The 53859-nt window shown below is 67.2% G+C and carries 58 protein-coding genes (2 of these 58 running past the window's edge); 29 read left to right on the top strand and 29 right to left on the bottom strand.

From position 1 onward, the window contains the following. Together argF and ACXJLH_RS22200 are read right to left on the bottom strand one after the other, a co-directional pair. Positions 1-387: the 5' portion of an ornithine carbamoyltransferase gene (argF, locus tag ACXJLH_RS22205; protein WP_056201873.1), read on the bottom strand. 576 nt of this gene lie to the left of the window's left edge; only the first 387 of its 963 coding nucleotides appear in the window; its start codon is at positions 385-387; its stop codon lies off the left edge, out of view. Beyond that, complete coding sequence (locus ACXJLH_RS22200) at positions 384-1589, bottom strand: aspartate aminotransferase family protein (RefSeq protein ID WP_056201876.1); 1206 nt, start codon at positions 1587-1589, stop codon at positions 384-386. Before ACXJLH_RS22200 ends, argF begins: the two co-directional genes overlap by 4 nt. Before the next feature lie 150 nt (positions 1590-1739). On the opposite strand from ACXJLH_RS22200, the gene ACXJLH_RS22195 reads away from it, so the two are divergent. Further along, entirely contained in the window at positions 1740-2078 is a 339-nt protein-coding gene (locus tag ACXJLH_RS22195) for a DUF3579 domain-containing protein (RefSeq protein ID WP_056202489.1), read from the top strand. Between the two features lie 76 nt (positions 2079-2154). Beyond that, positions 2155-3030 carry an alpha/beta fold hydrolase gene (locus ACXJLH_RS22190; RefSeq protein ID WP_457352897.1) on the top strand — a complete coding sequence of 292 codons (876 nt, stop codon included), beginning with the start codon at positions 2155-2157 and terminating at the stop codon, positions 3028-3030. 88 nt (positions 3031-3118) lie between these two features. Here the strand turns inward: ACXJLH_RS22190 and rpsT are convergent, their stop codons facing one another. Beyond that, positions 3119-3415, bottom strand: a complete 297-nt coding sequence (gene rpsT / locus ACXJLH_RS22185; RefSeq protein ID WP_056201882.1) for a 30S ribosomal protein S20 — start codon at positions 3413-3415, stop codon at positions 3119-3121. A 120-nt stretch (positions 3416-3535) separates the two neighbouring features. On the opposite strand from rpsT, the gene murJ reads away from it, so the two are divergent. The 10 genes from murJ to ACXJLH_RS22135 all read left to right on the top strand — a co-directional run bounded on the left by murJ (position 3536) and on the right by ACXJLH_RS22135 (position 12598). Beyond that, on the top strand, positions 3536-5098 hold the full coding sequence (gene murJ, locus ACXJLH_RS22180) for a murein biosynthesis integral membrane protein MurJ (protein WP_457446294.1): 1563 nt from the start codon (positions 3536-3538) through the stop codon (positions 5096-5098). Beyond that, a complete protein-coding gene (locus ACXJLH_RS22175) occupies positions 5098-5955 on the top strand; it encodes a SirB1 family protein (protein ID WP_457446292.1) in 858 nt (285 codons plus the stop codon). Before murJ ends, ACXJLH_RS22175 begins: the two co-directional genes overlap by 1 nt. Positions 5956-5981: 26 nt before the next feature. Beyond that, positions 5982-7043, top strand: a complete 1062-nt coding sequence (locus ACXJLH_RS22170; RefSeq protein ID WP_327082893.1) for an AI-2E family transporter — start codon at positions 5982-5984, stop codon at positions 7041-7043. Positions 7044-7050: 7 nt separating this feature from the next. Further along, entirely contained in the window at positions 7051-7749 is a 699-nt protein-coding gene (gene hda, locus ACXJLH_RS22165) for a DnaA regulatory inactivator Hda (RefSeq protein ID WP_457324811.1), read from the top strand. Next, the gene (locus ACXJLH_RS22160; protein WP_457446290.1) at positions 7746-8414 is read left to right on the top strand and encodes an HAD family hydrolase; all 669 of its coding nucleotides are present in this window, start codon (positions 7746-7748) and stop codon (positions 8412-8414) included. Before hda ends, ACXJLH_RS22160 begins: the two co-directional genes overlap by 4 nt. Continuing rightward, positions 8411-9946: a polynucleotide adenylyltransferase PcnB gene (pcnB, locus tag ACXJLH_RS22155; protein WP_457352885.1), complete on the top strand. Its 1536-nt coding sequence runs from the start codon at positions 8411-8413 to the stop codon at positions 9944-9946. The genes ACXJLH_RS22160 and pcnB overlap by 4 nt, the downstream gene beginning before the upstream one ends. Next, positions 9943-10419, top strand: a complete 477-nt coding sequence (gene folK / locus ACXJLH_RS22150) for a 2-amino-4-hydroxy-6-hydroxymethyldihydropteridine diphosphokinase (protein ID WP_457446288.1) — start codon at positions 9943-9945, stop codon at positions 10417-10419. The genes pcnB and folK overlap by 4 nt, the downstream gene beginning before the upstream one ends. A 15-nt stretch (positions 10420-10434) precedes the next feature. Beyond that, positions 10435-10791, top strand: coding sequence for a DMT family protein (locus tag ACXJLH_RS22145; RefSeq protein WP_056201903.1), 357 nt, complete (start codon positions 10435-10437; stop codon positions 10789-10791). Positions 10792-10849: 58 nt separating this feature from the next. Next, the gene (locus ACXJLH_RS22140; protein WP_056201905.1) at positions 10850-11497 is read left to right on the top strand and encodes a DUF47 domain-containing protein; all 648 of its coding nucleotides are present in this window, start codon (positions 10850-10852) and stop codon (positions 11495-11497) included. A gap of 90 nt (positions 11498-11587) precedes the next feature. Next, positions 11588-12598: an inorganic phosphate transporter gene (locus ACXJLH_RS22135; RefSeq protein ID WP_056201908.1), complete on the top strand. Its 1011-nt coding sequence runs from the start codon at positions 11588-11590 to the stop codon at positions 12596-12598. On the opposite strand, the gene ACXJLH_RS22130 is transcribed toward ACXJLH_RS22135, so the two are convergent. Beyond that, entirely contained in the window at positions 12592-13020 is a 429-nt protein-coding gene (locus ACXJLH_RS22130; protein WP_457446286.1) for a hypothetical protein, read from the bottom strand. The genes ACXJLH_RS22135 and ACXJLH_RS22130 overlap by 7 nt on opposite strands. Then, positions 13017-13565 (bottom strand): N-acetyltransferase family protein, encoded by a 549-nt coding sequence (locus ACXJLH_RS22125; RefSeq protein ID WP_457352881.1) that lies wholly within the window; start codon positions 13563-13565, stop codon positions 13017-13019. The genes ACXJLH_RS22130 and ACXJLH_RS22125 overlap by 4 nt, the downstream gene beginning before the upstream one ends. A 183-nt stretch (positions 13566-13748) precedes the next feature. On the opposite strand from ACXJLH_RS22125, the gene rpsP reads away from it, so the two are divergent. From rpsP to ACXJLH_RS22080, 9 genes are all read left to right on the top strand, one after another. Beyond that, the gene (gene rpsP, locus ACXJLH_RS22120; protein WP_056201913.1) at positions 13749-14006 is read left to right on the top strand and encodes a 30S ribosomal protein S16; all 258 of its coding nucleotides are present in this window, start codon (positions 13749-13751) and stop codon (positions 14004-14006) included. A gap of 6 nt (positions 14007-14012) precedes the next feature. Continuing rightward, positions 14013-14603, top strand: a complete 591-nt coding sequence (rimM, locus tag ACXJLH_RS22115) for a ribosome maturation factor RimM (protein WP_457446284.1) — start codon at positions 14013-14015, stop codon at positions 14601-14603. An 8-nt stretch (positions 14604-14611) separates the two neighbouring features. After that, positions 14612-15352, top strand: coding sequence for a tRNA (guanosine(37)-N1)-methyltransferase TrmD (gene trmD, locus ACXJLH_RS22110; protein WP_457352877.1), 741 nt, complete (start codon positions 14612-14614; stop codon positions 15350-15352). 134 nt (positions 15353-15486) lie between these two features. Further along, positions 15487-15840 (top strand): 50S ribosomal protein L19, encoded by a 354-nt coding sequence (rplS, locus tag ACXJLH_RS22105; protein ID WP_056201923.1) that lies wholly within the window; start codon positions 15487-15489, stop codon positions 15838-15840. 66 nt (positions 15841-15906) lie between these two features. Beyond that, positions 15907-16590 (top strand): CoA pyrophosphatase, encoded by a 684-nt coding sequence (locus ACXJLH_RS22100; protein WP_056201925.1) that lies wholly within the window; start codon positions 15907-15909, stop codon positions 16588-16590. Positions 16591-16613: 23 nt separating this feature from the next. Next, entirely contained in the window at positions 16614-17603 is a 990-nt protein-coding gene (locus tag ACXJLH_RS22095) for a CobD/CbiB family protein (protein ID WP_056201928.1), read from the top strand. 168 nt (positions 17604-17771) lie between these two features. After that, entirely contained in the window at positions 17772-18797 is a 1026-nt protein-coding gene (cobT, locus tag ACXJLH_RS22090; protein WP_457446283.1) for a nicotinate-nucleotide--dimethylbenzimidazole phosphoribosyltransferase, read from the top strand. 25 nt (positions 18798-18822) lie between these two features. Next, the gene (cobS, locus tag ACXJLH_RS22085) at positions 18823-19563 is read left to right on the top strand and encodes an adenosylcobinamide-GDP ribazoletransferase (protein ID WP_457446281.1); all 741 of its coding nucleotides are present in this window, start codon (positions 18823-18825) and stop codon (positions 19561-19563) included. A 5-nt stretch (positions 19564-19568) separates the two neighbouring features. Beyond that, complete coding sequence (locus ACXJLH_RS22080) at positions 19569-20090, top strand: histidine phosphatase family protein (protein WP_457446279.1); 522 nt, start codon at positions 19569-19571, stop codon at positions 20088-20090. On the opposite strand, the gene ACXJLH_RS22075 is transcribed toward ACXJLH_RS22080, so the two are convergent. From ACXJLH_RS22075 to ACXJLH_RS22055, 5 genes are all read right to left on the bottom strand, one after another. Next, the gene (locus ACXJLH_RS22075) at positions 20065-22083 is read right to left on the bottom strand and encodes a prolyl oligopeptidase family serine peptidase (protein ID WP_457446277.1); all 2019 of its coding nucleotides are present in this window, start codon (positions 22081-22083) and stop codon (positions 20065-20067) included. The genes ACXJLH_RS22080 and ACXJLH_RS22075 overlap by 26 nt on opposite strands. Positions 22084-22165: 82 nt before the next feature. Beyond that, positions 22166-23014, bottom strand: a complete 849-nt coding sequence (locus tag ACXJLH_RS22070; protein WP_457325145.1) for a Tim44 domain-containing protein — start codon at positions 23012-23014, stop codon at positions 22166-22168. Between the two features lie 57 nt (positions 23015-23071). Next, positions 23072-23776: an SDR family NAD(P)-dependent oxidoreductase gene (locus tag ACXJLH_RS22065; protein ID WP_457352860.1), complete on the bottom strand. Its 705-nt coding sequence runs from the start codon at positions 23774-23776 to the stop codon at positions 23072-23074. A gap of 2 nt (positions 23777-23778) precedes the next feature. Further along, positions 23779-24369 (bottom strand): pseudouridine synthase, encoded by a 591-nt coding sequence (locus tag ACXJLH_RS22060; protein WP_457352858.1) that lies wholly within the window; start codon positions 24367-24369, stop codon positions 23779-23781. Further along, the gene (locus tag ACXJLH_RS22055) at positions 24369-25271 is read right to left on the bottom strand and encodes a DMT family transporter (RefSeq protein ID WP_056201946.1); all 903 of its coding nucleotides are present in this window, start codon (positions 25269-25271) and stop codon (positions 24369-24371) included. Before ACXJLH_RS22055 ends, ACXJLH_RS22060 begins: the two co-directional genes overlap by 1 nt. 63 nt (positions 25272-25334) lie before the next feature. Here ACXJLH_RS22055 and ACXJLH_RS22050 point away from each other — a divergent pair, with 63 nt between their 5' ends. Further along, on the top strand, positions 25335-26324 hold the full coding sequence (locus ACXJLH_RS22050) for a quinone oxidoreductase family protein (protein ID WP_457446275.1): 990 nt from the start codon (positions 25335-25337) through the stop codon (positions 26322-26324). Between the two features lie 4 nt (positions 26325-26328). Here ACXJLH_RS22050 and ACXJLH_RS22045 read toward each other — a convergent pair whose 3' ends face one another. Beyond that, positions 26329-27798, bottom strand: a complete 1470-nt coding sequence (locus ACXJLH_RS22045) for an ATP-binding protein (protein WP_457446274.1) — start codon at positions 27796-27798, stop codon at positions 26329-26331. Positions 27799-27881: 83 nt separating this feature from the next. Beyond that, on the bottom strand, positions 27882-28376 hold the full coding sequence (gene lspA, locus ACXJLH_RS22040; RefSeq protein WP_457446272.1) for a signal peptidase II: 495 nt from the start codon (positions 28374-28376) through the stop codon (positions 27882-27884). A gap of 113 nt (positions 28377-28489) precedes the next feature. Here lspA and ACXJLH_RS22035 point away from each other — a divergent pair, with 113 nt between their 5' ends. After that, the gene (locus ACXJLH_RS22035; protein ID WP_056201958.1) at positions 28490-28996 is read left to right on the top strand and encodes a hypothetical protein; all 507 of its coding nucleotides are present in this window, start codon (positions 28490-28492) and stop codon (positions 28994-28996) included. 235 nt (positions 28997-29231) lie between these two features. Here ACXJLH_RS22035 and ileS read toward each other — a convergent pair whose 3' ends face one another. From ileS to ACXJLH_RS21985, 10 genes are all read right to left on the bottom strand, one after another. Further along, positions 29232-32054: an isoleucine--tRNA ligase gene (ileS, locus tag ACXJLH_RS22030; RefSeq protein WP_457446270.1), complete on the bottom strand. Its 2823-nt coding sequence runs from the start codon at positions 32052-32054 to the stop codon at positions 29232-29234. A gap of 73 nt (positions 32055-32127) precedes the next feature. Then, positions 32128-33144, bottom strand: coding sequence for a bifunctional riboflavin kinase/FAD synthetase (locus ACXJLH_RS22025; protein WP_056201961.1), 1017 nt, complete (start codon positions 33142-33144; stop codon positions 32128-32130). 21 nt (positions 33145-33165) lie between these two features. Beyond that, entirely contained in the window at positions 33166-33903 is a 738-nt protein-coding gene (locus ACXJLH_RS22020; protein WP_457446268.1) for a 16S rRNA pseudouridine(516) synthase, read from the bottom strand. Continuing rightward, positions 33900-34454: a DUF3617 domain-containing protein gene (locus ACXJLH_RS22015; RefSeq protein ID WP_056201967.1), complete on the bottom strand. Its 555-nt coding sequence runs from the start codon at positions 34452-34454 to the stop codon at positions 33900-33902. Before ACXJLH_RS22015 ends, ACXJLH_RS22020 begins: the two co-directional genes overlap by 4 nt. Before the next feature lie 49 nt (positions 34455-34503). Next, positions 34504-35631 (bottom strand): acyl-CoA dehydrogenase family protein, encoded by a 1128-nt coding sequence (locus tag ACXJLH_RS22010; RefSeq protein WP_457446266.1) that lies wholly within the window; start codon positions 35629-35631, stop codon positions 34504-34506. A 16-nt stretch (positions 35632-35647) separates the two neighbouring features. Beyond that, positions 35648-36847, bottom strand: a complete 1200-nt coding sequence (locus ACXJLH_RS22005; protein WP_457325247.1) for an acyl-CoA dehydrogenase family protein — start codon at positions 36845-36847, stop codon at positions 35648-35650. A gap of 145 nt (positions 36848-36992) precedes the next feature. Further along, entirely contained in the window at positions 36993-37901 is a 909-nt protein-coding gene (locus tag ACXJLH_RS22000; RefSeq protein WP_056201975.1) for a PEP-CTERM sorting domain-containing protein, read from the bottom strand. Between the two features lie 172 nt (positions 37902-38073). Next, positions 38074-40878, bottom strand: coding sequence for an XrtA/PEP-CTERM system TPR-repeat protein PrsT (gene prsT / locus ACXJLH_RS21995; RefSeq protein ID WP_457446264.1), 2805 nt, complete (start codon positions 40876-40878; stop codon positions 38074-38076). Between the two features lie 56 nt (positions 40879-40934). Beyond that, positions 40935-41495, bottom strand: coding sequence for a retropepsin-like aspartic protease family protein (locus tag ACXJLH_RS21990; RefSeq protein ID WP_457325664.1), 561 nt, complete (start codon positions 41493-41495; stop codon positions 40935-40937). A 110-nt stretch (positions 41496-41605) separates the two neighbouring features. After that, complete coding sequence (locus ACXJLH_RS21985) at positions 41606-42094, bottom strand: YajQ family cyclic di-GMP-binding protein (RefSeq protein ID WP_056201983.1); 489 nt, start codon at positions 42092-42094, stop codon at positions 41606-41608. A 73-nt stretch (positions 42095-42167) separates the two neighbouring features. Between ACXJLH_RS21985 and murB the strand changes: the two genes are divergently transcribed. Further along, positions 42168-43241 (top strand): UDP-N-acetylmuramate dehydrogenase, encoded by a 1074-nt coding sequence (gene murB, locus ACXJLH_RS21980; RefSeq protein ID WP_056201985.1) that lies wholly within the window; start codon positions 42168-42170, stop codon positions 43239-43241. Further along, positions 43238-44056 (top strand): DNA ligase, encoded by an 819-nt coding sequence (locus ACXJLH_RS21975; RefSeq protein ID WP_457446262.1) that lies wholly within the window; start codon positions 43238-43240, stop codon positions 44054-44056. The genes murB and ACXJLH_RS21975 overlap by 4 nt, the downstream gene beginning before the upstream one ends. A 162-nt stretch (positions 44057-44218) precedes the next feature. Here ACXJLH_RS21975 and argG read toward each other — a convergent pair whose 3' ends face one another. Genes argG through ACXJLH_RS21960 form a run of 3 tightly spaced genes read right to left on the bottom strand, consistent with a single transcriptional unit; the run spans position 44219 to position 46365 of the window. Continuing rightward, positions 44219-45532 (bottom strand): argininosuccinate synthase, encoded by a 1314-nt coding sequence (gene argG / locus ACXJLH_RS21970; RefSeq protein WP_457446260.1) that lies wholly within the window; start codon positions 45530-45532, stop codon positions 44219-44221. A 12-nt stretch (positions 45533-45544) separates the two neighbouring features. Then, positions 45545-45808, bottom strand: coding sequence for a GNAT family N-acetyltransferase (locus ACXJLH_RS21965; RefSeq protein WP_457446259.1), 264 nt, complete (start codon positions 45806-45808; stop codon positions 45545-45547). After that, positions 45805-46365, bottom strand: coding sequence for a YaeQ family protein (locus tag ACXJLH_RS21960; RefSeq protein ID WP_457446257.1), 561 nt, complete (start codon positions 46363-46365; stop codon positions 45805-45807). Before ACXJLH_RS21960 ends, ACXJLH_RS21965 begins: the two co-directional genes overlap by 4 nt. A 115-nt stretch (positions 46366-46480) precedes the next feature. On the opposite strand from ACXJLH_RS21960, the gene ACXJLH_RS21955 reads away from it, so the two are divergent. The 4 genes from ACXJLH_RS21955 (at position 46481) to ACXJLH_RS21940 (ending at position 51116) form a co-directional block, all read left to right on the top strand. Continuing rightward, entirely contained in the window at positions 46481-47143 is a 663-nt protein-coding gene (locus ACXJLH_RS21955) for a hypothetical protein (RefSeq protein ID WP_457446255.1), read from the top strand. A 77-nt stretch (positions 47144-47220) separates the two neighbouring features. After that, positions 47221-49260 carry a M3 family metallopeptidase gene (locus tag ACXJLH_RS21950; RefSeq protein WP_457446253.1) on the top strand — a complete coding sequence of 680 codons (2040 nt, stop codon included), beginning with the start codon at positions 47221-47223 and terminating at the stop codon, positions 49258-49260. A 63-nt stretch (positions 49261-49323) separates the two neighbouring features. Further along, positions 49324-50337, top strand: coding sequence for a hypothetical protein (locus ACXJLH_RS21945; protein ID WP_457446251.1), 1014 nt, complete (start codon positions 49324-49326; stop codon positions 50335-50337). After that, positions 50334-51116 carry a hypothetical protein gene (locus tag ACXJLH_RS21940; protein WP_457446249.1) on the top strand — a complete coding sequence of 261 codons (783 nt, stop codon included), beginning with the start codon at positions 50334-50336 and terminating at the stop codon, positions 51114-51116. The genes ACXJLH_RS21945 and ACXJLH_RS21940 overlap by 4 nt, the downstream gene beginning before the upstream one ends. Here ACXJLH_RS21940 and ACXJLH_RS21935 read toward each other — a convergent pair. The 4 genes in view from ACXJLH_RS21935 to ACXJLH_RS21920 are tightly spaced (at most 52 nt apart) and all read right to left on the bottom strand, a layout consistent with a single transcriptional unit that may run on beyond the window. Then, a complete protein-coding gene (locus ACXJLH_RS21935; RefSeq protein WP_457446248.1) occupies positions 51094-52011 on the bottom strand; it encodes a YeeE/YedE thiosulfate transporter family protein in 918 nt (305 codons plus the stop codon). The two genes, ACXJLH_RS21940 and ACXJLH_RS21935, sit on opposite strands and share 23 nt — an antisense overlap. Further along, positions 52008-53120 carry a patatin-like phospholipase family protein gene (locus ACXJLH_RS21930; protein ID WP_457390127.1) on the bottom strand — a complete coding sequence of 371 codons (1113 nt, stop codon included), beginning with the start codon at positions 53118-53120 and terminating at the stop codon, positions 52008-52010. Before ACXJLH_RS21930 ends, ACXJLH_RS21935 begins: the two co-directional genes overlap by 4 nt. A 52-nt stretch (positions 53121-53172) precedes the next feature. Continuing rightward, complete coding sequence (locus ACXJLH_RS21925) at positions 53173-53673, bottom strand: cupin domain-containing protein (protein ID WP_457446246.1); 501 nt, start codon at positions 53671-53673, stop codon at positions 53173-53175. 41 nt (positions 53674-53714) lie between these two features. Further along, positions 53715-53859, bottom strand: the 3' portion of a protein-coding gene (locus tag ACXJLH_RS21920; RefSeq protein ID WP_457446244.1) for a 3-hydroxybutyrate dehydrogenase. The gene runs 638 nt beyond the window's last position; 145 of the gene's 783 nt are visible here — the last part of the coding sequence; its start codon lies off the right edge, out of view — the gene reads right to left on this strand; the stop codon is at positions 53715-53717.

Below are 53859 nucleotides of genomic sequence, written 5' to 3'. Positions count from 1 at the left end.
GTTGATGACCGGCACGCGCGAATGCGCCGCAAACGCCTCGAGCTTGCTCTGCTCGAAGGTGCGGATCATGACGATGTCGACCATGCGGCTGATGACGCGCGCCGAGTCCTCCACCGGCTCGGCTCGGCCGAGCTGGCTGTCGCCCGTCGTCAGGTGCACAACGGAGCCGCCCATCTGGTACATGCCCGCCTCGAAGCTGACGCGCGTGCGCGTGCTGGCCTTCTCGAAGATCATGGCCAGCGTGCGGTCCTGCAGCGGCTGGTATTTTTCGTAGTTCTTGAAGCGGCGCTTGATGATGCCGGCGCGGTCGAACAGGTGGGCGTATTCCTCGGCGCGCAGGTCTTTGAACTGCAGATAGTGACGCATCAGTGCATCCCCCGGCTTCATGGCTTGGGCTGCGCAAGCAGCGCTTTGATCAGCGGCACGAGGCGGGCAGCGATTTCGCGCGCTTCGTCGTGCGTCAGGATCAGCGGTGGCAGCAGGCGCACCACGCGGTCGGCCGTCACGCTGATCAGCAGGCCGGCATCCAGGGCTTGACCCAGCAGCGGGCCGGCCGGGCGATCCAACTCGATGCCCAGCATCAGGCCCTGGCCGCGGATCTCGACCAGGCCCGACTCGCCAGCCAGGCCCTCGGCGAGGGCGCCGCGCAGCGTGGCGCCCACGGCTTCGGCATTGGCCAGCAGGCCGTCCTCTTCCATGATCTTCAACGTCTCGACGCCGGCGCGCATGGCCAGCGGGTTGCCGCCGAAGGTGGTGCCGTGGTTGCCGGCCTTCAGCACGCCGGCGGCGCGCGGCCCGCAGACGACGGCGCCGATGGGCACGCCCGAGCCCAGGCCCTTGGCCAGCGGCATGACGTCCGGCTTGATGCCGGCCCACTGGTGGGCGAACCACTTGCCGGTGCGGCCGATGCCGCATTGCACCTCGTCCAGCATCAGCAGCAGGTCGCGCTCGTCGCAGACGCGGCGCAGTGCCTGCAGGAACTCGACGCGGGCCGGGTTGATGCCGCCTTCGCCCTGGATGGTCTCCAGGAAGATGGCCGTGATGTTGGGGTGAGTGGCCAGGGCGGCCTCGAGGGCGGCAATGTCGTTGAGCGGCACGCGCACGAAGCCCGGCACCAGCGGCCCGAAGCCGGCCTGGATCTTGGGATTGGCCGTGGCCGACAGCGTCGCGATCGAGCGGCCGTGGAAGGCGCCCTCGAAGACAAGCACCTCGGGCGAGGTATTGCCGCGGTCATGGCCGAACTTGCGGGCGATCTTCAACGCCGCCTCGTTGGCCTCGAGTCCGCTATTGCAGAAGAAGACATTGGCCAGGCCCGAAACCTCGCAGAGCTTGGCGGCCAGTTGCTCCTGCAGCGGCACGCGGTAGTAGTTGCTGGTGTGGATCAGCTTGGAGAGCTGATCTTGCAACGCCGGCACCAGGCGCGGGTGGTTGTGGCCCAGCGTGTTGACCGCGATACCGCCCAGTCCATCCAGCAGTCGTCGGCCTTCCGTGTCCCAGACCCAGCAGCCCTGGCCGTGCGAAAGCGCAACGGGCAGGCGGCCATAGGTCGGCATGACATGGGGCTCGGACGAGGGAGGGACAGCGTTCATCGGGTCTCCTGATGAGTCGAGAAAAAAGGAACTTTTGATTCTAAGGTTGATGCCGCAGCAATTGCTGCGCCGCAGCAGATGGCTTGGCGTCGAGGCACAATACCGGTCTTTGGCAGCGGCGCCCCGCTGTACCGCGAAGCCCCTCTGTCCATGACCGTTGCCCCCCCGCCGCGCGAAGTCTTCATCCAAGGTGTCACTCTGGATGGAAAAACCTTCCGACCGAGCGACTGGGCCGAGCGGCTGGCGGGCGCAATGTCCTGCTTTCGACCCGGCGGCGCGCGCGGCGGCATTGGTGCCTACATCGGCTATTCGCCGCTGTGCGTCCCCACCGTCATCAACGGCGTGAAGTGCGTTGTCGTCAACGAAGAGCTCAAGCGCCTCGAACCCATGGCCTGGGACTTCGTCATGAACTTCGCGCGCGACAACAACCTGCAAGTTGCCGACGCTTGCCTGCTGCCCGACGGCCCAGGCGGTAAATCGGGCGCTTGATTTCGTCTCTCCTAGCAAGAGTCCCAGGACGCACCTGGGCGGGGCGCCGTTATCCTCGCCGGCAATGTTTGGAAACATGCCGATAAACGCCAGCGCCGCCACCATCGCCGCAGATCCGCTCCCCACCGCGCCGGCCGTGGCGGCGGAGCGCACGCTGACGCCGGTCTGGGTGCTGTTGCGCGGCCTGTCACGCGCCAGCGGGCATTGGGGGGTTTTCCCCGAACATCTGCTGCGCGAATTGCGTGCGTTGCAACCGGCGTCCCGGCTGCTGCTGCTGGATCTGCCCGGTACGGGTGCGCTGCGCCGCCAGGCCAGTCCTACCCAGGTGTTGGCCATCGTTGATGCTTGCCGTGAACAGTTGCAACGCCTCGGCGTCAATGGGCCGGTGTCGCTGGTCGGCATGTCGCTGGGCGGGGCGGTGCTGAGCGAATGGGCGAGCCGCTATCCCAGCGAGGTTGAGGCCGGCGTGCTGATCAACCCCAGCCTGCGGCCTTTCAGCGAGTTGTTTCGCAAGCCGCATCCGCTGAACTATCTTGGCCTGTTGCTGCTGTCCCTCAGCCGCTTCAGCGCCCGCATGCGGGAAGAGAGGGTGCTCAGCCTGACGACGCGGTTGACGCCGACTCCGGCCATCATCGACCGCTGGGTGGAGTTGCAGCGCCAGCACCCGCTCGGTGTTCGCAACACGGCCCGCCAGTTGCTCGCCAGCATGCGCTATCGCGCCAGCCGCACTCGCCCGGCTGCGCCCATGCTGCTGTTGTGCAGCAAAGCGGATGGGCTCGTCGACTGGCGTTGCTCGCAGGCCATCAGCCGTGCCTGGGGAGCGCCGCTGCGCCTGCACACCAAGGCCGGCCACGATCTGCCGCTGGATGACCCGCAGTGGGTGGCCCGGGCCGTCGCCGAGTGGCTGCGCGACCGCAGCATCCAGGGCGTCGTGCCAGGCGAGTGGCATTGAAATGCAAGCGGCCCGCAGGTGCGGGCCGCAGATGCAAAGAGGCCCGCTTGCGCGGGCCTCTTTGCTTGCACCAGAGCTGGATTGTTTCTTAGGCGGCGAGCGCCTTGATCTTGGCGGACAGGCGGCTCTTGTGACGAGCAGCCTTGTTCTTGTGGAAGATGCCCTTGTCGGCGACAGAGTCGATGACGGCTTGGGCAGCCTTGAACAGGTCAGCGGCCTTGGACTTGTCGCCCGCGGTCACAGCCTTTTGCACGTTCTTGACGACCGTACGATATTTGGAGCGAAGCGCAGTATTTGCGGCGTTGAGCTTGGCGTCCTGGCGGACGCGCTTGAGACCCGACGCCAGGCGAACCGTCTTCTTCTTGGCTTTGGAGCTGGTAGCCATGCTGTATCTATACCCAGTTGGTGCAAAGACGACGAGTATAGCCCGAAATCAGGGTTAAAGCCAAGTACCTGGGACGAGTATCGAAGAAGGCGCCATTCACGACACAGATAATCCGCCGCCATGAATCTGCTGCGCGCTGCGTCGACCATTTCCCTGCTGACCCTGACCTCGCGCATCACCGGCCTTGTCCGCGAAACCATGGTGGCGGGCCTTTTCGGCGCCACCGGAATGACCGATGCGTTTCTCGTCGCGTTCCGGATCCCGAACCTGCTGCGACGTCTGTTTGCTGAGGGCGCATTTTCGCAGGCCTTCGTGCCGCTGCTGGCGGCGACGCGGGCCACCGAGGGCGAAGCGGCAACGAAGCGCCTCATCGACGCCGTCGCGACCGTGCTGTTATGGGCGCTGATGGCGACCTCGGTGATTGGTGTGGTCGCAGCGCCCCTCTTGGTCTGGCTGCTTGGCGGCGGGCTGCCAGGGCCGGCATTCGATGCGTCCGTCGTCATGACGCGCTTCATGTTCCCCTATATCGGCTGCATGTCGCTGGTGGCGCTGTCGGCGGGCATCCTGAACACCTGGCGACGCTTTGTCGTGCCGGCGGCAACGCCGGTGCTGCTCAACCTCAGCGTCATCGCCGTCGGCTGGGCCTTGGTCGGGCCGCTTGAGCGCGCGGGCTATCCGGGCATTTATGCGATGGCCTTCGGTGTCATGCTCGGCGGGGTGTTGCAGTTGCTGGCACAGTGGCCGGCGCTGCGGGCCATCGGCGTGACGCCGCGCATGCGGTTCAGCTGGCAAGGCTTCCGGGATGCGCGTGCCAATCCGGGTGTCAGCCGCGTCATGCTGGGCATGGGGCCGGCGCTGCTGGGTGTCGGTGTGTCCCAGCTGTCGCTGATGATCAACACGCAGATCTCCAGCCGCCTCGGCGAGGGCGCGACCTCCTGGCTGAACTATGCCGACCGCCTGATGGAATTCCCCATCGGCCTGCTCGGCGTGGCGCTCAGCGCGGTCCTGACCCCGCAGTTGTCCGCTGCCCAGGCTTCGGGCGAGAGCGAGCGCTACAGCCGCCTGCTCGACTGGGGCCTGCGCATGGTGATGCTGTTCGCGTTGCCCTGCGCCGTCGCCCTGCTGGTCTTCGCCGAACCGTTGACGGCCGTGCTCTACCACCGCGGCGCCTTCACGGCGACCGACGTGGCCCACACAGCGCAGTCGGTCATGGGCTGGGGTGTTGGCCTGCTGGGCCTGATCGCGGTGAAGGTGCTGGCGCCCGGCTTCTTCGCTCGCCAGGACACCGGCACGCCGGCCAAGATCGCTGTTGCGGTGCTGGTGCTGACGCAGGGATTCAACCTTGTCTTCGTGCCCTGGATCGGTGTCGCGGGCCTGGCCCTGTCCATCGGCCTGGGCGCGCTGGTCAATGCGGGCTGGCTGTTCTGGGGGCTGAAGAAGCTGGGTAGCTACCGCCCCGAGCCTGGCTGGCTGGCCTTCGGCCTGCGTGTGGTGCTGGCTTGTGCAGCCATGGGCCTGTTGCAATGGCAGTTGGCCAGCAGGCTGGACTGGCTCGGCCTGGGCGCGCACGAGATCCGGCGCGGTCTCGTCATGGCGGCCAGCCTGGCGGGCAGCGCCCTCGTCTATTTCGCGGTGCTGCTGCTGGTTGGCATGCGGCCCCGTGCGCTCGGGCGCCCAAGCTGATGAAGTACGCAGCGCCGACTCCGCTGGACTACTTCGCCACGCTGGTGGCGGAGGATGAGAGCCTCAATCTGCTCGAGGCCGCCATCAGCTTGGCCCAGGACGAACATCCCCAGCTTGATGTCCAGGCTGCGCTGTCCAAGGTGGATGCGCTGGCGCGCCGCCTGCGTGAGCGCATCACGCCGGAGACTGTGCCGGCCGAGCGGCTGCATCAGCTGACACGTTTCTTCCACGGCGAACTCGGCTTTGCCGGCAATCTGAACAATTACTACGCGGCCGAGAACAGCTTCGTGCATCGCGTGCTGGAGACGCGGCGTGGCATTCCCATCACGCTGGCCGTGCTGCTGTTGGAGCTTGCCGAGCAGGCGGGCCTGCGCGCTGCGGGCGTCGCTTTCCCGGGGCATTTCCTCGTCAAATGCCGCGTCGGGCTTGGCGAGGTCGTTATCGACCCCTTCACGGGCGAATCGTTGTCAGCCACGCGGCTGGACGAGCGCCTGGCCGTCTACCGCCATGGCAGCGAGCTGCCCGCCGACTTGGAGTTGCCGCTGGAGTTCTTCCTGCGCGCTGCATCCAAGCGCCAGATCCTGGCACGCATGCTGCGCAATCTGAAGGAAGTTCACCGCGCCGCCGAGGACTGGCCGCGGCTGCTGGCCGTGCAACAGCGCCTCGTCATCCTGCTGCCGGGCGACCCGGTCGAGCGCCGCGATCGCGGCCTGGTGCTGGCGACGCTGGGCGCGTTTGCTGCTGCCGCCGACGATCTGGCCTTCTATCTTGCCGAGCGGGGCGATGCACCCGACGCCGCGGGATTGCGAACCCGCCTGGCGATGCTGCTTGACCAGGCCCGGCCGCCGCTTCAGTGACAATCCGCGCCCGCCCGCCCACCACCATGATGAAGCTCAGCAAGCACCAACGCACCGCCCTGGCCTGGGGCGGTGTCGCCCTGGGCGTCATTCTTCTGCTGTGGCTGCTGTCGCCCGTGCTGGCGCCCTTCATCGCGGCCCTGGTGCTGGCGTACGCGTTGGCGCCCGCGGTGCAGGCCCTGGTGAACCGGCGCGTGCCGCGGTCGCTGGCGGTGCTGATGGTCGAGCTGCTGTTTGCGATGGCCCTGCTGGCTTTGGTGCTGCTGGTGCTGCCCATCCTCAGCAAAGAGCTGCCGGCGCTGCGCGAGCAGATTCCTGCATTGGCGAAACTGGCCAATGACAAGCTTTCACCCTGGCTGGCGGAGCACGGCATCTACATGCAGCTCGACCCGGCCAGCATCAAGGCCTTCGTGCTGAAGTACCTGGATGCCAATTTCGAAGAGTGGCTGGCGACGGCGCTGAGCTCGGCCCGCATCGGCGGCAGCTTCCTGCTCGCCTTCATCGGCAATGCGGTGCTGCTGCCCGTCGTGCTTTTCTATCTGCTGGACGACTGGCCGGGCCTGGTCGAGCGCATGCGCGCTCTCGTGCCGCCAGCGGCGCGCGATTCGGTTGGCAGTTTCCTCGACGAATGCCATGAGACGCTGGGCCAGTACCTGCGCGGTCAATTGCTAGTCATGGGGGCTCTGGCCATCTTCTACAGCGTCGGCCTGGCGCTGGCGCGCTTCGATCTGGCCTTGCCCATCGGCGTCTTCACCGGCCTGGCGGTTTTCATTCCCTATCTGGGCTTTGGCCTGGGCCTGGTGCTGGCGCTGCTGGCAGGCTTGCTGCAATTCGCAAATCTTTATGGCGTTCTCGCCGTCGCCATCGTCTTTGGCATCGGCCAACTGCTGGAAAGCTTCGTGCTGACGCCGCGCTTCGTCGGCGAGCGCATCGGCATGAGCCCGCTGATGGTCATCTTCGCGCTGCTGGCCTTCGGTCATCTGCTCGGCTTTGTCGGCGTGCTGATTGCGCTGCCGCTGTCGGCTGTGGCGGCAGTCGCGGTCAAGCGCCTGCATCGCGCCTATCTCGAGAGTTCGCTGTTCCGTTAGCCGTTCAATGAGGCAGATCCCGCTTGCGCTGCTGGCGCCGCCCGCGCACAGCTTCGACAACTTCCTGCCCGGCGCCAATGCCGAGGCTCTGGCCTACCTGCTGGGCCTGCAGCCGGGCGATCCACCCGCGCTGCTCTGGGGCCCGACCGGCTCGGGCAAGAGCCATCTGCTGCAGGCCTTGGCCGAGCGCTGGCAGGCTGCCGGCCAGCGCGTCGCGTGGTACGACGCCGAGACGGCCTTGCCCTGGGAGCTGCCGGCCCACGAGAGCCTGTTGCTGCTGGACGATTGCCAGCGCTTTGACGCCGGCCAGCAGCATGCCGCATTTGCCCTTTTTGTAGCGACGGCGGGGCAGGGCTATACCGTCGTTGCAACGGCCGATGCGCCAGCCGTCGACCTGGCCGTGCGCGAAGACCTGCGTACGCGCCTGGGCTGGGGCCCGAGCTTTGCGCTTGAACCGCTGCGCGAGGCCGAAATGCGTGCCGTGCTGCGCCGCGAGGCGGATCGCCGCGGCCTGCTGCTCGGCGACGAGGTGCTGTCCTATCTGCTGACCCGCTTCGAGCGCAATCTCAAGGGGCTGATGGCCTTGCTCGAGCGGCTGGATGAATTCGCGATGTCAGCCAAGCGCGCGCTGACGCTGCCGCTGCTGAAGGCCATGCTGGCCGACGAGGCCGTTGAAGAAAAAATCGACTCTGACCCTAATTTATGAATCTCACGCTGTTTGACCTGGATGGGACGCTGATCCCCATGGATTCCGACCATGCCTTCGGTGGTTTCATGGTGGAGGTGGGCTGGGTGGACGGCGTGGTCTGGGGTGCGAAGAACGACGAGTTCTTTGCCCAGTACAACGCGGGAACGTTGGACCTGCCGGCGTATATCGACTTCGCGACGTCCGCCTGGCGCTCCCGCCCGCTGGCCGAGGCGCTGGCCATGCGGGAGCGCTTCATGGCCGAGGTCATGCGCCCGGCGCTGCGGCCCGAGGCCGTCGCTCTGGTAGAGAAGCACCGTGCAGCGGGCGACCTCATCGCCCTGGTCACGGCGACCAATGAATTCGTCACCGCGCCGATTGCCGCGGCCTTTGGCATCGAGCACCTGATCGCCGTCGAGCTGGAACGCGACGCCAAGCAGTGCTATACCGGAGCCATTCGCGGCATCCCGAGCTTCCGCGAGGGCAAGATCGCGCGCGTCGAGGGCTGGTTGCAGGGCCTGGGGGCACAATGGCGCGATTTCGAGCGCGTGAACTTCTTCAGCGACTCGACCAACGATCTGCCCCTGCTTGAACGCGTCAGCCACCCCGTGGCGACCAATCCCAGCCCGACCCTCGCTGCGATCGCCGCCGAACGGGGCTGGCCCCAGTTGCACCTCTTCGCATGATCAAAAAGTTCATCGACAAACTGCTTGGCAAACCCGCCGCAGCCCCCAAGAAGACCAGCCCGCTGGGCAAACGGGTGGAGGTGACGGCCGAGGTTCACGGCATCAACCCGGATCTGCTTGACGAGCGCGCCGTCAAGGTCGTCAAGACGTTGACCGATGCGGGTTTCGAGGCCTATATCGTCGGCGGCGCCGTGCGCGACCTGCTGCTGAACATGCGGCCCAAGGACTTCGACGTCGCGACCAATGCGACGCCCGAACAGGTCAAGGGGCTGTTTCGCCGCGCTTTCATCATCGGCCGGCGCTTTCGCATCGTTCACGTTGTCTACGGCCGCGGTCGTGAGCACGAAGTGATCGAGGTCTCGACCTTCCGCGCGCTGCCGACGGAATCGGAAGCCATCGCCGGCAACGAGAAGACGGGCAAAGCCGAGCTGGATGGCAAGCATCACGCTGTGGATGCCAGCGGCCGCGTGCTGCGCGACAACGTCTGGGGCCCGCAGATCGAGGATGCTGCCCGTCGCGACTACACGGTCAACGCGATGTATTACGACCCGCAGCGCCAACTGGTGGTGGACTACCACGGTGGCCTCGCCGACGCCAAGGCCAAGCTGCTGCGCATGATCGGCGATCCCGAAACCCGCTACCGCGAGGACCCGGTCCGCATCATCCGCGCCGTGCGCTTCGCCGCCAAGCTGGGCTTTACGCTCGAGCCCAAGACACTGGCGCCGGTGAAAGCCTCGTCGGCACTGCTGGCCAATGTGCCGGCCTCGCGTCTGTTCGACGAGATGATCAAGCTGCTGCAGACCGGCCATTCCCTGGCCAGCATCGCGCAGCTGAAGAAACTGGGCCTGGGCCGCGGCGTGTTCGCCGTGCTGGACGCCATGCTGACCGAAACCGGTGACCTGCACGAGGGCATTCGCGGCAACTTCGTGCGGCAGGCCTTCGAGGACACCGACCGGCGCGTGCAGGAAGGCCGCGGCGTCAGCCCCAGCTTCATGCTCGCCTGCATGCTCTGGCACGAGGTGCTGGACCGCTGGACCAAGATCCGCAACGGCGGCGAGCCGCCCGTGCCGGCCCTGGCCCAGGCGATCGACGCCGTCTTCGATGCCCGCATCGGCGATATTTCTGGCCGCGGCAAGCTGGCGGCCGATATGCGCGAGATCTGGATGATGCAGACCCGTTTCGAGCGCCGCACCGGCTCCGGTGTGTTCAGCCTCATCGAGCAGCCGCGCTACCGTGCCGGCTTCGACTTCCTGCGTCTGCGCGCCGATGTCGGCGAGATCGACCCCGCTCTTGCGGACTGGTGGGAAGACTTTGCGCTGGGCAGCGATGACGACCGTCAGGCCCTGCTGGCCGACGCCCGTGCGACCCAGCAGAAGCAGCCCCGCGTCGTGCGTGCACCGCGTCCCGAGGCGCCGGTGGGTGAAGAGACCGAGCCGGCGGCCGATGACGCGCCGGCCAAGAAGCGCCGCCGTCGCCGCCGCAAGCCGGGCGGCGGGGAGGGCGCCGCAGCGCCCGCAACTGCCGCCGAGTGAGCTCGCGCGCCTACGTCGGACTGGGCGCCAACCTGGGCGCCGACCCTTCTGCCACGTTGACGCAGGCAGCGTTGCGCCTTGCGGCGCTGCCGGGCAGCCATGTCGCGGCGCTGTCCAGCGTCTGGCGCAGCGCGCCGGTGGATGCTTGCGGTCCGGACTTCCTGAACGCCGTCGTGGCACTGGACACGACGCTTCTACCCATTGAGCTATTGGACGCGCTGCAGGCCATCGAACTGGCGCACGGCCGGGAGCGGCCCTACCGCAATGCGCCGCGCACGCTGGATCTCGACTTGTTGCTCTATGGCGAGCTGACCCTCGACACGCCACGGCTGACGCTGCCCCACCCGCGCCTTGGCGAACGCGCCTTCGTGTTGCGCCCGCTGCTGGAGATAGCGCCGGAGCTGGTGCATTTGGCGGCGGGGAAGGGCTGGCAGACCCAGCGCATCGAGCGGCTCGGCCCACTGTCCCTCTGACTCGGAGAAACAACGATGTTCTCGACCCTCGCCGGCTGGCAGACCGTCGGCTTGCTGCTGCTGTCCAACGTCTTCATGACTTTCGCCTGGTATGGCCATCTCAAGGGCCTGGCGACCAAGCCTTGGTGGATAGCCGCCCTCATCAGCTGGGGTATCGCGCTGTTTGAGTACTTGCTTCAGGTGCCGGCCAACCGCATCGGCCATGGCGCCGGCTTCAGCCTGGCCCAGCTGAAGATCACGCAAGAAGTCATCACGCTCGCCGTCTTCGTGCCCTTCAGCCTGTACTACATGGGTGAACCGCTGAAGCTGGATTTCCTCTGGGCGGGTTTGTGTCTGATGGGCGCTGTCTACTTCATCTTCAGGTCGGCTTGATGACGGTTCGGTGACGGCGCCCGGTAAACTCCGACCCTTCGAGAGATCAAGGACGCCCATGCTGTTTGGCAAGCTGCTGCCCCGTGAGGGCAATTTTTTTGAGCTGTTCAATGAGCACGGTGGCTTCATCCTGGAAGGTGCGCGCGCCTTCCAGAAAATGATTGAAAACTATGCCGACCCAGCGCTGCGCGCGCAGTACGCCGACGAGGTCGATAAGGCCGAGCATGCCGCCGACCGCGTCACCGCGGAGGTGAACCGGCTGTTGCACCGCACGTTCATCACGCCCATTGATCGCGAGCAGATCCACGGCCTGATCAACGCGATGGACGACATCGTCGACCTGCTGCAGGATTCGTCCGAGACGCTGTCGCTCTACGATGTGCGCGCCGTGCCCGAGCAGGTTCTGCAGTTGTGCACGCTGTCGGTGCGCTGTTGCGAGCGCGTGCAGCATGCCGTGACGCTGCTGCCGCACCTCAGCAAACCTGCCACGACCGAAGCAGCCCTCAAGACCTGCGAGGAGATCGACCGCCTGGAGTCCGACGCCGACCGCGTCATGCGCTCGGCGATGTCTCGTCTGTTTCGCGAGCAGGAGGACGTGCGCGAGCTGATCAAGCTCAAGGCGATCTACGAGCAGCTCGAATCCATCTCCGACCGCTGCGAAGACGTCGCCAATCTGATCGAGGGCATCGTCCTCGAGAACTCCTGACCGCCGAGATGAATCGACCCCCACACTCACTTCGTTCGTTGCCCCCCGAGGGGGCGTGTCAGCGCCTTCGGACGGCCGCGCGCCGCTGACATGGCATCCGCTGAGATCGCCTTCTGGGTGGTGGCCCTGCTGGTCGTGCTGGCCCTGCTGTTCGACTTCATGAACGGCTTCCACGACGCGGCCAACTCCATCGCCACCGTCGTCTCCACCGGCGTGCTGAAGCCGCAGCAGGCCGTGCTGTTCGCCGCCTTCTTCAACGTCGTCGCGATCGCCATCTTCCAGCTCAAGGTGGCGGCCACCGTGGGCAAGGGCATCGTCGAGCCGGGCGTGGTGGATCACCATGTCGTCTTTGGTGCGCTGATCGGCGCCATCGCCTGGAACTTCATCACCTGGTGGTGGGGCATCCCGTCCAGTTCCTCGCATGCGCTGATCGGTGGCATTGCCGGCGCCGTCGTCGCCAAGGCGGGGCCGTCGGCCCTTGTCGCTGGTGGCATCTGGAAGACCGTTGCCTTCATCATCGTGTCGCCTTTGCTGGGCTATCTACTGGGTTCACTGATGATGGTCATCGTGGCCTGGGTTTGCCGGCACAAGTCACCGATACGCATCGACCGCTGGTTCCGGCGGCTGCAGCTCGTGTCGGCTGGCCTGTACAGCCTGGGCCACGGTGGCAACGACGCGCAGAAGACCATCGGCCTGATCTGGATGCTGCTGATCGCCGCCGGCATGGTCAGCGTCGGCGACAAGGCACCGCCCAGCTGGGTCATCGTCGCCTGCTACATCGCCATCGGCATGGGCACGATGTTTGGCGGCTGGCGCATCGTGCAGACGATGGGGCAGCGCATCACCAAGCTCAAACCGGTGGGCGGCTTCTGTGCCGAGACGGGCGGGGCCATCACGCTGTTCCTGGCGACGGCTCTGGGCATCCCGGTGTCGACGACGCACACCATCACCGGCGCCATCGTCGGCGTGGGCTCGGTGCAGCGTCCGTCGGCCGTGCGCTGGGGCGTGGCCGGCAGCATCGTCTGGGCCTGGATCTTCACGATCCCGGCCGCGGCGCTGATGGCCGGCATCTGCTACTGGGTCAGTTTCATTCTCTACTGACCGGCCTGCGATTCGAAATAGCGCTGGGCGCTGAAGGCGATGGTCGCCATCAGCGCCGTGCCGCCGAGCAGCAGGCAGAGCACGACGCCGATGACGGCGGCCCAGCCGCCCGTGCTGGCCGGCCGGCCGGCATTGAAGCGGGCGTTCCAGCGCTCATCCGGCATCAGCCCGTAGACGATGCCGCCGAGCAGGGCGGCGACGAGGCTGGCGCCCAGCAGCGGAATCAGCAACCACGCCAGGCGATCGTCCTGGCCGAGGGTGTCCATGCGCTGTACGCCGAGCAGGCCGAGCAGCGTCGGCACGGGGAACAGCCAAGCCCAGCGGTCCTTGAGCCCATACAGATAGAAGCGGTGCAGGCCGAAGACACCGACCAGCAAGGCCAGCCAGGTCGCAACGGCCTTGTGTTTGGTGACGCCGCTCATTCGGCGGCGGCGCTGTCACCCAGGCCCAAGGTGTGCTGCATCAACACGACGTCCAGCCAGCGGCCGAACTTCCAGCCTGCGCTTTTCAGCACGCCGGTGTGCTCGAAGCCCAGCGCCGTGTGCACGCCGACGGAGCCGGCATTGGCCGCGTCGCCGATGACGGCCAGCATCTGGCGCGCGCCGGCCGCTTCGCAGCGGGCCATCAGTTCGGCCAGCAGCAGCCGGCCCACGCCCTGGCCCTGTGCGGCGGGTGACAGGTAGATCGAGTCTTCGACACAGAAACGATACGCCAGGCGGGGGCGGAAGTAGTTGGCATAGGCATAGCCCAGCACTTCGCCGCCGCGCTCGGCCACCAGCCAGGGCAGATTGCGGCTCAGCACCTCGGCGCGGCGGCGGCCCATCTCGTCGACTCCGGGCACCTCGGTTTCGAAGGTGCCGGTGCCTTCCAGCACGGCGTGGGCGTAAATGGCCTGGATGGCGGCCAAGTCGGCGTCAGTGCTGGGGCGGATCGTCAGGGGCAGGGTGATGGGGGCGGGCTGTGACATTTGTCGGTTTTGGGGACTGCGCAAGAGGAGCTTGATCGAGTTTATAATGCTGGGTTTTCGGCTCTGGTCGCAGATGGCTGCGGCGTATCTACAGAGCCTACCCCGGCAGGGGTTCCTGCCATTCGACTTGTCGCTACTTGAGTGTCTCCTCGTGCGGTGGTCACCCAATTTTTAGGAAACATCATGGTTGTGATTCGTCTGGCCCGCGGCGGCTCCAAGAAGCGCCCCTTCTACAACATCGTCGTCGCCAACAGCCGCCAGCGCCGTGACGGCCGCTTCATCGAGCGCGTCGGCTTCTACAACCCCGTCGCTTCCGGTTCCGCCGAGAAGCTGCGCGTCGAGCAGGACCGCGTGAGCTACTGGATCGGTGTCGGCGCCCAGCTGTCGCCCACGGTGGCCCGCCTGGTGGGTGACGCCAAGACGGCCGCTGTCGCCGCCTAAGCAGGCGTGGCAGGCAACAAGCCTCAGCAAGACGGCGCCTCGGCGCCGTCTTTTGCTTCCTGGCCCGAAGATCTGCTGCCGGTGGGCCGCATCCTTGATGCCTGGGGCATCAAAGGCGGCCTCAAGGTGCAGGCCTACTCGGCCGACGCGGACGCGTTGTTCAGCGCCAAGCGCTGGTATCTGAAGTCGATCGGCCCCAAGCCCAGCCAACTGGTGTTGGCCGTGAAATCGGTGCGCGAGCAGGGCGAGGGCATCGTCGCCGTCGCCGAAGGGGTGGACGACCGCAATGCCGCCGAAGCGCTGCGGGGCCACGAGATCTACATTCCCCGCAGCGACTTCCCGCGCACACCCGACGGCGAGTACTACTGGGTTGACCTGATCGGCCTGGACGTCATCAATCGCGAGTCTGAGGCTTTGGGCCGAGTGATCGGCCTCATCGACACCGGCCCGCATGCGGTGCTGCGCATCCTGCCGCCAGGACTGGAAGAGCCCGCCAAGCCGGACCAGGAGCGCTTGATCCCCTTCGTCGGGCGTTTCATCGACGACGTCAGCCTGGAAGACCGGCGTATCCGCGTCGACTGGGGCCTGGACTTCTGACCGAAGCCATGCGCTTCGATGTCCTGACGATCTTCCCGGAGCTGTTCGCGCCGCATCTGACGCATGGCGTCACGCGGCGCGCCTTCGAGAGCCGTCAGGTCGACGTGCGGCTGTGGCTGCTGCGCGATTTCGCCGAGGACAACTACCGCCGCGTCGACGACCGTACCTATGGCGGCGGCCCAGGCATGGTCATGCTGGCCGAGCCGCTTGAAAAGGCGCTCACCGCTGTCAAGGCGGATCGTGGCGAGGCGGCGCCCGTGGTCATCCACTTCACCCCGACCGGCGCGCGAATCGATCAGGCCCGCGTGCAGGATCTCGCTGCGGGCCCGGGTGCCGTCCTGCTTTGCGGCCGCTACGAGGGCATCGACCAGCGCGTGCTGGACCGTCATGTGACCTTGGAACTCAGCCTGGGCGACTTCGTGCTTTCGGGCGGCGAGCTCCCGGCGCTCGCTCTCCTGGACGCCGTCGCACGGCTGCAGGAGGGGGTCCTTGGCGACGCCAAATCCCACGAGCAGGACAGCTTCTCTGATGGCCTGCTGGACTGCCCGCACTACAGCCGCCCCGAAGTCCTGGCCGATGGTCGCGGCGTGCCGCCCGTGCTGCTGTCGGGCCACCACGCCGACATCCGGCGCTGGCGCCGCGAGCAGTCTCTGGTGCTGACGGCCGCGCGCCGGCCCGACCTGATTGCCGCCGCCCGCGCCGCCGGCCGCCTCAGCAAGGCCGATGAATCCTTCCTGGCCAAGCTCTAGGCTAAACCCGCGGCCCAGGCTACAATATTCGGCTGTCCGATCCTCTGGCGGGTCGAGTGGCTGGGTTCCTTCACTGGGAGCCAGCTGCAAACATCCCGATAAATAGCGTCTCGCCAAGATCTCCAGGAGTACAGATGAACCTGATCCAAACCCTTGAGCAAGAAGAAATTGCTCGCCTGAACAAGACCATCCCGCCCTTCGCCCCTGGCGACACGGTGATCGTCAGCGTGAACGTCGTTGAAGGCACCCGCAAGCGCGTGCAGGCCTACGAAGGCGTCGTGATTGCCAAGCGCAATCGCGGCCTGAACAGCAGCTTCATCGTCCGCAAGATCTCCAGCGGCGAAGGCGTCGAGCGGACCTTCCAGCTCTACAGCCCGCTGATCGCCACGATCGAAGTCAAGCGCCGCGGTGACGTCCGTCGCGCCAAGCTGTACTACCTGCGCCAGCGTTCGGGCAAGTCGGCTCGAATCAAAGAGAAGCTGGCTTAATCAGCCGGTTCCTACCGCCAAAGCCGCCAGGGCGTACGCTCTCGGCGGCTTTTGTTTTTTTGTCGCATGACCCGCCCCGCCATCACCCAGCCCCAACTCGTGCCGGTCACGAGCATCGACGATCATCTTCCTGCGGTGCCAGACTTGGCGCTGACGGCTTCGGCCATACGGGCGCGCCTGGCGGAGGTAGCGGCCTGGACGCCTGAGTTCGTCGGCGACGGGGGTCTCTTCGCCAATCGCGAGCCGTCTGGTGCCGCCGTGCTCATCCCGCTGGTGCAGCGGGAGGCAGGCTTGAACCTGCTGCTGACCCGGCGCACCGACCACCTGCGCGATCACGCCGGCCAGATCAGCTTTCCCGGTGGCCGTGTCGAGCCCGAGGACGATGGTCCCGTCGCGACCGCGCTGCGGGAGACCGAGGAGGAGATCGGCCTGTCGCGCCAGCACATCGAGATCATTGGCCAGTTGCCGGTCTATTCGACAGTGACGGCCTTTCAGGTGACGCCGGTGGTGGCTCTTGTCGAACCCGGCTTCACATTGACGCTGGATGATTTCGAGGTCGCCGAAGCCTTCGAGGTGCCACTGGCCTTCCTGATGGATCCGGCCCACCACCGCCACCACCGTTTCGAGTTCGCGGGCGCCGAGCGGCGCTTTCTGTCCATGCCCTGGCAAGGGCCCGAACGCGAGTACTTCATCTGGGGCGCGACCGCCGCGATGTTGCGCAACTTCTACCGTCTTCTCAGCGGCGCCTGAGCGCGCCACTATCATCCCGGCCCATGAATTTCTTCGCGGTGCTGCTGGCCCTGTTGTGTGAGCAACTCAAGCCCCTGAGGCATGGCAACCGCGTGCACCAGTCGGTCATCGGCTGGGTGCGCTGGACGGGCCGCAACTTCGACGCTGGCGACGAGCATCATGCTGCCGTCGTCTGGGCCATCACGGTTCTGGTGCCGGGCCTGGCCGTTGCGCTGATCTACTGGGCGCTGCGCCATTTCAGCGTGCTGCTCGCCCTAGGGCTGGACGTCCTCATCCTGTATCTGACGCTGGGCTTCCGGCAGTTCAGCCACTACTACACCGACATCCGTGATGCCCTCGAGCGCGGCGACGACGCCACCGCGCGCCAGTTGCTGGCCGAATGGCGCCACCTGGATGCCAGCGAGTTGCCGCGCACCGAGCTGATCCGACATGTCATCGAGCATTCGCTGCTCGCCGCGCATCGCCACGTCTTTGGCGTGTTCTTCTGGTTCATCGTCTGCTCGACCATCGGCCTGGGGCCGGCAGGCGCGGTGGTCTACCGCATGGCCGAGTTCGCTGGCCGCTACTGGGCCTTCAAGAGCCGCACGCTGGACGCACCGACCAACACCCGCCTGTTGGCTTTGTCGCGCCAGGCCTTCACCTGGATTGACCACCTGCCGGCGCGGCTGACGGCGACGGGCTTTGCCATCGTCGGCAACTTCGAAGAGGCCGTGAATGGCTGGCGCCGCGACGCCAGCCTCTGGCTGCATTCCAACGAGGGCATCATCCTCGCATCCGCTGCTGGCGCTGTGGGCCTGCAGCTCGGCGGCGCGGCGGCGCCTGGCGTCACGCCGGATCGCAGCAAGACCTTCGATGCCGGTACCGAACCCGAGTTCACCGGCGCCGCCGGCTCCACGGCCGGCGCACCGCCGCAGCTCGGTCATCTGCAAAGCGTCGTCGGCCTAGTCTGGCGTTCCGTCGTGCTGTGGATGCTGCTGCTCGCGTTGCTGACCCTGGCCAACCTCGTCGGCTAGTCATGGTGCCCCTCGTCCAGTCTCGCCGCGCTGAACGCGGGCGAGCCCGGCCGGTCCCCCAAGGGGACGGCGATGCTTGCCGGTTTGACCGGCAAGCACATCGCCTGAGCGGGCCGGCTCGGGAGCGACCCAGCGCTCGGCCCGCCGATATCAAGCAAAGCAATTGAAATGAACTTTCCCAACTTGCCGGCCCTGGCCGAGCCCGGACTTGCTGCGCGCGTGCAGCACGCCATCGACCACAAGACCAAGCCTCTGGGCGCCCTCGGCCGCATCGAGGCCCTGGCCCTGCAGCTCGCGCTGATCCAGGGTGTGGAGCGGCCCGCGCTGCGCGAGCCGCAGCTTGTCGTCTACGCGGCCGACCATGGCCTGTCCCGGCGCGGCGTATCGGCCTACCCGCGCGAGGTCACCCCGCAAATGGTGGCCAACATGCTGGCCGGCGGTGCGGCCGTGTCCGTGCTGGTGCGTCAACAAGGTCTGGCGCTGATGATCGCCGACTGTGGCGTCGATGCGCCGCTGGCCGACGGGGCCGTCGACCTGCGCATTGCTGCGGGCACGGCCGACGCGAGCGTCGGGCCGGCGATGACGGCCGAACAAGCCGAGCGTGCGCTGCGCAACGGCATGGCCCTCGTCGAGCGCTTGCCCGGCAATGCGCTGCTGTTGGGTGAGATGGGGATCGGCAACACGTCGTCGGCCAGCCTCTTGATGCAGCGCCTGACGGGTTTGCCGCTGGCCGAATGTGCGGGGCGCGGCACCGGTCTGGATGACGCAGGCCTGGGACGCAAGCTTGGCGTGCTTGCAGAGGCGCTCGCGGCCAACGCTGACGCCGAGACCCCGTTGCAGCTCGCCGCGGCTCTCGGTGGTTTCGAAATCCTCACCATGGCCGGCAGCGTCATGGCCGCCGCTGCGCAGCGCCGAGTCATCGTCGTCGATGGCTTCATCACGACGGCTGCCGTCGCGCTGGCCGAGGCGCTGCGCCCCGGCTTGTTGGCGGCCTGCGTGTTCGCCCATCGCTCGGCCGAGGGGCCCCATGCGCGCTGGCTGCAACAACTGGGTGTGCGCCCGCTGATGGACCTGGACCTGCGCCTGGGCGAGGGCAGTGGTGCGGCGCTGGCCTGGCCACTGCTGACGGCCGCCTGTGCGCTGCTGGCCGACATGGCCAGCTTCGACAGCGCCGGCGTCAGCAACCGCGAGTAGCCCTGTGCGGCTTTTCCTTGTTGCATTGCAGTTCCTGACGCGGCTGCCGGTGCGGCTGGAGGGCTTCGAGCCGGCCTGGCTGAACGATTGCGTGCGGCACTTCCCGCTGGTGGGCGCGCTGGTCGGTGGCGTCGGCGCAGTGGTGCTGGCGGGGGCCGGTCATTTGTGGCCGGCCTGGGTGGCCGCGGTGCTGGCGCTCGCGGCCACCGTCGTGCTGACCGGCGGCTTCCACGAAGATGGCTTGGCCGACACCTTCGATGCGCTGGGTGGCGTGGTCAGTCGCGACAAGGCGCTGACGATCATGAAGGATTCGCGCATCGGCAGCTATGGCGCTTTGGCGTTGGGCCTGAGCTTGTTGCTACGCGCCGCGCTGTTGGCCGTGTTGGCGACGCGGCCGCTGCTGGGTGCCGTGGCCGCCTTGCTGGCCAGCCACGCCTTTGCTCGCGCGGCGGCCGTGGGCGTGATGGTCAGCCTGCCCTACGGCGGCGATGCGGAGCATGCCAAGGCCAAGCCACTGGCAATGGCCGTGGCGCCCCGCAATTTCGCCATCGCGCTGGGCTGGTGCGGCTTGCTGTTGCTGGCGCTCGCCGCCGGAGGCGTTGATCTGCCGCGCTTGCTGGCCGCCGCAGGCGCAGCAGCGGCTGCCGCAGTACTGATGCACCAATGGCTGAAGCGCCGCCTCGGCGGCTACACCGGCGATGGGCTGGGCGCGACCGAGCAACTGGCCGAGATCGCCGTGCTGCTGGCCTTCACGGCCTCGTTCTGAGGCCTGTGTTCACGATCTGGCGCCACCCCAAGCCCATCGGTGCTGCGGGTCGCTGCATCGGTGGCCGCACCGACCTTCCCGTCGACCCGCGCAAAGCCAAGCGCCTGGCCCATCGCATTCGCACGCATGCACGCCGGCAGGGGCTGCCGCGCGAGGTCGTCACTTCGCCGCTCGCGCGCGCCGCGTCGGTGGGGCGTTGGCTGAAGCGATGGGGCTTCCTGTGGTGCGTCGACCCAGCCTTGGCGGAGATGAACTTCGGCAGCTGGGACGGCCAGCCCTGGAGCGCCATCTCCGCGGCGGAATTCGAGCGCTGGACGCGCGACTTCTGCGGCTTCGAGTTCGACGGTGGTGAGTCACTCAATGCGCTGCTGGCGCGGGCGGCGGCTTGGCAGCCGCCCTGCGCCTTGGGGGTGGGGCATGGCGGCTGGATCACCGCTCGGCACTGGCAGGGCGCGCCTCCAATGCCATCGAGCTGGCCCAGGCCGCCCGCCTATGGCCGGCCTACTTCAGCACGGTCTGCTGCATGAACAGCACCGTGGCATAGAACTGGAAGTCCTGGTTGTCCTTCTTCTGGAAGCCATGGCCTTCGTTTTCCGCGCGCAGATACCAGACCGGCGTGCCACCCTGGCGCACGGTCGCGACGATCTGCTCGGCCTCGGTGTAGGGCACGCGCGGGTCGTTCTTGCCCTGGATGACGAAGAGGGGCTTCTTGATCCTGACTGCATTGGTCAGCGGTGAGATCTTGTCGAGATGCGTCTTCATCGCCGGGTCGCGCTCATCGCCGTATTCCACCCGGCGCAGGTCGCGGCGGTAGCTCTCGGTGTTGTTCAGGAAGGTCACGAAGTGCGAGATGCCGACGACATCGATGGAACCGGCGATGCGGTCGGCGTAGTTCGTCGACACGGCCAGCGTCATGTAGCCGCCGTAGCTGCCGCCGGTGACGAGCACGCGCGAGGCGTCGAGGTCGGGTTGGGTGGCAATCCAGTCGAGCAGGGCGCCGACGTCCTTGACCGAGTCCTCGCGCTTGAAGCCGTTGTCCATCGCCAGGAAGCTCTTGCCGTAGCCGCTGGAGCCTCGCACATTGGGCTGGATCAGGGCCATGCCCAGCTCCTGCACGTAGTAAGCGTTGCGGCCCAGGAAGCCGAAACTGGCCTGGGACTCGGGGCCACCGTGGATGGAGATCAGCACCGGGCGCTTGCCGGAGAACTTCTTCGGTGGGGCGGTGAGCAGACCCGAGATCATCGTGCCGTCAAAGCTCTTCCAGCGCACGATCTTCTGCTCGCTGAAAGCGGCAGTGTCGACACCAGGCGCGGCTGTGGCGCGCGTCCATTGCTGGACCTTGCCGTCCGTGCCCAGCGAATAGATCTGGCTCGGGCCCTGGGCATTGCTGATTGAGAAAGCGAGCTCACCGCGACCGTGGTGGTAGGAAGCGGCGCCGACATTGCCCTCGGGCAGTTTCGGCAGGGCGGCGGCCGGTACTTCCTTGGCAGTCGCCGCATCGAAGAAATGCAGCTCGTCGCGGCCATCCACATTGAACTGGGCCGCCAGCCTGGCACCGTCCTCGGTCAGCGTGACACCGCTGACGTCCCAAGGGATGTGGCTGCTGACACGGTCGATGCGGCCGCTGGCGAGATCCAGCTTCATCAGCTCGCGGAACTCGCCGGCGCGGTCGCTGGCAATCCACAGCGAGCGGCCATCGGGCGCCCAGCCGGCGGGCGAGTAGGTGGCCTTGGCCTCCTGGCTGCCAACGGCCGGTGCGACCTGCTTGGCAACGCCGCTGGCGAGGTCCAGCATCCAGATCTGCGATTCATTGGCCGACAGATAGCGCGTCAGCGACACCAGACGCTCGTCGGGCGAGGGGCTGCCCGCGAACCAGCCGCCGCCGTCCAGCTCGGCCAGCTTGCGCCGCGTCTCGGGCTTTTCGGGGTCCATCAACCACAGCGTGGTGGTGATCTTGGTGCGCGTGCCGCCCTGGGCGGTGCGGTCGATGGGCACCGATGAGTAGACGAGCTGGCCGCTCCTGCGCAGCCAGGTGTTGATTGAGTGGCGCTCGTCGGGGTTGGTCAGCAGCACCGGCTGGGCACCGGCCTGGTTCAGCGGCAGGCGATAGAGCTGCGCGACTTCGTTGCCACCGGTGGCGCGCTCGAAGACGATGTACTGACCGTTGCGCGGTTCGTAGGTCGCGCGCACGACCGGGTCGATGCCGTCGGTGAGCTGCTCGCCATCGGTCAGCGGTGTCGTCATGCGAAAGATCTGCGCCGTGTTGGCACCGGCCTTGCGGTGGCTGACCAGCATCTCGCGCTGGGTCGGGTGCCAGTCGGCGAAGGCATGGCCGCGGAAGTCGTTGTAGCGGCCGATGGCGTCAGCCAGGCTCTGGGGCACGGGCGGGATGCCCTGGATGACCAGGTTCGCATTGGGCGCAACCACGGCCGTGGAGACCGGTGCCGGCGCAGGAGAAGAGGCGCAGGCGGCCAGCAATGCTGTGCCGAGTGCGCAAAGAGAAAGACGCAAACGAATCATGTGGGGCCTCAAAAGGAAATGGGCGCTCGAAGCGCCCATTCTCGACTGGCCCGGACTCGGGTCTAACCCGCTATGCCTTGGGTCATGCGGTCTGCTGGATGCCGGCAATCAGCCAGCCGTCACCGGCCTTGACCAGATGCCAGATCTCGTCGAAGTCCTCCGCGGCCTGTTCGCTCTTCTCGCGCACCAGGCCCGAGAAGCGCACGGAGACAATCTGTTCTCCGGTCTCCGTCGCGACATCGACGACGTTGGCTTCGAGCTGCAGCACCTCGGTGCGCTGAGCCTGTGCGCCGCGCTCCAGCAGATCGTGCTGGATGTTGGCGTACATCTGCGGCGTCGTGAAGCGGCGCAGGTCGGCCTGGTCGCCGGCGTCGTTGGCGGCCTGCAGGCGGATGAAGACCTGCTTGGCGAGCTTCTCGAAGCCCGCGGCGTCGAAGTCCGCGGGGGCTGCGGCAGCGCCGGAAACCGTGGCCGCTGCCGAATTCCACGCCGGCTCGGCTGCCCGGAAGTTGGCGCCGTTGGCGCCGGCGAGCTGCGGCTTCGGCGCGGCGAAGCGGCGCACCAGAAAGCGAATCACGAAGACCGCCACCAGGCCGAGCAGCACCATCGTCATGATGCTGGCCAGTTCGCCGCCAAAACCGAAGTGGCTGGCCAGCGCGGCCAGGCCCAGGCCTGCGGCCAGGCCGGCAATGGGGCCAAGCCAGGAGCGTTTGGGCGCCGCAGCGGGAGCGGCCGCGGGTGTTGCAGCAGCCTGTTTGCCGGGAGCAGCTTGCTGGGGCGCAGGCTGCTGGGCCGGCGGCGTTTGTGGCGCGGTCTGGGTAGGCACGCTGCGCTTCAGGCCACCACTGGAGAGGCGTTTGGCCTCGGCGTCATGGGCGGGCAGCGTGACGGCCAGCAGGGTGGCGAGGGTCACAGCAAAGATGCGGTTCAAGCGAGTTCTCCAGAAGCTTGGAAACGAACCGGCAGATGCAGGTTCGGATCAGGATTTTCAAGCGTCTCTGATATCGGAAACCACGGTTTTTCCGAAGTCTGGCCGCATGAGAAAGCGAACAATCGCCGCAGCCGTGTCGGCCGCCGTCTGCAACTGGCCGCCATCTTTCAGGCCCTGGAAGCGGGTTTGCTCGGGGAACCGGGTGGGGTCGGCGCCGCGCAATTGCACCTGCATGTCGGTGTCGATGACGCCCGGCGCCAGTGAGACGACGCCGACGCCAGGCTCTTCCAGGGCCAGGGCGCGGCTGAGATGGTCCAGCCCGGCCTTGATGGCGCAGTAGGCTGCGCTGCCGGCCATGGCGCGGCGGCCCAGGCCCGATGAGATGCTCAGGATGCGTCGCGTCGGCACGCCCACCGTTTCGGCCAGGAAGACACGGCTCAGCAGCGTTGGCGCTTCCAGGCCGACGCGTAGCGCGGCCGACAGGCTGGTGAGATCGGAGGACGCCAGCGGGCCGGGCTCGCTGAGCAGGGCGGCGTTGTTGACCAGCGTTGCACTTTCCCAGCGCTTGTTGGCGCGCAACCAGGCCTGCAGGTGTTCCGCAGCAGCAATCGGGTCCGCCAGATCAAGCGCCCATTGCTCCGCTTGCAGCGCCGGGTTGGTCTTGCGAGCGATGCCGATCACCGTGTTATCGGCTTGCGTGAGCTGTTGAACCAGTGCCGCGCCCAGGCCGCGTGAACTGCCGGTGACGATGTAGAGATGCATGCTCAGAACTCCGGTGGGCTGATGAAGTGATGGTCGCCGATTCGCAGTTCGCTGGCATGCAGCAGCAGGCGTGGGCTGGCGGCAGCGATGTCGGGCGCGGCATAGAGCGTGTCGCCCAGCATGGCATGCCCGATGGCGGCGAGATGCACGCGCAATTGATGGGTGCGACCGGTCAGGGGCTCGAGGGCCACGCGCGTGTGATCGCCTTCATGGCCGAGCACGCGCCAACGCGTCTGCGAGGGCTTGCCGTGTTCGAAGTTGACCTGCTGGCGCGGCCGGTTGGGCCAGTCGGCGCCGACCGGCAGGTCGATGAGGCCTTCGCCCTCGAGATGGCCGGCGACGACGGCGACGTAGAGCTTGTCGATGCGGCGCCCGGCGAAGTCGGCGCTGAGATCGCGTTGGGCGTCGAGGCCGCGGGCGAACAGCAGCAGGCCCGAAGTGGCCTGGTCGAGGCGATGCACGACCAACGCGTCGGGGTAGAGCATTTGCACGCGTGCGCTGGCGCAATCGGGCTCGCGGCGGCCCGGCACGCTGAGCAGGCCGGTGGGCTTGTCGATGACGACCAGGCGGTCGTCGGCGTGCAGCACCCGCATCAACGTGAAGAGACGAGGATGCCTGCTGCGATCAGCGCGAAGGCGACTCCGTGATACCAGGCCGGCGCGACGCCCAGCAGCGCCGCCGAGATGACGGCGGCAAACACCGGCGTGAGATTGACGAAGAAACCGGCCAACGCCGGCCCGGCCTCGGCCACGCCCAGGCCCCAGCAGCGGTAGGCAATCAGCGACGGACCGATGGCGACATAGGCGAGCACGGCGACCAGGGTCGGGCTCCAGTGGATGGCGGCCGGTGCAACGCCCTGTTCCACGCCCGCCGCCACGCCCGAGAACACCACGCCGAACATCAGCTGGGCCATCAGCATCTCGGCCCAGTTCCAGTCCGGCCGTTCGCCTGGGCGCAGCCCGCGCACCGGCCGCGCCAGCATCCAGGAGTAGATGGCCCAGGTGAAGAGGGCCAGGAGCATCAACAGGTCGCCGGGTACAAATTGCACGGCCAGCAGGGCGGCGGGGTCGCCGCGTGCGATAACGACGGCCACGCCGAGCAGCGACAGGGCTGCGCCGGCCAGCTGGCGGCGAGTCGGCTTCACGCCGTAGAAGACGGCACCCACGCCGAGCATCCAGACCGGCATGCTGGCGGTGATCAGCGTGACGTTCAGCGGCGACGAGGTGTGCAGCGCCAAGTATTGCAGCGAGTTGTAGCAACCCATGCCAAGAAAGCCCAGCCAGGCCAGACCACGCCAGCGCTTCAAGGCCTCCCGCGGGTCGGCCAGCAGGCGGCGGGCCAGCGGAGCCAGCAGCACGAAGGCGAGCAGCCAGCGCAACGCGTTCAGCGCCATCGGCGGGATGTCGTTGCGCACCATGCGGCCGATGACGGCGTTGCCGGCCCACAGCAGTGGTGGCAGCGTCAACAGCAGAGCAAGGCGTGGGGTCAGTTTCATCAGGCGCCGCCGCGTGGGCCAAAGGGCTGGCACGATACCGGACTCGCGAACAGGAGACGCCGCATGAGTGAAAAAGCCGTTGTCATCGAAGCTCCGGGCGGGGCCGAGCAACTGAAGCTGATGGACGTGGAGGTCGGCGCCCCAGGTCCGGGCGAGATCCGCATCCGCCACGAGGCCTGCGGGCTGAACTACATCGACGTCTACCACCGCAACGGCACCTACGCCTTGCCGCTGCCGGCGCGGCTGGGCATGGAAGGCGCGGGCGTTGTCGAGGCGGTGGGCGAGGGTGTCACCCACCTGAAGGCCGGCGACCGCGCGGCCTATGCCAGCAATCCACCGGGGGCATACGCGACCGCTCGTGTGATGCCCGCCAAATGCGTGCTCAAACTGCCTGACGCCATCGATTTCGAGACCGCCGCGGCCATGATGCTCAAGGGTCTGACGGTGCAATACCTGCTGCGCAAGACCCTGCCCCAGGGTGGCCTGCAGCCGGGCGACTTTGTGCTCTTTCACGCGGCGGCCGGCGGTGTCGGGCTGATTGCCTGCCAGTGGGCGCGCGCACTGGGCCTGCAGCTCATCGGCACCGCAGGCAGCGACGAGAAATGCCAGCTGGCGTTGGACAACGGCGCGGCACATGCCATCAACTACCGCCGTGATACGGACTTCGCCGCCAAGGTGCGCGAGATCACCGGCGGGCGCGGCGTGAAGGTCGTTTACGACTCGGTCGGTGCCGACACCTGGGAGGGCTCGTTGAACAGCCTGGCGCCTTTTGGCCTGCTGGCCAGCTTCGGCGGTGCCTCGGGTCCGGTGCCGCCCTTCAGCGTGAGCACGCTGGCGGCCAAGGGCTCCATCTATGTGACGCGGCCGACGCTGTTCACGCACATCGCCACGCGCGAGGCCACGCAGGCCATGGGCGACGAGCTGTTCGAGATGGTGGCCAGCAGCCAGGTCAAGGTCCGCATCGACAAGCGCTATACGCTGGCGGACGCGGCGCAGTCCCACCGCGATCTGGAAGCCCGCCAGTTGGTGGGCAGCGCCGTGCTGCTGCCCTGAAACTTTAAGCCGGCGCCCGGCCGAGTTGCAGCTCGAAGCTGAAGGAGGAGCCGACGCCGGGCTCGCTCTCGACGGTGATCTCGCCACTCATCAGACTGACGAGGCGCTGCACGATGGTCAGCCCCAGGCCCGTGCCACCGTAGCGGCGCGTGATGCTGCCATCGGCCTGGGTGAAGGGGTCGAAGATCTGGCCGATCTGGTCGCGCGTCATGCCGATGCCGGTGTCGGTGACGGCCACGCGCAGCCGCAGGCGGTCGGGGCCGTCACCGTCGCGCGCGTCGGCCAGGGCGATCTCGATGCGTACTTCGCCGCGCTCGGTGAACTTCAGTGCATTGCCAATCAGGTTGATCAGCACCTGGCGCAGCCGCAGGGCGTCGCCTACCAGCCAGGACGGCACGCCCGGCTGTACGCGGGCGTGCAGCTGGATGCCCTTGTCATGCGCCTGTAGCAGCAGAGGCTGCAGGGATTCGCCGAGGCAGTCGTGCAGGCTGAAGGGCTGCTCGTCGATGACGATGCGGCCGGCCTCGATCTTGGCCACGTCCAGCAGGTCGTTGATGATGGTCATCAGCCCCTTGGCCGACTGGTGGGCCATGCCGATGAAGCGGCGCTGGCGCTCGTTGAGTTCAGTCTGCAGCACCAGTTCGGTCAGGCCGAGCACGCCATTCATCGGCGTGCGGATCTCGTGGCTCATATTGGCCAGGAAGCTGCTCTTGGCCTGGCTGGCAGTCTCGGCGGCCTCGCGTGCGGCGACCAGGGCCGCCTGGCTGGCCTTGAGATCGGCGATGTCGTGGGCATTGAAGAGCATGACCGTGTCGCCGGTGACCGGGTCGCGCATGGGCCGCGCGTCCAGTGCATGCCAACGCAGGCCGGCCAGCGTCTGCAACTCGACGTCCTGGTGGCAGGTCTGGCCGCGCTGCACGCGGCCCAGGATGCTGGCGGCATCGCCAATGTGAGCAAACAGGCGGGTGAACTCGGTCTGGTCGGGGCCGGGCGGCGTGTCACCGAACGTCAGGGCCGCAGCCGGGTTGCGCATCAGCAGTTCGCCCTGGCCGAGGCCGAAAACGGCGATGCGCACCGAGGTGTGTTGCACAGCCTCAACGCCGCGCAGCATGGCGAGATCGGCACCACCGCCCAGCGAATCGGCCGCGAACAGCATGACCTGACGGCGTTCCGGCGTGCGCATGCCGCGCGACACCAGCATGACCGTCGTCGGCTCGCCCTTGGGATAGAGAGTCCACTGCTCGCGGACGATCTTGCCCTGCGCATGGTCGGCCGCCGTGACGGCCAGGCGCTCGCGCACGGCATCGCCATGCTCGGAAAAGTCGCGCGACAGGAATTCCTCGGCGCTGTCGGCATGCCAGAAGCGCAGGGCTGCGGCATTGGCCCAGAGATTGCGCTGTTGTTCGGGGTCGAAGACCCACAGAGGAACGTCGAGCCAGTCGTAATGGCTCAGGCTGGCGAAGTCGAGGAGCATGTGGGCGCGTTGAGAGGCGCGCGATTGTCACCGCTCGTCACATCTGTCGCCCGTGAACTACTGCGCGGCCGCGCCGCGCAGGTTCAACCGCGGCGCACTCGGCGCAATTCGTCCAGGATCAGCAGGACGGCGCCGACGGTGATGGCGCTGTCGGCGACGTTGAAAGCAGGGAAATACCAGCTTCGAGCGTGAACCTGGATGAAGTCGACGACGTAGCCGTGGATGGCGCGGTCGATGACATTGCCTAGCGCGCCACCCAGAATCAGCGTCAACGCCCAAGCGAACAGCTTCTGGTGGCCGTGGCGGCGCAGCATCCAGATGATGAAGCCGGCCGCGGCCAGGCCCAGGCCGAGGAAGAACCAGCGTTGCCAGCCGGAGGCGCCATGCAGGAAGCTGAAAGCGGCGCCGAAGTTGTGGGCGCGCACGACGTCGAAGAAGCTGGTGACTGGGTGCACGTCACCGAGCTGGAAGGTGCGCAGGATGAGCAGCTTGGTGAGCTGGTCGGCCAGGATGATGAGGGCGGCAATCAGCAGCCAGGAAGTCAGGCCGGAGGACGAGGACGACGAGCGAGAAGGCATGGAATGGGGTCGCGAGGCGAGGGCCGCCAATGTAACTTGCCGCCGAGCCGGGGCTTGTAGGCGCAGGAGAAGCGGCGTAGAAGCGGAACTCTCCCTGCTCGCTGGAGGATCCCATGCGAAAGCGCATCTACTGGTTGCTGCCCCACCTGAGCAGCGCGCGGCGCACGATGGACGAGCTGTTGCTCGCCCGCATCACCGAACACCACATCCATTTCGTCGCCGCCGAAGGTGCCGCGATGGACGGTCTTCACGCGGCCAATGTGCTGCAGACCTCGGACCTGGTCGAGGCGGCCCAGAACGGCGCGCTGATCGGCTCCGGCCTCGGCGCCGCGGGCGGCGTTGCGGCGGCTCTGGCGATCAGCGCGGCCTCTCCGGCGGCGGTCGTCATCGGCCTGGCGGCCGTAGGCGCCATGCTGGGCACCTGGTCGTCCAGCATGATCGGCAGCTCCACGCCGAGCCGGCGCTTGAAACGCTTCGAGGCGGCCATCGAGCAAGGCCAATACCTGCTCATCGTCGACGTGCCCCGCTCGCGCATCACCGAGATCGAGGAACTGCTGGCTCGCACCCACCCCGAAGCGCACTTCGAGGGGATGGAGCCGAACGTGCCTGCGTTCCCGTGAGCCCCTCGTCCGGTCTCACTCCGGCTGAACGCCGGTGAGGCCAGCCGGTCTTGCAGACCGCGCAGCCGGCAGAGTGGCTGCTCTTCGGCAGGCACGACAAGTCCTCAGGACTTGCCGTGTCCGGCCTCAGCCCCCGAGGGGACGGCGATGCATGCGGCATTGAGCCGCATGCACATCGCCTGCGGGCCGACTTGGGACGGCCCGGCGTCGGTCCGCGTCAAAAACCAGCGCGTGCTTACGCGACGGTGCGGGTCTCGCCCGCGCCGTAGAGGTTGCTGTCGCAGCGCCCGCAGAGCGTCGGGTGAGCCGCAATGCTGCCGACGTCGGCGCGGTAGTGCCAGCAGCGCTCACACTTGGCATGGGCGCTGGGCGTGACGACGACGCCCAGTTCGCCTGCTGATGCCAAGCGCACGGCCGACGTGATGAAGACGAAGCGCAGGTCGTCACCCAGGCTGGCCAACAGCATCTGGTCCTGCTCGTTTACCTTGAGCACCAGTTCGGCCTGCAGCGAGGCGCCGACAGCACCCGTCGTGCGCACCGCCTCGATGGCCTTGTTGACCTCATCGCGGATCTCGTGGATGCGATGCCATTTGGCCAGCAGCGCTAAATCCGTCTTGCCGAAGTCCCAATAGGTCTCCGTGAAGATGCTCTCGCCCTTGCCGAAGATCGCCCACGCCTCCTCGGCCGTGAAGCTGAGGAAGGGCGCCATCCAGCGCAGCATGGCGTGCGTGATTTGCCACAGCGCCGTCTGTGCGGATCGGCGGGCCAGGCTCTTGGGCGCGGTCGTGTAGAGGCGGTCCTTCAGCACGTCCAGGTAGAAGGCGCCGAGGTCCTCGGAGCAGTAGACCTGGAGTTTCGACACCACCGGGTGGAACTCGTAGCGCTCGAAGTGGGCCAGGATGTCGGCCTGCAATTCGGCGGCACGAGCCAGCGCGTAGCGGTCGACTTCCAGCAGATCGCCGGGTGCGACCGTGTCCGTTGCCGGGTCGAAGTCGCTGACGTTGGCGAGCAGGAAGCGCAGCGTGTTGCGGATGCGGCGGTAGCTGTCGACGACGCGGGCCAGGATCTTTTCGTCCAGGCCGAGGTCGCCCGAGTAGTCGGTTGCGGCCGTCCACAGGCGCAGGATCTCGGCGCCGAACTTGTCCGACACGGCTTGCGGCGCGACGACGTTGCCCATGGACTTGCTCATCTTGCGGCCCTGGCCGTCAACGACGAAGCCGTGCGTCAGCAGCCCCCGGTAGGGCGCGCGGCCATAGAGGGCGCAGGCGATCAGCAGCGACGAATGGAACCAGCCGCGGTGCTGGTCGTGGCCTTCGAGATAAAGGTCGGCCTCGGGGCCGCTGTCGTGGCCCGCTCCCTGGTGGCTGCCCTTGAGCACATGCTCGAAGGTGGAGCCGGAGTCAAACCAGACGTCGAGGATGTCGTTGCCCTTGGTGTACTGGGCCGCCTCAGCACCCAGCCACTCGACGGCGTCGAGCTTGGACCAGGCCTCGATGCCGTTCTGCTCCACCAGCTGGGCCGCGCGCTCGATGAACTCCAGCGTCTTCGGATGCGCCTCGCCCGTGTCCTTGTGCAGGAAGATAGGCAGCGGCACGCCCCAGCTGCGCTGGCGGGAGATGCACCAGTCGGGACGGCCGGCGATCATGTCGTGCAGGCGGGCGCGGCCGTTCTCGGGGTAGAAGCTGGTGGCTTCGATAGCGGCCAGCGCGGTCTTGCGCAGGCTGTCGGGCGCCTTGTTCGTCGTGAACAAGCCGTCGCCCTCATCCATGCGCACGAACCACTGCGCCGCCGCGCGGTAGATGACCGGCGTCTTGTGCCGCCAGCAGTGTGGGTAGCTGTGGGTCAGCTTGCTTTGCGCCATCAGGCGGCCGGCGTCCTGCAGCGCCTGCGCGATGACGGGGTTGGCCTTCCAGATGTGCTGGCCGCCGAACAGCGGCAGGTCGGCGGCGTAGGCGCCGTTGCCCTGCACGGGGTTGAGGATGTCGTCGAAGGCCAGTCCGTGGGCGACGCAGGACTGGAAGTCGTCCAGGCCATAGGCGGGTGCGGAATGGACGACGCCGGTGCCGTCTTCGGCAGTCGCGTAGTCGGCCAGGTAGACCGGGCTTTCGCGGTCATAGCCGGGGTCGACGTGGGCCAGCGGATGCTTGAACTTCTGCAGCTCCAGCTTGCGGCCTGGCACCACGGCGACGACGCTGCCTTCGAGCTGCCAGCGCGCCAGGCACTTCTCCACCAGCGCCTCTGCGACGACGAAGTAGCCCTTGGCCGTGTCGACCAGCGCGTAGGGCAGCTCGGGGTTCAGGTTGAGCGCCTGGTTGGCGGGGATGGTCCAGGGCGTGGTCGTCCAGATGACGGTGAAGGCGTCCTTCGTCAGCGGCGCCACGCCAAACGCGGCGGCCAGCTTCTCGGGCTCGGCCGACAGGAAGGCCACATCGACGGCCGGCGACTGCTTGTCCGCGTACTCGATCTCGAACTCGGCCAGGGACGAGCCGCAGTCGAAGCACCAGTACACAGGCTTCAAGCCGCGGTAGACGAAACCGCGCTCGAACATCCGCTTCAGCACGCGGATCTCGCCGGCCTCGTTAGCGTAGTTCATCGTCTTGTACGGGTTGTCCCATTCGCCCAGCACGCCCAGGCGCTTGAAGTCCGTGCGCTGGCCGTCGATCTGCTCGGTGGCGTAGGCGCGGCTCTTGGCCTGCACCTCGTCGCGCGGCAAGCCGCGACCGAAGGTCTTCTCGATCTGGTTCTCGATGGGCAGGCCGTGGCAGTCCCAGCCTGGGATGTAAGCCGCGTCGAAGCCCGCCAGCTGGCGCGCCTTGACGATCATGTCCTTGAGGATCTTGTTGGCCGCGTGGCCGATGTGGATCTGGCCATTGGCATAAGGCGGGCCGTCGTGCAGCACGAACTTCGGCGCGCCGCAGCGGGCGTCGCGCAGGCGCTTGTACAGGCCTTGCTCGTCCCAGGCCTTGACCCAGCCCGGTTCGCGCTTGGGCAGGTCGCCGCGCATCGGGAAGGGCGTGTCGGGCAGGTTGAGCGTGGAGCGGTAGTCCGGGGTGGTCATGGCATGCGGCCAGGCGGCGTGCCTGGCGATCAAGAAGCGGGGAGGGCGGAGCGAAGAGCGGCGGGGAGCCGCTTCAAATTCGGTCGCGCGTGGTCTGGCGTCGCTGGGCGGCGTGGGTGGCCAGGAAGGCGCGCGCCGCCGCCGTGTCGGCTGCGATGGCAGCCGTGAGCGCTTCAAGCCCGTCGTACCTGGCTTCGTCGCGAAGTTTGTGCAGCAGTTCCACGCGGGCGAGTTTACCGTAGCCCCCCTCGGGGCCGAGGGGCCACCGCAGGCAATGCACCTCCAGCAGCACGCGGCCGGCATCTTCGACGGTGGGCCGCCGGCCCAGGCTGGCGACGCCCGGCAGCGGCTCGGGCGTCAGGCCATGCACCAGCACCGCGAAGATGCCCTGGGCGGCCGGCTTGTCATGGTCGAAGCGCAGGTTCAAGGTGCGAAAGCCGTCGGCCGCGCCGGGGGCGCTCTCGCCCAGTTGGCGGCCCAGCTTGCGCCCGTGCGTGATGTGGCCCGAGATGGCATAGGGCCGACCCAGCAGCGCCGCGGCGGCCGCCATGTCGCCCGCGGCCAGCGCCTCGCGCACGGCCGAGCTGCTGACGCGCAGGCCGTGCACCTCGTAGCTCATCATGCGGGCCACGTCGAAGCCGCGCGCCTGGCCGGCGGCATCCAGCGTCGCATAGTCGCCCTGGCGCTTGGCACCAAAGCGGAAGTCGTCACCGACCAGCACATAGCGAGCGCCCAGGCCGTCGACAAGCACCTGGCGGATGAAGTCCGGCGCCGGCAGTGAGGCCAGGGCCTCGTCGAAGCGCAGGATGACGACCTGGTCGACACCGCAGCGCTCCAGCTCCACGAGCTTGTCGCGCAGATTGGCGATGCGGGCGGGCGCGAGTTCGGGCTTGTGGGCCTTGGCGGCGAAGAAGTCGCGCGGATGCGGCTCGAAGCTCAGCACGCAGGTCGGCAGCCCGCGGTGGCGGGCCTCTGACTGCAGCAGCGCCAGCATGGCCTGGTGCCCGCGGTGCACGCCGTCGAAGTTGCCGATGGTCAGTGCGCAGGCAGGTGCGATGCCGGGGTGGTGGAAGCCTCTGAAAACTCGCATGGGCTCATTGTCCCCGCTGCGTCATTGGCCCCAGACCTCCGCAGGGCTCGCCACCCAGCGCCATTGGCCGGGCGCCAGGTCGGCCGGCAGCGTCAGCGCGCCGAACTGCGGCCGGTGCAGGGCCTCGACGCGGTTGCCGACGGCCGCGACCATGCGCTTGACCTGGTGGTATTTCCCTTCGACAAGGGTCAGCCGCAGCAGCGTCTCGTCGGCGATCGCGGCGCCGTCGGCCTTGCTGATCTCGGGCGGTCGCTGGAACTTGGCCGGAAGCTTGCTCTCTGGCTCCTTCAGCTCGACGCCGGCCAGCAACTGCTCGACCATGGTCGCCGTCAGCGGATGCTTGCAGCGCGCTTCGTAGACCTTGGGCACATGGTGCTTGGGCGAGGTCAGCTTGTGGATCAAGGTGCCGTCGTCGGTCAGCAGCAGCAGGCCGGTCGTGTCTTCATCGAGCCGACCGATGGGCTGCACGCCGCGCTCGCGCAGCGGCGCTGGCAGCAGGCTGAGCACGCTGGGGTGGTGCTTGGGCTTTTGCGAGCATTCGTAGCCGGCCGGCTTGTTCAGCAGGATCAGTGCCTTGTCGTAGCAGGGCCACTCCAGGCCACCGACCGTGAAGCGCATGCCTTGAGTCTCGAACTCGGCCTCCGGGTCGTCGACGACTTCGCCGTTGACCGACACCTCGCCGTTCCATACCAGCCCTGCGCACAGGCGCCGCGTTCCGAAGCCCTGGCTGAAGAGGATCTGTGAGAGCCGCTGCTTCACGGCGTGGCTTTGGGCCGAGCCTGAATGGGCTGGATGTTGCCGCAGTCGGCGCTGATCCAATGGCCTTCGCCGCTGACGGCCGTGGTCACGGTCTTGCCGTCGCGCTGGCGGGTCAGCTTGACGTCGCTGGTGAAGGCGGTGTTGCCTTGCAAGGTGGTCGTGCCCTCACCCTCGGTGGCCGGGTCGGTGCAGACGAAATGGCTGTGGATGACATTGCCGCTGCGGCGGACATCGTGGGTGCAGTTGCCGGCCGGATGAGAGGGCGTGAGGTCGCGCTTGACCTGCTCCTCGGTGAGGCAGCTCTTGACAGTGACCGCACCACCCGCGAAATCCATGCTGACGCCGCGCTTGGCCATCATCTCCTGCATCATCTGTTTCTGCGCCGGGGGCATGCTTTCCATGGCCTTCTGGGCCTTTTCCATCTGCGCCTTGCGTTCGGGATCGACCTGGGTGGTCTGTTTCATCTCCCACAGGCCCGGCTTCATCATCTGGGCCGAGGCGGAAGTCGCCAGCGCGACCAGGGAAAGGGCAATACAGCGAGCAGCGATCATGGCAAGGTCTCCCGAATGAAAGCGTGGTGAGACCTTGGCTCCTTCACGCTCAGGCAAACACGCCCGCAGTATCCAACATGCTCTGGCTGACCTGACCCAGGTGATGCATGGTGTCGCCCCATTGCATCTCCATGACGGTCAAGCGCTTGAAGTAGTGGCTGCCGGCGTATTCGTCGGTGACGCCGATGCCGCCGTGCAGCTGGGTGCACTGCTGGCCAACGAAGCGCATCGAGTTGCCAAGCTGCACCTTGGCCTGCGACAGCGCGCGGCGGCGCACGGCGGGCGTGTCGCCCAGGCGCAGTGTGGCGTAGTAGCTCATCGAGCGGGCCAGTTCGAGCTGCATCTTCACGTCGGCGATACGGTGCTTGAGCGCCTGGAAGCTGGAGATCACGACGCCGAACTGCTTGCGCGTGTTCATGTACTCGACGGTCAGCGCGAGGTACTTCTCCATGACGCCGATGGCCTCGGCAGCCTGCGCGGCAATGCCGATGTCGGCGGCCAGTTCCAGCAGGGCATGGCCTTGGTCGGGACCGGCGATGAGCTGGGCGGGCGTGTTGTCGAAGTGGACCTCGGCCGCGCGCGAGCCGTCATAGAGCGAATAGGGCCGCGTGTGCACGCCGGCCGCCGAGCGTTCGACGAGGTAGAGGGCTACACCGTGCGGGGCGTCGTCGGTGCCGGACACGCGGGCCGGCACGATGAAGGCGTCGGCGACGTCGCCAGCCGGCACCAGGCTCTTCACGCCGGTCAGCTTGCCGTCGACGGCGCGCGTGGCTACCTGATTCAGGCGGTAGCGCGATTTGGCCTCCTGGTGCGCGAGCACGACGAGGGCCTCGCCACCGGCGATGCGTGGCAGCCAGGTGGCCTGCAGTTCATCGGGCGCGCGTCCGAGCAGCGCCGGCGCGATCAGCGCGCCCTGCGCCACCGGCTCCATGACGAGGCCGCGACCGAGCTCTTCCATGACCACCATCGCCTCGACGGCGCCGAAACCCATGCCACCGTGTGCCTCAGGCACTGCCAGCGCGGTCAGGCCCAGGCCCGCCAGGCCGTCCCAGGCGGCGCGGTCGAAACCGCCAGCGCGCTCGATCTTTGTTCGGCGCTCGAAGGCGTAGTCCTTGTCGACAAAGCGGCGCACCGCGTCGCGCAGGGCTTCCTGGTCTTCACTGAAATCGAAATCCATTTGTCTTGTCTCCCGCTCAGCCAAGCACCGTCTGCGCGACGATGTTGCGCTGCACTTCGTTCGAGCCGCCGTAGATCGTCGTCTTGCGGACGTTCAGGTAGTTGCCGGTCAGCGGGATGGCGTGCATGGCGCCGCCGATCCAGGCACCGCCCAGCCACTGGTCGCCTTGCCAGCCGGCCTCCATGGCCTCGTGCACATAGGGCAGGGCCAGCGGGCCACCGGCCAGCATCATCAGCTCGGTGTAGCGCTGCTGCAGTTCGCTGCCGCGGATCTTGAGCAGGCCCGCGACGTCCAGCGGCTGCTTGCCGGTGCGCTCGCCCGACAGCACGCGCAGCACCATCATCTCCAGCGCCACGACGTCGACTTCGCACAGCGCGATCTGGTCGCGGAAGCGCTGGTCGTCCATGAGGCCTTCGGCCTTGGCGATGCGCTTGAGCCGCTCGAGTTCGCGCTTGGCGCGGTTCACGTCGGCGATGTTGGTGCGCTCGTGGGAGAGCAGGTGCTTGGCATAGGTCCAGCCCTTGTTTTCCTCGCCGATCAGGTTCTCGGCGGGCACCTCGACGTTGTCGAACCAGACCTCGTTCACCTCGTGCTCGCCGTCGAGCATGATGATGGGCTTGACGCTGACGCCGGGCGTCTTCATGTCGATCAACAGGAATGAGATGCCGGTCTGCGGCTTGCCTTCGGTCGATGTGCGCACCAGGCAGAAGATCCAGTCGCCGTACTGGCCCAGCGTCGTCCAGGTCTTTTGGCCGTTGACGATGAACTTGTCGCCCTGGCGCTCGGCGCGGCATTTCAGCGAGGCCAGGTCAGAGCCCGAACCGGGTTCGCTATAGCCCTGGCTCCACCAGACCTCGCCGCTCATGATGCCGGGCAGGAAGCGCTGCTGCTGCTCCGGCGTGCCAAAGGCCATGATGACCGGCGCGACCATGACCGGGCCGAAGGGCACGATGCGCGGCGCGCAGGCCAGCGCACATTCCTCTTCGAACAGATGGCGCTGCACGGCATTCCATCCTGGGCCGCCGAACTGCTTGGGCCAGGCCCAGCCATGCCAGCCCTTGGCGCCGAGGATCTTGGCCCAGCGCTGCAGATCGTCCTTGTTCAAGCGCAGCGCGTTGCGTACCTTGTGGGCGATATCGGCCGGCAGGTTGGCGCGCACCCAGTCGCGCACCTCGGCGCGGAAGGCCAGCTCCGCATCGGTGAAGTTGAGGTCCATGTCTCGCCGTGTTGTCGTGATGGGAATACCCGGCTTTTAGCACGGTCGTTCGCATCCTGGCTGTCCGGCCTGGGACAGAACAGCGAGCTGGTTTCCAGAAAGCAGAAAGCCGCCCGGAGGCGGCTTTCAGTCGAGATGACTCGGATCAGGCGGCGAGCTTTGCCTTGCGGCGACGCAGGCCGGCGACACCGACCAGAGCGACGCTGGTCAGGGCCAGCGAGGCGGGCTCGGGCAGCTTGAGGTTGGTGCCACCGCAGACGCCCTTGGAATCGACGGCTTGCGTGCACTTGGTGCCGGCCACGGCGTAGAGCTTGAAGAAATCGTCGCCATTGGTCAGCGTGGCGCGGTTTTCGGTCGCGATGCTGTTGGCGCCACCGGCCGTCTGAGCAAAACCGGAGTTGTAGGCGCTAATCAGCCACCAGCTGGACGTCTTGCCGGCGCCGTTGACCGAGTTGTAGGGATTGCTGGTGTCCTGAACCATGTCGCCATAGTTGCCAACCAGTTCCCAGCCGGCCATCGTGCCGGCTGCAGCGCCAGTCAGCGTGGGCGCTGCGGCGCCGGTCCAGCGGAACACGGACACATCAACCAGGCCGGTGCCGACTTGCGTGGTACCTGCACCGCAGGTGCCGCCGTTTTGGTACGTCATCGCCTGCGTGGTGGTGTTCTTGCAGCTGATCTCGACGTTGGACGTGAAGCCAAGGCCGACGCTGCTCAGCACGGTCGAAGCGCTGAAGCTCAGCAGCACCGCCTCGGTATTCTGGTTATTGTCCAATGCGTGATAGGGCGAGCCGTTGTCGGTGCCGGTGTACATGCCCTGGCCGTTGCCCGCGAACTGGGTCAGCGCGCTGCTGGTCCAGTTGCCATTGACCTTGTTGTTGACGTCGTTGGAGGCGTAGAAGCCCGACATCTGAACCGTGTAGGCGGCGTTGCCGCTATCGCCGACCGTGGTGGTGGGCGTGGTGTCCAGGCCCCAGTAGGCTTGGGCGCTCGAAGCCAGGCTCAAGCCGGCGACGAGGGCGCTCAGGGCAATCCAGCGGGACTTTTGGGCTTTCATCGGTTTTCCTTTTGGGCTGTCACCAGCTTTTATTCGCATTCGAGAGGTTTCTAGCAAGCTTGATGCCAAACCAGAAAACTCCTTGACTTTCAATGTCTTGCCAATTTGATCAGGGTGGTGACTGTTGGAAATTGTAAGAACAACCGACAGCCAAATAAGGCCTTTCGCCCCCTCAGTTGAGGGTGGCCAGCAATTTCTTGGCGTCCTCGGCCGAGGCAAAACTCACGGTGCGCAAAGCGGCACGGAGTTCCTCGCGCGCTTCACCGCTGCGCCCCGCCTTGGCGAGCACCGCGGCAAGGTGGTAGCGAATGTCGGGGTTGTCGGGCGCTCGCAGGCGGGCGTCGCGCAGCAATTGCAACGCGCGATCGGGTTTCCCGGCGAGGTGGTTGGCCCAACCGGCGGTGTCCATCAACATGGGGTTGCGGATGTCGACCTTGTAGGCGCGCTCGGCCATCTCCAAGGCGCCGGGGTCTTTCGACTCCATCAGCACGTTGGCGAGGTTGTTCAGCGTTTCGGCATGGTTGGGACGCTGCTTCAGGATGGCTTCGTACTGCTTGCGCGCAGCGGCGAAGTCGCGCGCGTGCAAGTGCTGCACAGCGACGGCGTTGCGCACCGCGAGGTCGCTGGGGCTGCGCTTGAGCCAGGCGTCTCCCAGCTCGACGGCGGCCTTGGGACCACTCTGGTTGCCGACGGCGCGCATCAAACGCACCAGGCTGGCCTGGGATTTCTCGATGTCATGGGCCTTGCGCAGCGCGTCGATGGCGGCCGTGGCCTGGCCCCGGTAGGTGGCGACTTCGGCAAGCAGGTTGTAGCCGAGCGCCGACTTGGGCGCTGCCTGGATGACCTGTTTGGCGCGCTGCTCCGACTTCGCCGCATCGCCCTGCGTCAGCTCGATGCTGGCGAGCATGGCCTGGGCCGGCAGATAGTCGGGGTTGCCGCTCAGAGCCTTGTCAAGGCTGTAGGCAGCGCCGGCGTAGTCCTTGATGCCGACTTGCTGGCGCGCGACTTCCAGCAGGCGCGGTGCATCGAAGGCGGCGCGGCGGGCGGCATTGGTCAATGTGGTCTTGGCCCCGGCCGCGTCGCCGTTGGCAGCCTGGGCGCTGGCATAGGCCTGCAGGGCTTCGACATCCTCGGGCAGCTTGGCCAGCAAGAACTTGGCCGCGTCGACCGCGCGGGCCGGCTGGCCTTTGCGCAGGTGCCAGGCGACGAGGGCGAAATTGGCGCGCGTTTCGCGGGCGCTGCTGGCCTCTGCGGCACTTTCCAGCCATTTGAGTGCCTCGTCGTCCTTGCCCCACAGTTCGTTCAGCAGGGCTAGTTCGAACAGCACATTGGTATTGCGCTCGTCATTTTTCAGAACTTCCCGCAGCCGCTTGTTGGCGGCTTCGAAATTGCCAGTCACGGTGTCGATGCGAACCAGGCCCAGGCGGGCCTCCATCAGCTGCGGGTCGAGCTTGAGCGCCTTCTCATAGCCGGAGCGTCCGCCGGGATAGTCGCCCGCCTGGGTCTTGGCATAGGCCTGGACCATGAGGACGGTTGCATTGTTCGGGTTGGCGCGCGCCAGGGTATCGGCCACGGCCAGGGCCTTGGGGGCCTGGCCTTCGCGCAGATACAGGGTGACCAGCGCCAGCCCGGCATAGGTCTGCTTGGGGTCGCTCTTGTAGGCCTTGGCAAGTTCGTCGGCTGCGGGTGTCGCCTTCCCGCTTTGCAGCAGGGACAGGCCCAAAGCCGTGCGGTACTCCGGCGAATCCTTGGCCTTGATCGCGTCCTGCATCAGCGCGACGGCGCGCGAGTGCCGCCCCTGGCTCATGTGGGCGGAAGCCAGCATCAGCAATGCCTGGCCGTCGCCCGGCCGGGCCTTCACGTAGGCGTCCAGCAATTCGACGGCGCGGTTGACGTTGGGTTCCTTCAATGCGACCTGGGCCAGCAGCTTGACGAGAGGGCTGCCGGGTTGCTGGCGGGAGGCCAGTTCCAGGAAGGGCTTGGACTTTTCCAGCTCGCCCAGGCTGTAGTGCGCCAGGCCGTTGAGCATCAGCAACTGGGTGCGGTAGCGGATGTACTCGATGGGGACAGGGTCCAGCAGGTCGGTGATCCGTTTCAACGCGGCCCGTGAAGTGGGCGCGTCGTTGGCGCGCTCGGCCAGCACAGCACGCAGATAGGCGCCGCGCGGATCGTTGGGCTTGATGGTCTGGAGCTCGTTGACCTCGGCCAGCGCCTCGGCGTCGCGGTTCAGGTCGATCAGCAGGCCGGCGCGGCCCAGGTGGGATTCGGCATGCTTGGGCTGGGCCTTGAGGGCACGCTCATAGCCGGCCAGCGCCGGGGCGACCTGGCCGTTGGCATGGAAGACGGATGCCTTTTGATAGAGAGCCTCGGCGTTGTCGGGTGAGAGCTTGAGTGCCTGGTCGGCCGCGGCATGGGCCTCGTTGAACTGGCGCCCGCGCACCCGCAGCGGGACTTCGGCGATCCAGCTGTTCACGTCGCTGGTGTTCAGCGCACGTGCATCCAGCACGCTTGCCAGTGCGGCCTTGGTATCGCCCATATCGGACTGAGCCAGAGCGCGCTCCAGCATGAGCTGCTGTTGGATGCCGGATGGCAGGCCGGCGGGCTGAATGCGTGGGTCCTCCAGCGCCTGGGACTGCTTGCCCTGAGCATTCAGCGCCATGACCAGGGCGACGGCAACCTCGGCGCGGTTGACGCCCATGCGGATGGCCTCGCCCAGCTCGAATTCGGCCGCCGCCGGCTGGCTGTCGGCCAGCAAGGCCTTGCCCAGCAGCACGTGGACCGAGAGCTGGCTCTTGTCGGCCTGCAGCGCGTTCTTCAGCTGCACGATGGCGCCGGGAATGTCCCGCTTTTCATACCGCTGCAGAGCGTCTTCGTAGAAGCGCGAGGCTTTGGCGGCGTCCTGGGCGAGCGCGGCGGGGGCGCCGGCAATCAACAGGGCGACCAGCAGGCCAGACAGCAAGGCGGGTTGAAGGGGCATCGAGGCGGACCGGCTAGGGAGGGGCGCCGGATTCTTGCAGAAGCCGCCCGCTGCTATCAGTGCTGCAGCTCCAAAGTCATGACGTCGTTCTCGCGCCGCATCTGGAAGCGGTTCAGAAAGCTGTTGCCAAGCAGCACATGGCTCATCAGGCCGGGGATGACGATGGCCTCGACGTCGCGAACCTCGACGCTGCCGATGCGCACGCTCGCCAACTGGAGCTGATAGGCCGGCACGACGCCATTGGCCGTCTGGGTGACGATGCGCCTGCCGTACATATAGCGCAGGCCCAGCTTTTCGGCCTCGATCTGGCCGATGGAGATGCTGGTCGCCCCGGTGTCGACGAGGAAGCTCGTGACCTGGCCGTTGATCATGCCCAGCGTCGTGAAATGTCCGCCGGGGCCTACGGGCAGCACGATCTGGCGCGGCGGCGCGGCATTCTGCGCAAGCACTCGGCCCGGTGCGGCGCCGAGGGCGAGAGCCTGGCGCCGACCGCCGTATTCCACGACGGCGCGACCATCCTCCAGTGAGATCAACCGGACGCCCTTGACCATGGCGCCGACCTCGACAGTGCGCGGCTCACCGTCGATGACCAACAGGGCCGCGCGTGATCCCAGCATGCCATTGAGCTGGACCTGCGATGGCGGGGGTGGCAGCGGCTGCGCCGGGGCGTGGCTCGTGGCCAGCAACAGGAGAAGGGGCGCAATGAGCCCCGTAAAGCGGCGCATGCTCAATCGCGGAAATTGTTGTAGGTGAGCGGCGTGTCGCTGAAGTTCTTCTTCAGGTGGGCGATGCCGGTCTGCAGGTCGTCGCGGTTCTTGCCGGTCACGCGCACGGCATCACCCTGGATGCTGGCCTGGACCTTGAGCTTGCTTTCCTTCAGCGAGTTCACGATCTTCTTGGCCAGCGCTGCCTCGATGCCTTCCTTGATCTTGTAGACCTGGCGCACCTTGTCGCCACCGAGCTTTTCGATCTTCTCGGCCTTGTCGAGGAAGCTGATCACCACGTCCTGCTTGGTCAGCTTGCCGTACAACACAGCCTCGATCTGCTCCAGCTGGAACTCGCTGTCGCCCGTGGCGTGGATTTCCTTGTCCTTGAGTTCGACCTTGGCGCCCGTGCCCTTGAAGTCAAAACGGGTGCCGATTTCCTTGATGGCGTTGTCCACGCCATTGCGGATCTTGACGTGATCGGGCTCGAGAACAGTGTCGAAGCTGGGCATTTGGGAGGTCGGTAGATGAATCGGCGAAAATTTTGCTGTTTGCGCGCCGCGCAAACCATCCAAAAATTGTCCCATGTCCACGCAGTTACAGACCCCCTCGAACGGAGTGCCGCTCCCCCTCCATATAGAGGCGGACGTCAATCTCAAGCCCTACAACACCTTCGGCCTGCCGGCCGTGGCGAAGCGCCTGGTGCGCATCCGCGAGGCGGCCGACGTCCGCCGCGTCGTCGATCACCCCGAACTGGGCCGTGCGCCCAAGTTCGTGCTGGGCGGCGGCAGCAACCTCGTCTTGACCAAGGATGTCGATGCCGTCGTGCTGAAGGTGGAAATTACCGGCATCCGGCTGTTGGAAGCGCGCGACGACGCCTGGATCGTCGAGGCAGGTGCCGGCGTCGTCTGGCATGAGCTGGTCACCTGGACGCTGGACCACGGCTACCCAGGCCTGGAGAACATGGCGCTGATCCCCGGCACGGTGGGGGCCGCACCGGTGCAGAACATCGGCGCCTACGGTATCGAGGTCAAGGACCGGCTGGAGGCCGTCGAGGTCATGGATCTCATCACCGGGCGGCCGGCCCTGCTGCCGGCGGAGGTCTGCCGCTTCGGCTACCGCGACAGCGTGTTCAAGCACAGCGACTTCGGCGGTCTGGCGGGCAAGAGCGTCATCACCCGTGTGCGCTTTCGCCTGCCCCGGCCCTGGCAGCCGGTGCTCGGTTACCTCGAAATTGAACGCAAGATGGCCGAGACCGGCATCACCGCGCCGGATGCGCGCCAGATCTACGACTGGATCTGCGCCGTGCGCCGCGCCAAGCTGCCCGACCCGGCCGTCATCGGCAATGCCGGCAGCTTCTTCAAGAACCCGGTCGTCACGGCCGAGCAGTGCCGCGACATCATTGGCCGCGACCCCGGCATCGTTCACTATCCCATGCCCGACGGAAGCGTGAAGCTGGCCGCCGGGTGGATGATCGACGCCTGCGGCTGGAAGGGGAAGACAGTGGGCGGAGCGGCGGTTTACGAAAAACAAGCCTTGGTGCTGGTCAACAAGGCGGACGCGCGCGGCGCGGAAGTCGTGACGCTGGCACGGGCCATCCAGGAGAGCGTCTACGGGCGCTTTGGCATCCGGCTGGAGCCGGAGCCGGTCGTCCTATGAGGCTGACCCGGCGTGCACTCTTGGGCCTGCTGGGGGCTGCCGGGCTTCCAGCTTGGGCGCTGGAGCCGCTGCTAGCGCGCAATGCGCCGGCCGGCATCGACCCGCGGCCCTATCTCGTCAGCGAGAAGTTCGATGGCGTGCGGGCGTTGTGGGATGGGCAGGCTTTGAAGTTCCGCAGCGGTCGCACCGTCGCTGCGCCGGCCTGGTTCCTGGCCGAACTTCCCAGGCAGCCGCTCGACGGTGAACTGTGGATGGGGCGGCGCAGCTTTGATGCGCTATCGGCGGCCGTACGGCGCACCGAGCCGGTGGACGCCGAATGGCGGCTCGTCAGCTATCGCGTCTTCGAGCTGCCAGCGGGCGACGGGGATTTCGAGCGGCGCGCGGCCAAGCTCGCGACGATGGCCGGCGGCGTCGTCATGCCGGTGCAGCAGCAGCGCCTCAACTCCAACGCCGAACTTCGGGCCAGGCTCAAGCAGGTGGTCGACGCCGGTGGCGAGGGCCTGATGCTGCACCGGGCCGACGCGCCGCTGGCCTCGGGCCGCAGCGACCTGCTGCTCAAGCTCAAGCCGCTGGCGGATGCCGAAGCCGTTGTCGTCGGCCATGAGCCGGGCAAGGGACGGCTGGCGGGTCAGCTGGGAGCACTGGAGTTGCAGACACCCGAGGGCCAGCGCTTCAAGCTGGGCACCGGCTTCAGCGACGCCCAACGCCGCGACCCGCCGCCCATCGGCTCGACTGTCACCTATCGCTATCGCGACCTGACGCCGAGTGGCAAGCCGCGCTTTGCGAGCTTCCTGCGGGTGGCCGAGGCGTTCTGAAGGCTTGTTAAAGCCAGCTCAGCAGCTTCTGCAACCACAGAGGCAGCGGGCGGCCGGGGACGTAGTTCTGGCGGTACTGGCTGTGCATGGCGGGCTCCTCAAAAGCGAATACTGTTGATTTATACAGTATTCACCCGGGCCTCGCCAGTGTTCAGCGGGAAATTACTCGAGCCTGGGCAGCCCGCCGCCGGCCAGCAGGCCGACACCGGTGTAGATGCCCAGCTTGCCGCGCGTGTCGCTGATGTCGAGATTGCGCATCGTCAGCTGGCCGATGCGGTCGGCCGGGCTGAAGGCGCCTTCGACCTTTTCCATGCTCAGGCGCTCGGGCGCATAGGTCAGGTTGGGGCTCTGGGTGTCCAGCAGCGAATAGTCGTTGCCGCGGCGCAGCTCGATGGCCACCTCGCCGGTGACGGCGCGGGCGATCCAGCGCTGGGCGGCCTCGCGCAGCATGATGGCCTGCGGGTCGAACCAGCGGCCCTGATAGAGCAGGCGGCCGAGCTTGCGGCCGTTGTCGCGGTACTGCTCGATGGTGTCTTCGTTGTGGATGCCGGTGACGAGACGCTCGTAGGCGATGTGCAACAGCGCCAGGCCCGGGGCCTCGTAGATGCCGCGGCTCTTGGCCTCGATGATGCGGTTCTCGATCTGGTCGCTCATGCCCAGGCCATGGCGGCCGCCGATGACGTTGGCCTCGGCCAGCAGGGCCACCGGATCGCGGTACTCGACGCCGTTCAGCGCCACGGGCACGCCTTCCTCGAAGCGCACCGACACCGTTTCGGCCTTGACGACCACGTCATCGCGCCAGAACGCCACGCCCATGATGGGGTTGACGATCTTGATGCCGCTGTTGAGGTGCTCCAGGTCCTTGGCCTCGTGCGTGGCGCCCAGCATGTTGGAGTCGGTCGAATAGGCCTTCTCCGCGCTCATCTTGTAGGCGAAGCCCTTCTCCGTCATGAAGGCCGACATCTCGGCGCGGCCGCCCAGTTCATCGATGAAGGTCTGGTCCAGCCAGGGCTTGTAGATCTTCAGCGCCGGGTTGGTCAGCAGGCCGTAGCGGTAGAAGCGCTCGATGTCGTTGCCCTTGTAGGTCGAGCCGTCACCCCAGATGTTGACGCCGTCGGCCTGCATGGCCGCCACCAGCATGGTGCCGGTCACGGCGCGGCCGATGGGCGTCGTGTTGAAGTAGGTCACGCCGGCGGTGCTGATGTGAAAGGCGCCGGCCTGCAGCGCGGCAATGCCTTCGGCGACCAACTGGGCGCGGCAGTCGACAAGAACGGCCTTCTCGGCGCCGTACAGCATGGCCTTGCGCGGGATCTCGTCGTAGTCCGGCTCGTCGGGCTGGCCGAGGTTGGCCGTGTAAGCGTAGGGCAGGGCGCCCTTGAGCTTCATCCAATGCAGGGCTGCGGAGGTGTCGAGGCCACCGGAGAAAGCGATGCCGACCTTCTGGCCAACGGGAACGGATTGCAGGATCGTGGACATGGTGAGGGTCTCTTAGACGAGGTTCTGCCACTCGGGGTGGCGCTGGATGTAGAGCTGGACGTAGCTGCAGGCGGGCACGACCTTGAGGCCTTCTTCGCGGGCCCATTGCAGGCCGGCCTCAACCAGCTTGGCGGCGAGACCTTGGCCACGATAGGCCGGCGGCACGCCGGTGTGGGTGAACACGACGCGGCCGGCGCTCAGCTCGTAGTCGAGCACGCTGAGGGGCGTGGTCGGCAGCGTGAAGCGCTGGTGGCCGGGTTCGTGCTGGGGCGTCATTCGGTGGGCGCCTTCAGAGCAACCGGGTGGACCTCCACCGATGCGTTGGCGGTCGACACGTAGACGCTGCCGTCCTGGATGCTGATCTGCAGCTGCATGCTGCGTTCGGCCAGGGCTGCCAGGGCCTGGGACTGCTCGGCGGGAATCTGCCATACGGCCAGGCGTGGCGCGCGCGTCAGCTTGTTTTCGATGCCGCTCCACCACACCGGCGTGCTGGATGCGAAGCTGTAGACGCTGACGCGGCGGGCGCGGCCATGGGCCTTCATCAGACGGCGTTCGTCGGGCTGGCCGAGGTCGATCCAGTGCTGCAGCTCGCCCGTCAGGTCGGGTTGCCAGAGATCGGGTTCGTCCACGTCGGACAGGCCCTTGGTGAATTCGAGCCGGCCGTTGAGATCGTCGGCCGGCACATTCAGTGCATAGGCCAGCACGCGGATCATCATGCGCTCGTCGGTCTCGCTCGGGTGGCGGGCGATCGTGAGGGCATGGTCGCCGTAGACATGGCGGTCCATGTCGGCGATCTGCAGCTGGGCTTTGTGGATGGTGGCTTTGAGCGCCATGGGGAAGGGGCCGGGGCCCCTGTAACGAAGAGCAGCCGAGGATTATCGCGGCGAAGCCTCGTGGCATCATTCCGCCTCCCGCTTTGAACCTTCGCAACCCGGTTGCGCCCTCTTCATGAAACGCATTCTTCTTACGTTGGCCTTGGGTCTCGCTGTCTCCGCCCAGGCACAAGTCACCACCAATTCCAAGGCCAAGGTCGACCCGAAGAACAACAAGGTCAGCAACCCGGTTGTCGAGAAGCCCAAGGCCAAGCTGATGTCGCGCGACGAATTGCGCGCCTGCATCACCCAGCAGGACAACAACAGCAAGGAAGCCGAGGCCATCAAGGCCGAGCAGGCTTCCTACAAGGCCAATGCCGACAAGCTCAAGTCGGAGAAGGCCACCCTTGAAGCCGCCGAGGCCGTGCTGGGCAAGCAGATCGCCGACGTGAAGGCCGAGAAGGAGGCCATCCTGAAGGCGCACGAGGCGCTGACGGCCGAGGCCCCCAAGCTCGAGAAGGCCGAACTGAAGGCTCGCAACGACGCCTATACGGCGCGCACCACGGCTTTCGGCACGGCGGTCGAGGCCGTCAAGGCCGCGGACGCCGAGCAAGGCATCAAGCGCAAGGGCTTCTCTGACAAGGTTGACGCACTGGATGCCCAATTCAAGGCCATCGAGGAGCGCACCGAGAAGCACTTCGACGCCAACGACAAGTGGAAGGCCGAGTGCCAGAACAAGGCCTACGACGAGAACGACGAGAAGGCCATCCGCAAGGAAAAGGCGGCCGCGGGCAAGTGATCCGCGCCGTTCACTGACCCTTGCAAGCGGGCCGCCTCCGGCAGGAAGCGGCCCTTTTTGTTTCCCGAGGACTTGGCATGAGCAACCCGCTGCTGCACGACTGGGCCGGCCCACACGGCCTGCCGCCCTTCGCCGACATCACCCCGGCGCATTTCCAACCTGCCTTCGACGCCGCGCTGGCCGCCCACAGCGCCGAGATCGACTCCATCGCTGCACAGGCCGCGGCGCCGGACTTTGCCAACACCGTGGCCGCCTTCGACGCCGGCGGCCGCCAGCTCACCCGGCTTGAGCACCTCTTCTACACCCTGGCTGCCTCGGCCACCTCGCCCGAACTGCAGGCCGTGCAGCGCGCCCTGGCCGCGCCGCTGGCCGAACATGGCAGCGCCATCTACATGCACCAGGGCTTGTTCGCCCGCATCGATGCCTTGTTCGAGCAACGAGAGCGCCTGGGGCTGTCGCCCGAGCAGCGTCGGCTGCTGGAGCGGGTGCATCTGGACTTCCTGCGCGCCGGCGCCCGGCTGGCGCCCGAGGCGCGCACCCGCTACGCCGCAGTGATGGCCCGCCTGGCCGAACTGAACACGCGCTTTGCGCAGAACGTGCTGGCCGCAGAGAGCGGCTACCAACTGCGGCTGACGACCGAGGAGGAGCTCGCCGGCCTGCCCGGCTTCGTGCGTGCCGCCGCCCGCCAGGCTGCCGTCGACCGTGGCCTTCAAGAGGGTGTCCACGTCATCACGCTGTCGCGCTCGTTGATCGTGCCCTTCCTGTCCTTCAGTGCGCGGCGCGACCTGCGTGAGCAGGCCTGGCGTGCCTGGGTCGGCCGCGGCGACGACACCGGTGACACGGACAACCGAGAAATCTGCCGTGAGATCCTCGAGCTGCGCGCCGAGCAGGCGAAGCTGCACGGCCATGCCTGCTACGCCGACTATGCGCTGGAAGACACCATGGCGCGCAGCCAGGGCGCCGTCATGGGCCTGCTGGAGCGCGTCTGGCACCCGGCGCTGGCCGCTCAGGCCCGCGAGCGCGAGGCGGTACTCGGTGCCATGGCCGCGGCCGGTGCCACACATGAACTTGAGCCCTGGGACTGGCGCTTCTACGCCGAGCAGGCCAGGCGCGCCCGCTTCGAGCTGGACGAGGCCGAGGTCAAGCCCTACTTCTCGCTGGAGCGCATGGTGGCGGCGATGTTCGACTGCGCCAGCCGGCTCTTCGGTCTGCAGTTCAAGGCGCGGCCCGACCTCGCCGGCTACCACGCCGACGTGCGCGCCTATGAGGTCTTCAACGCCGACGGCAGTCTGCGCGGCCTTTTCCTGCAGGACAACTTCGCTCGCCCGACCAAGCGCAGCGGCGCCTGGATGAACGCGATGCGCAACCAGAGCCGCGCGCTGGGTGCGACGCCGGTCATCCTGAACAACAACAACTTCGCCCGCGGCGCCGCGGGCGAGCCCACGTTGCTGAGCTTCGACGATGTCCGCACGCTCTTCCACGAATTTGGCCATGGCCTGCACGGCCTGCTGTCCAGCGTCGAGCATGAGCGCCTGGCGGGCACTCAGGTGCTGCGCGACTTTGTCGAGCTGCCCTCCCAGCTCTACGAGCACTGGATGGCCGAGCCCCAGGTGCTGAAGACCTTCGCCCGCCACTGGCAGACCGACGAGCCGCTGCCCGATGCGCTGCTCGCCAAATTGCAAGCCGCGCGCCAGTTCGGCCAGGGCTACGAGACTTTGCGCTACACGGCCAGCGCCCTCGTCGACATGGCGGTTCACGCGCTGCCCGCCGCACCTGATGACGTGGTTGCATTCGAGCGCGAAACGCTTGAAAAGTGGCAGCTGCCCAGCGAGGTCGGTGTCAACCACCGATTGACCCACTTCCAGCACCTGTTCAGCAGCGCCGGCTATGCGGCGGGCTACTACGTCTACCTGTGGGCGGAGGTGCTGGACTGCGACGCCTTCGACGCCTTCGTCGAGGCCGGCAATGTGTTCGACACGGCGGTGGCCGCGCGGCTGCGCGAGTGCATCTATTCGACCGGCAACAGCCGCGAACCGGGTGAGGCCTTCCGCGCCTTCCGCGGCCGTGATCCTGTTGTCGAGCCGATGCTGAAGGACAGAGGCCTGCTGCCGGCCTGAGGTAAAACCTCGGTTGTCACGGTCGCCCTGCGTGCGATCCGGGCGTTACCAGGGAGTTCAAAAATGTCCAAACATCACATCGGCCTGTCGGCCACCGTCCTCGCCTGCCTGTTCGGCCTCGCCGCCTGCGGCGGTGGTGGCTCTGGCGGCGCGCAAAGCGGCCCCACGCCGACCGAGTCCACCATGCTCGGCATCAGCGCGAGCAACTACCAGGTGGTGGGCCAGTCCGCCGTGTCCAGCGCCTTTTTCCTCAATGACACCGGCGGCGTGTTCACCGGCGCTGAGACGGGTGGCGACCCGCGCCTGCTGCGCCATGCCGTCGACACGGCGCGTCGCGCCATGCGGGTGGCCAGCGGGCGCCAGGCTCTGCTGGCAGGCGCCGAGGTGCGCGAGACCGTGTCCTGCAGCCAGGGTGGCAGCCTGTTGGTGAGCGTCAACGACGGCAACAACAACGGCAACTTCGACCTCGGCGACAGCCTCACCATCGACGCGCAATCCTGCAAGGAGGGCGGCGACGTCATGCAGGGCCGCATCGCGCTGAGCGTGCAGGCCCTCGCCGGCGTCTACGACAGCAGCAACTACAGCGCGACGCTGGCGATGACGCTGACAGCCTTCGGCGTCACGACAGGCAGCGACATGGCCCAGGGCGACGGCACGATCACATTGACGGTCAGCCAGACCCCTGCCGGCGTGGGTGAGGTGACGCTGGCCACCAGCCGCCTCGTGCTGAGCGGTCGCGCTGGCGGCCAGAATTTCACGATGACGCTGACGGACACCAAGCTGGCGCTGCGCATCGAGCCCATCAGCGGCAGCCTGCGCACGAGCATCAGCTACAACAGCAGCCTGGCCAGCAGCAGTTTGGACAACAAGCAGGTGCTGATCACGACGCCCCAGCCCCTCATCATCATCGGCGACAGCGCCTACCCGAGCAGCGGCCAGCTGATGGTCAAGGGCCATGCGAGCTCGACATTGCGCATCTCCGCCGTGAATGGCAGCCAGGCTCGGCTGGAACTGGATGCCGAGGGCGACGGCAACTACGAGACGCAGATGCTGAAGACCTGGACCGAGCTGGAGTGAGGGGCGCCGTCACACTGGCCCTGCTCGCAGGGCTGCTGGCGCCGGCCGCGCGGGCCGATTCGCCGTGGCAGGCCGAGCTGGCGGGCCAGCAGGAATGGCAGCAATGGCGTGAAACCGCCAGCGACGGCCGCCGCCTGCTGACCGAAGACGGTCGGCTGAGCGGCCTGGCCGCCACCTGGCGCTGGGCGCCGCCGGCCTCGGCCACGGCGGCCTTGCGGGTTGGCGTGTTGCGCGGAGCGCGCGACTACCGAGGCTTCAGCAACCAGGGCAATGAGGTGCAGACGCGCAGCGATGTCGCCCATGACTTCATTCGCATCGAGGGGGGCCTGGCGCCACAGCCGCTGATCGCCGGCTGGCAGGGGCAAGCCCTGGCCGCCGCCGAATTCTGGCAGTGGCGCCGGCGCCTGCGCGACGCCGGCAGCGTCAGCGGCTATCCCGAGCGCTATCGCCAGGGTCTGCTGCTGCTGGGCCTGCAGGCCAACAGCGAATCGGGCTGGCGGATGGGCATCGAAGCCGGTGGTGGCCCCCATGGCCACAACCGCGTGCAACTGCCGGGGCGCGACCCAGCCGAGCTGCCTCTGGGCAGTGCCCGTGCCTGGCGGGCCAGCGTGGGCGACGCCCTCGTGCCGGGATGGCGCTGGGCCTTGACGGCCGAACGCCTGACGCTGGACGCCGGCGATGAGCGCCCCGTCACGCTGCAGGGCGTACCGCTGCAGTCGGCCCGCCAGCCGCACACGGCGCTGCGCCGCCTGCAGCTCAGCCTCGTCTGGACCGGCTAGCCCATTGGGCCAGCGCGATGACGGCGCACATCGTCGCGAAGGCCATCCAGGCGTAGGGCCACAGCAGAGGCAGGCCGAGCAGGATCAGGCCGTCATTGCCACCGGGGATCAGCAGGCTGCCCCAGCCCATCAGCAGGCCGCCGATCAGGCAACGCACCAGGCCGGCCGCGCTCGGCGGGCGGGCCTTCAACAGCCCGGCGTGCCAGCCGCCGAAGATGGCGCCGGCCAGCAGGCAGGCGAAGAGGGTGAGTCGCGCGGCGCTGCGCATGGTCATGCCGTGGGCCAGCTCGGCCAGCGCGTCGGTGTAGGCCCAGGCGCCTTCGAGCAGCAGCAGTGCCAGAAAGCTCAGGCCGATGGAGACGGTGGCCGTGTGCGGCGTCCACCACGGCTGGCGCCTGCGCACGAAGGCGCGCCACAACGCAAAGGCGGCTAACACCAGCCCCAGCGCGGCGGGTGCCACCCACAGCGGTGATCCGGCCGGCAGCGGTTGCGGCCGGACCGCGGCGAACAGGCCATCCACGCTGGCGCAGCCGACATAGAAGCCCAGCGGCGTTGCCAGATAGGCCCACTCGCCATTGCCCAGCCGCGCGATGGCGCCGAAGACGCAGGCCTGGTTGACGAAGGCGCCCAGGCCCAGCAGGGCGGCGCCCAGCAACGTCCAAACGGTCAGTGCAAAGGGCGCGGGCAGGATTGGTTGGGGAAGAGGCAGCAAGCGCAACAACAGCAGTCCGCCGGCCACCCACAGCGAGGCTTCCAGCAGGCTGCGCAGGCGGCTGGCCTTGCGCTGGTCAACGAGTTCGCCCACGGCGGCGACCGTACAGGTGGCGCCGCGCTGGATGGCCGCGCCCATCAGCAGCGCGCAGGCCGCGGCGCCGGTGAACGCCAAAAGGTTCATGCCGCCTCTTCCAACACGTGCTCGATGACGCCCTCGATCGGGTCCACCGGCGCCTGCCAGGGCGCGCGCTCGATCATGCGGCGTGCGTCAACCAGGCCTGCGGAGCGGCGCGCCTTGACGCCGGCGGGCGTGAAGTCGATGTCCTTGGTGTGGTCTTCGCCCTCGATGCGCGGCGCCAGCAGATGAGCCACGTGCATGGTGGTGCCGCAGCCCCAGGCGGTGAGCTCCTTGGCGCCGCGCTGCTGCGCGGGCGACAGCAGGCCGCCGAGCTCGCGAATGATGTGGCGCAGCCGGTGGATCTGCTTCTGGCGGGTGATGTGGCTGTCGGCCCGGCTGGCGTACTGGATGTCCTTCTGACGGCCCATCACCTGCCAGATCGACTCAGGCTGCGGCGCCGTCTGGTGCCAGACGTTGACGGCAAAGATCAGCGCGTCGCGGCGCGGGTTGTCGTCCAGCACGGCCTCGATGGGCGTGTTGGAGTAGAGGCCGCCATCCCAGTAGGCCTCGCCGTCGATGACGACGGCCGGGAAGGCCGGCGGCAATGCGCCTGAGGCCATGACGTGCTCCAGGCCGACGGGTTCTTCGCGCGAGTCGAAGTAGCGCATCTGGCCGCTGCGCACATTCACCGCGCCGACAGTGAGGCGCATGCCACCGCGTTGCAGTTGCTCGAAGTCGACCAGGCCGCGCAGTGTCTCGCGCAGCGGCTCGGTGCTGTAGTAGGACGCCTTGTCCACGCCCAGCTGCGCCTGGCTGCCGCGCAGGGCCGCCAGGTTGGGCTCGAAGAAGGCCGGGATGCCACGCATCACCGTCGTCATGTTGGCCATCAGGTTGCCCATACCCAGCCAGTCCAGCGGCCCGGCCAGGCGGTTCTGCTGCTCGACGTGGCGCCAGAAGTCGTTGAGCCTCTCCATGCGCCGCTCCGGTGGGTTGCCGGCGATCAGCGCGGCGTTGATGGCGCCGATGGACGTGCCGATGACCCAGTCCGGCTCGATGCCGGCTTCGTGCAGCGCCTGGTAGACGCCGACCTGGTAGGCGCCCAGCGCACCGCCGCCCTGGAGCACCAGGACGACCTGCGGACGCGATGTGGGAGAAGCATTCTTGGTGGCCATGGTGGGTCTCGGCTGGGTAGGTGGGCGTGGGTCGGCGGGCTGGGGCGCGGGCTTACATGTGTTCCTTCATCGTGGCGGGCTTGCCGTCGTTGACGATGTCGGCGATGGTCAGCTCGACCGGTGCGTTGGTGCTGTTCTTCCACCAGTGCTTGGTGCCGAGGAACTCGCGCGAGATGTCGCCGGCCTTGTGCAGGATGGGCACGGCGCATTTGCTGGAGTTCTCGTAGATCTCGCCGCTGTTGACCATGATCAGCGCGGGCCGGTCCTCGTGGCTGTGGAAGGGCACGACGCCACCGGGCGCAACGGTCATGTGGCGCATGCGCAGGCGGCGCTGGGCCAGGTGCACGCTCTCCTTGGCCAGGTCGATGGACGCCAGCTCGGTGTCGGTCACGCCGATGGGGGCCGTGGCGGCGTCAGCCAGCGCGTTGGCCATGACCTTGTCGGCGGGGCAATCGCCTGCGTGCGCGCTGCCGCCTGCCAGGCTGGCGACGAGGGCGGCAACGGCGGCCACGAGGTGGCTGAAGCGGGAGGTGTGGGTGCGAATGGTCTTCATGGGGTGCTCCTGGAGCGTTGGGGGGAAGGGGAGGAGAAAAATCACTGCGCCGTCCAGCCACCCTCGATGGGCAGCACGGCGCCGGTGATGGAGGCGGCGTCGTCGGAACAGAGGAAGGACGTCAGCGCCGCGACCTGTTCGACGGTGACGAATTGCTTGGTGGGCTGGGCGGCCAGCAGCACGTCG

Source organism: Roseateles sp. P5_E4, assembly GCF_054049255.1.
The sequence above is the reverse complement of the archived record's forward strand: the minus strand, read 5'-3'. Positions and strand labels throughout refer to the sequence as shown.

Bases quoted from the DNA above. Each gene is read 5' to 3' on its own strand.
- ACXJLH_RS22050 (WP_457446275.1), top strand. From the start codon at position 25,335: ATGAGTGAAAAAGCCGTTGTCATCGAAGCTCCGGGCGGGGCCGAGCAA.
- ACXJLH_RS22035 (WP_056201958.1), top strand. From the start codon at position 28,490: ATGCGAAAGCGCATCTACTGGTTGCTGCCCCACCTGAGCAGCGCGCGG.
- ACXJLH_RS22170 (WP_327082893.1), top strand. From the start codon at position 5,982: ATGATGAAGCTCAGCAAGCACCAACGCACCGCCCTGGCCTGGGGCGGT.
- prsT (WP_457446264.1), bottom strand. From the start codon at position 40,878: ATGCCCCTTCAACCCGCCTTGCTGTCTGGCCTGCTGGTCGCCCTGTTG.
- ACXJLH_RS22195 (WP_056202489.1), top strand. From the start codon at position 1,740: ATGACCGTTGCCCCCCCGCCGCGCGAAGTCTTCATCCAAGGTGTCACT.
- ACXJLH_RS22045 (WP_457446274.1), bottom strand. From the start codon at position 27,798: ATGCTCCTCGACTTCGCCAGCCTGAGCCATTACGACTGGCTCGACGTT.
- ACXJLH_RS21945 (WP_457446251.1), top strand. From the start codon at position 49,324: ATGTCCAAACATCACATCGGCCTGTCGGCCACCGTCCTCGCCTGCCTG.
- ACXJLH_RS22175 (WP_457446292.1), top strand. From the start codon at position 5,098: ATGAAGTACGCAGCGCCGACTCCGCTGGACTACTTCGCCACGCTGGTG.
- pcnB (WP_457352885.1), top strand. From the start codon at position 8,411: ATGATCAAAAAGTTCATCGACAAACTGCTTGGCAAACCCGCCGCAGCC.
- ACXJLH_RS22075 (WP_457446277.1), bottom strand. From the start codon at position 22,083: ATGATTCGTTTGCGTCTTTCTCTTTGCGCACTCGGCACAGCATTGCTG.
- ACXJLH_RS21955 (WP_457446255.1), top strand. From the start codon at position 46,481: ATGAAACGCATTCTTCTTACGTTGGCCTTGGGTCTCGCTGTCTCCGCC.
- argG (WP_457446260.1), bottom strand. From the start codon at position 45,532: ATGTCCACGATCCTGCAATCCGTTCCCGTTGGCCAGAAGGTCGGCATC.
- ACXJLH_RS22095 (WP_056201928.1), top strand. From the start codon at position 16,614: ATGAATTTCTTCGCGGTGCTGCTGGCCCTGTTGTGTGAGCAACTCAAG.
- lspA (WP_457446272.1), bottom strand. From the start codon at position 28,376: ATGCCTTCTCGCTCGTCGTCCTCGTCCTCCGGCCTGACTTCCTGGCTG.
- ACXJLH_RS22010 (WP_457446266.1), bottom strand. From the start codon at position 35,631: ATGGATTTCGATTTCAGTGAAGACCAGGAAGCCCTGCGCGACGCGGTG.
- ACXJLH_RS21930 (WP_457390127.1), bottom strand. From the start codon at position 53,120: ATGGCCACCAAGAATGCTTCTCCCACATCGCGTCCGCAGGTCGTCCTG.
- ACXJLH_RS22000 (WP_056201975.1), bottom strand. From the start codon at position 37,901: ATGAAAGCCCAAAAGTCCCGCTGGATTGCCCTGAGCGCCCTCGTCGCC.
- murJ (WP_457446294.1), top strand. From the start codon at position 3,536: ATGAATCTGCTGCGCGCTGCGTCGACCATTTCCCTGCTGACCCTGACC.
- rplS (WP_056201923.1), top strand. From the start codon at position 15,487: ATGAACCTGATCCAAACCCTTGAGCAAGAAGAAATTGCTCGCCTGAAC.
- ACXJLH_RS22140 (WP_056201905.1), top strand. From the start codon at position 10,850: ATGCTGTTTGGCAAGCTGCTGCCCCGTGAGGGCAATTTTTTTGAGCTG.
- ACXJLH_RS21990 (WP_457325664.1), bottom strand. From the start codon at position 41,495: ATGCTGGGATCACGCGCGGCCCTGTTGGTCATCGACGGTGAGCCGCGC.
- ACXJLH_RS21950 (WP_457446253.1), top strand. From the start codon at position 47,221: ATGAGCAACCCGCTGCTGCACGACTGGGCCGGCCCACACGGCCTGCCG.
- ACXJLH_RS22015 (WP_056201967.1), bottom strand. From the start codon at position 34,454: ATGATCGCTGCTCGCTGTATTGCCCTTTCCCTGGTCGCGCTGGCGACT.
- ACXJLH_RS22055 (WP_056201946.1), bottom strand. From the start codon at position 25,271: ATGAAACTGACCCCACGCCTTGCTCTGCTGTTGACGCTGCCACCACTG.
- ACXJLH_RS21975 (WP_457446262.1), top strand. From the start codon at position 43,238: ATGAGGCTGACCCGGCGTGCACTCTTGGGCCTGCTGGGGGCTGCCGGG.
- ACXJLH_RS22100 (WP_056201925.1), top strand. From the start codon at position 15,907: ATGACCCGCCCCGCCATCACCCAGCCCCAACTCGTGCCGGTCACGAGC.
- rpsP (WP_056201913.1), top strand. From the start codon at position 13,749: ATGGTTGTGATTCGTCTGGCCCGCGGCGGCTCCAAGAAGCGCCCCTTC.
- ACXJLH_RS22065 (WP_457352860.1), bottom strand. From the start codon at position 23,776: ATGCATCTCTACATCGTCACCGGCAGTTCACGCGGCCTGGGCGCGGCA.
- ACXJLH_RS22025 (WP_056201961.1), bottom strand. From the start codon at position 33,144: ATGCGAGTTTTCAGAGGCTTCCACCACCCCGGCATCGCACCTGCCTGC.
- ACXJLH_RS22060 (WP_457352858.1), bottom strand. From the start codon at position 24,369: ATGCGGGTGCTGCACGCCGACGACCGCCTGGTCGTCATCGACAAGCCC.
- ACXJLH_RS21965 (WP_457446259.1), bottom strand. From the start codon at position 45,808: ATGACGCCCCAGCACGAACCCGGCCACCAGCGCTTCACGCTGCCGACC.
- cobT (WP_457446283.1), top strand. From the start codon at position 17,772: ATGAACTTTCCCAACTTGCCGGCCCTGGCCGAGCCCGGACTTGCTGCG.
- ACXJLH_RS22160 (WP_457446290.1), top strand. From the start codon at position 7,746: ATGAATCTCACGCTGTTTGACCTGGATGGGACGCTGATCCCCATGGAT.
- rpsT (WP_056201882.1), bottom strand. From the start codon at position 3,415: ATGGCTACCAGCTCCAAAGCCAAGAAGAAGACGGTTCGCCTGGCGTCG.
- ACXJLH_RS22145 (WP_056201903.1), top strand. From the start codon at position 10,435: ATGTTCTCGACCCTCGCCGGCTGGCAGACCGTCGGCTTGCTGCTGCTG.
- ACXJLH_RS22200 (WP_056201876.1), bottom strand. From the start codon at position 1,589: ATGAACGCTGTCCCTCCCTCGTCCGAGCCCCATGTCATGCCGACCTAT.
- ACXJLH_RS22130 (WP_457446286.1), bottom strand. From the start codon at position 13,020: ATGAGCGGCGTCACCAAACACAAGGCCGTTGCGACCTGGCTGGCCTTG.
- ileS (WP_457446270.1), bottom strand. From the start codon at position 32,054: ATGACCACCCCGGACTACCGCTCCACGCTCAACCTGCCCGACACGCCC.
- ACXJLH_RS22190 (WP_457352897.1), top strand. From the start codon at position 2,155: ATGCCGATAAACGCCAGCGCCGCCACCATCGCCGCAGATCCGCTCCCC.
- hda (WP_457324811.1), top strand. From the start codon at position 7,051: ATGAGGCAGATCCCGCTTGCGCTGCTGGCGCCGCCCGCGCACAGCTTC.
- ACXJLH_RS21925 (WP_457446246.1), bottom strand. From the start codon at position 53,673: ATGAAGACCATTCGCACCCACACCTCCCGCTTCAGCCACCTCGTGGCC.
- murB (WP_056201985.1), top strand. From the start codon at position 42,168: ATGTCCACGCAGTTACAGACCCCCTCGAACGGAGTGCCGCTCCCCCTC.
- ACXJLH_RS21960 (WP_457446257.1), bottom strand. From the start codon at position 46,365: ATGGCGCTCAAAGCCACCATCCACAAAGCCCAGCTGCAGATCGCCGAC.
- ACXJLH_RS21935 (WP_457446248.1), bottom strand. From the start codon at position 52,011: ATGAACCTTTTGGCGTTCACCGGCGCCGCGGCCTGCGCGCTGCTGATG.
- trmD (WP_457352877.1), top strand. From the start codon at position 14,612: ATGCGCTTCGATGTCCTGACGATCTTCCCGGAGCTGTTCGCGCCGCAT.
- ACXJLH_RS22125 (WP_457352881.1), bottom strand. From the start codon at position 13,565: ATGTCACAGCCCGCCCCCATCACCCTGCCCCTGACGATCCGCCCCAGC.
- ACXJLH_RS22135 (WP_056201908.1), top strand. From the start codon at position 11,588: ATGGCATCCGCTGAGATCGCCTTCTGGGTGGTGGCCCTGCTGGTCGTG.
- ACXJLH_RS22005 (WP_457325247.1), bottom strand. From the start codon at position 36,847: ATGGACCTCAACTTCACCGATGCGGAGCTGGCCTTCCGCGCCGAGGTG.
- ACXJLH_RS21985 (WP_056201983.1), bottom strand. From the start codon at position 42,094: ATGCCCAGCTTCGACACTGTTCTCGAGCCCGATCACGTCAAGATCCGC.